Below are 57,047 nucleotides of genomic sequence, written 5' to 3'. Positions count from 1 at the left end.
TGTCTTCTACACCTTGACGTCCGTCGGCGTGCAGGAAGCTGACCGGCGCCGGAGGGCCATCGGCAGCCGACGCGACCGCTTGGTCTATGCAGAGAACGCAATCCTCAACTGGGTGTTCGAGACTGCCGAACCTGGGCGTCCAGTGGAACTCCTCGACTTCATCGACTCGGACGTAAACTCCTTCTACGGCAGCCCATTGACGGCCGCCGAGATCACTGCGGCGTCGAGCAACTTGGTCGGACTGAAGATGCTCAGCACGACCGGTGGTCCGCTGACCGGTGTCTGGTTGCAGCCCGAGGGCTATGCCTGCGCAATGTCAAATCACCCTGTCCGTAGGTACATCGAACCGAAATCGCAGCACTTCGAACAGCACATCCACCCGGGTGCCGCGGGAGCGCAGGGCATCGATGTAACCCCAAAGGGTGGTCGAGCGGAAATCCGAGGGCTCGTGACGGCCGAGGGCATCGCAGACGTGTTGCTGATCTGGCTCAGCAGCCGTACCAACAGGTGGGCAGGCGAGTACGTCGGCGTGAAGGAGTTCGCGGGCGACGATGAGACGCTCGTCCAGCGGGTGGAAGAAGCAGCCTGGCTACTCCAAGACCGTGGCCACGTCTGGGTGCTGGAGACCTCCGGCGGCTCCGATGTTGCGATCACCGACAGTGGGCTGCGCGAGGCAGATCGGATCACGGCTGAACGTGACAACCACGGCGCCCGATTCAGTTATGTTCTCGATCGGCTGGTTGCCCAGGCGTTCGCGTCACCGGGTGGCACTGTCAAGCTGCAGATGTTCGTCGCGACCACGGTCTACCTGGGTGAGCATCTGGAGGTTGCGGTGGTCTTGCGTGCCGCCCGGAGCCTTCGCGACTTCGGCCTGGCGGTGCTAACACCCGCTGAGGGCAATCCCGCGACCCTGACACTGACGTCGCGCGGCGAACACTGTGCAATGTCCGGACAGAAGGTGAACAAGTACATGAGCGAGCAAACTCCTGCGCCTGCGGGCCCGGTATTCACTCAGAATGTCTACGGCGGTACGGCCGCTCAAGGCATGAGGGTGACCCAGAACGTGGGCATTCAGGCCGATCAGCTGGCGGACCTTGTGCGCCAGCTCCGCAGTCTCGCCCCGACGCTTCCGCAGGAGACTCAGGAGGAGTTTCTGTACGACGTCGAGGTGCTCGAGGACACCGAGCAGGCGCCCGAGGCACGGTTGAGTTCTGGACAGCGGATCCTGGCTGCGCTGAATGCGGCCCCGGGCCTCCAGACACTCGGTGAGATGGTGGGGCAGGTGATCGGTGCACTCAGAGGGTGACTCCCGTGCGATCGCGCTGAACCGCCGACTGCCAGAACCCGGTTACGTCGCCCCGTTCCTTCCACCGGCCACCGGGATCTAGGCCTCCGCCCGGCGCGTCACTGCCCGATGGACCTGGCCCATCTCGACCCCGACGCCCTCGCCGCCCGGCTCGGTACCCTCGCCGGTAGCCCGAACTCGCTCGAAGCCGCGGCCTGAGCACGCATCGGAGTATTTCCCCCTCTCGAGGAGGGAGAAATACAGACGAACATGCTCAACCGTGTGTGCGAATCCCCTGCCCCGGCCCGGCCTCAGCCTCAGGCCGGGGCCGGGCCGGCGTTCTCGGCCGGATCATCCGCCGCAGACTGGAGCGGGCCGCCGCAAGGTCTTCCTCAACCTCCCGCAGGCTGTCTTCCAGCTCGGTCTTCTCCCGCCGCAGCCGGGCTGCCTCGCCCATCAGTTCATCATTCTGTCGGGTCAGCTGGGCCTTGACCCAAGGCCGGGCAGTTAGCGATCTGCCGTTGTTTGCAAGGCAGTTGGTTTCCAGGTCGTAGCTGTGTAGAGACCGGGGCCGATCTTGTGGATGGGGCCACTGTCCGCCCATCGGGAGAGTTGCCGGTACATGGTGTCCAGCCGGATGTCGCCGAAGCGGGCGGCGATCTCTGCAACTCTCCACAGGCGGTTCGGGTCGTCCTGGAGCAGGGCGAGGATGCGGTGCCGACGGTGCCGGGAAGGGACGGCGTTCCGATCGTCGCGCGAGACCGCGGGCAGCGTCGGTTGTTCGGGGCCGGGTTCGAGGACGGTGACGGCGAGCTGGGTGACCTGGTCACGGGCGGTCTGGAGGGCCACGGTGAAGCAGTAGCGGTCCGGGTCGGTGCCGGCTTCGGACTCGGCGGCCTCGACCATCACCGCCCGCAACGCCTGATAGAGCGACAGCAACGCCCACATCTCCTGGCCAATTCTGGCCGGATCGTTCGAGCGCATCACGTGTCCGTGCAGGATCGTGCGGCGGAGCGCGTAGTACGCGCTCTCGTGTTCCCGGCACTCGTGGTAGAGGACGGTGAGGGCGGCAGCGGGATGGCGGCGGGCGTCGGTCAGGGTGGTGACCAGGCGGTAGGAGCCTGTGAACACGGGGCCGTCGTCACAGGTCACCGTGATCTCGGCGTCGATGACGCAGACCTTCACGGTGCCGATCACCGAGAGGTAGGAGCCGTCGGCCAGGCGGGGCAGGACCGGGGTGCGGCGGTTGTTGCGGAGTCGGCCCAGTACCTGCGCGCCGGTCGCGGTCACCGCCCTGAGGAAGGCGTTGCCGTCGAACCCCTTATCCCACAGCACCAGCATGTCCGGGCTCAGCAGGTGCAGCAGATGGCCGGCACAACTGGTCTCGCCCTCGTCGGTGGAGCCGAACACGGCGCCGATCAGGGACCTGGTCCCGGTTTCGACCAGCGTCATCAACTCCAGGGTGGGTTAGCCGTGATGCGCCGTCCGTCCCAGCCAGGCCCGGTTACGCGGCGAGTCCGGTACCCGCAGCGAGCTGCAGCCGTCAAACGACGCTGTCCGGTAGCCACCGAACCGCACCCCCGGCGTCATCGGGCGGGCCAGCGGCCCGGCAAGTACCTCGAACAGCGCCCGCTTCGGTGCGGTTCCCAGCCGGCGCCGCAGGTCCCGCAACCCCTTCGCGCTCGGCGAGGCCACCGGCATACCCGCCAAGCCGCCGACCAGCTTGTCCCACACCAGCCGGTAGCCGACCTCGGGGAACAGACACGTCGCGAGCAGCAAGTACACCCCGACCCGGGACGGCAGATCACGCAGCCGCCGCTGCACGTACATGTCTCCGCCAGCACCGCATCGACCAGCTCGAACGGCACGACGGCCGTCAGTTCGCCGAGGTGCGCCGGGGCGAACCTCCCCGCGGCCACGGTCACCGTACGAGTGATAGCCGTCAGCGGCAACGGCAGGACAGAATGCAACAGCAACGGAGCTCCTCGGGAACAAGCTGTCTTGGCCGACTGCCTGTATCAACGAGCTCCGTTGCACTTTACTCTCGCCCCCTCAACGCACTTGCGTGCCGAGTAGCCGAGGGGAGTCTCACCCCTCGGCTCTCACAGAACCGTGCGTAAAAGTCTCCCTTTACACGGCTCTTGTCGTTCTGATCGTCAGATCTGCATGGCGGACACGGTTGGGGTCAGGCGCCAGTGCGCGAACATGCGGGGGTATCGCCGGGCGATCTCCTGCATCTTCGCGATGGCCTTCCGCTTCGCCGCGAGCCGTTTGTACTTCTGGCGGATCCAGCGCACCAGGTAGGCGTTGATGCGCATCACGAAGGGGATCAGCTCCCACGGTCTGAAGCGTCCGTAGTAGTTGATCCAGCCCGCCACGACAGGGTTGATCCTGCGGGCGAGCTCGTGGAAAGACAGGTCCGAGCGGGTGTGCAGGTGCCAGGAACGCACCTCCCGCCCCATCTTCTTCAGGGCTTCCCTGCTGACCGCCGGGTTGAACGACAGGAACTGCCTGCCGTGCCGGTCCCGGCCTCGTCTGGCGTGGAACGTGTACCCGAGGAACGTGAACGCCGTGTGCTCATAAGAACCTCGACGCTTGCCGTCCTTGCAGTAGACGATCCGGGTCTTGTCCGGGTGCAGGCGCAGCCCGACCTCGGCCATCCTGTCCGCGAGTGCTGCCAGCACCTCGCGGGCCTGGCGCTCGGAGAGGCAGTGCATCACCGCGTCATCCGCGTACCGCTCGAACTGGACGTCCCGAAAGTTGCGGACCATCCATGTGTCGAACGCGTAGTGCAGGAACAGGTTCGCCATGACGGGAGAGACCGGAGCCCCTTGCGGGGTCCCTTTCTCCCGCTCCAGCAGGGAGCCGTCAGGCATGGCGAGCGGGGCAGCCAGCCACCGCCGCACATACAACTTCACCCAGACGGCGTCGGTGTGCGCATCCACCGCCTTGACCAGCAGGTCCCAGGGAACGCTGTCGAAGAACTTGGCGATGTCAAACTCCACCACCCAGTCCCTCTTCCAACAACGCTCCCGGCATTTATCCACCGCGTCCAAGGCAGACCGTCCAGGCCGGTATCCGTAGCTGTCCGGGTGGAACACCGGCTCCACTCTTCGCATCAGATACCGGGCCACCACGGTCTGGGCCACACGGTCGGCGACAGTCGGAATTCCTAGAATTCTCTCGCCACCGCCATGCGGTTTCGGGATGGCCACCGCGCGCACCGGCGGCGGAAAGTACGAGCCCGACGACATTCGATTCCAGACCTTATAGAGATTATTCTTCAGGTCCTTCTCGAATTCGCTGATGCTCTGTCCATCCACTCCGGGCGCACCCTTGTTAGCCCTGACTTCCTCCCACGCCTCCTTGACTTCCCACTTCGAAATATCAAACGGCTTGATCTGAGACTTCAACTGGTCCACCGAACTCCTCCCGGACTGCGTCCGGTTGATGCGATCAACTCAGCCACGAACGACCCGGCCCCTTCGCTCCATCCCCGTTACAGGGGCTTCATCACTACTACGAGCCGGTCCGCCGGCAGGGCCCGCGCCGGTACTCAACCCCTCGCAGTGTCCGCTGCTTGGGGCGCTCCCTCTCGCCGCCGCGACATGGCGGCACTATCGGGACCTGCCTTCTCCTGTTCCATGCGAAAGCCGCAGACCGGGCTCACGTCGCCTACATGCCGGACATCACCTGGCCAATAAACGGGCACCCGCCAGGCTCATCCCGGAGTACAGGTCACACCCCGGTTTTGATGCCATCTGTTTTTCTTTCGACACGTCAGCAGCGATTCACTTGCGTTCGCCTTCCCGATCCCTACCTGACGCCTCTTACGGCGCCTTTTCCTCATCGCTCACCACGACAGTCTTCAGCTAACGCAGCATGAGGGGGTTTGAAGCCTCCCCCCGCAGGGCGACTTCGAAGGGCCACAACCTTCATCTTTCGCACAGCACCAATTCCAGAAGCTGTCCTACAACCAACTCCCTTTCATGTTCAGGACACAAGACCTGCGAAAACGCTAACTACCCGGCCTTGAGCCAAGGCCCGGTGTCACCTATCCCTGCAGCAGTCCCTGACCAAGCCCTACTAGGTTCTTGGGAAGGAGCTTTTACTTGTTCCAGTCGGTCTCTCCTCGGCATGCGAGTTCACTGAGATCGCTCTCCAGGGCGTCGAGCGCTGAGGCCACCTGGTGATCCTCTGCTCCCACTGTGCACAGCTGCCAGGTGCGTTCCAGGTAGTGCTTGAGACGCTGGTGAGAGATCGACAACAGTGCTGTTCCATATGGCGAGTTCAGTCGCAGGTACGTGCGTTGGTGTTCGTGCGGGCTGGTGGGCTCCGGTGTCCAGATGACGACATCACCGTCGCCTGCGCTCCGGCTGAGTCCGTCGATCAGCAGACCCCGTGCGATGAGCCAGACAACAAATTCGTCGGTGCCAGGGTGGAAGGTCATCTGCACAGCGAAAGGATCGCTGGGGCGATAGGCGAGTTCGACAGCGACGGGTGCACCTGGGTCGTTCTCCTGTTCGTGGAACAGCATCTCCACGCGGCCGCGCAGCACTGGCGTCCCTTCCTGTTCCGTGAGAAGGAGTTCGCCGACATCCTCCTGGTCACCGCGGTAAAGGTACTCGCCGGTGCATGTGACCGGTGCTTCTCTCGCAGTCGCGATGGAGTGCGGTTCGTGGGATACGGCACCGTGGAATGCGGGCCCGCGCGGTGGCGCCGACAGGGTGGGCAGATGGCTGGCCAACAGTAGCTGCTGCGGCCATGCCAGATCTGCGCGGTGCTCTCTGATCGCTGCAATCGGCTGATAGCGGTGTTGGCCCGTGAGGAACGTTGCATGCCAGAAGTCGGATTCGCAGTCTCCGTCCATGCGCGCGAAGGACCACAGGTCTGCTTCATCCGCAGCAGTTCTCCGGCGCGGCACGAGCAGGTTGGGACGCAATTCTGGTGGAACCGTTCCTGCTGCGTGCCAGGCGGTGACAGAAGCCAGCGACGGGCACATCTCACCGATGCCAGCAGCGGTGGGAGGCGCCATCAGCAGGTCGGTCATTTGTGCTGCATGCACGTGGCGTGTCTGCTCGAGGGCAGGCGGAGGTGCGGCCGGGTGAGCGCAGCCGTACGGGGCATGTGCGGGAAGCGCGGGTGCCCGTTCGCTGTCGTGTACGCACGGGGTACTGAAGGCCAGCTTCACTTCGTCGATGAGGCGTTCGGTTCGGATCACGGTGAAGGGCTGCTGCCTCAGATCCCGCATCCGCCGGTCAAAGTGGTGGGGTGTCTGCCGTCGTGCTGCCAGGACGGCAAGGACTGCCGTGACATGTGTCTTGCCGCTGTTCAGGTGGCCCACCACGACTCCGCCCGAGGAGGGCAGCCGGGCGCTGGATCGCAGAACTGCGAACGCCCTTGGATCGGCGCACAGGACGGTGATCGGCCGTCCGGTGCGGCTCCAAATGAGGGTCGGTGTGCTGCAGGGCTCGTGATCTTGGTGCCGGGGTTCGCCTGCGAGGGCCTGGGCCATACGGCTCGCGACCTCTGCGGGGATCGGTTCCGTCTCGGCCAGGACATGCTGTGCGCCCAGGCTGGATGCCTCGAGCAGTGCGTCGAACTCGTCCTCGGTCATTTCGGCGTCGTCCATGACGGGGTACTGGTTCAGGCTCATCGTGCTCCTCCTTCCCCGAGTTCGGGCTCTTGCTGGTAGGCGTTGAGGAATCGCGTGCGGGTCCGGCTCAGACGGCGCTCGAGTGCCTTCTCGGTCAGGCCGACCTGGAAAGCGGCCTCGGCCTGGGTGTAGCCCAGGGCGCGCAGACCCAGTCCCTTGCGGAGCTGGGTGTCGGGGATGTGGGGCAGGACACGGGCGAGTTCGTCGGCGGTGGCAGCGACGTAGTAAGGGTCGACGGCCCTCTGGTCGGGGATGTCGCGCGGCTCTTCCTCGTCATACGGCTGAGGCTGAATATCGAGTTCGGCCACCAGGCGGCTCTTGCCGTTAAACCAGGTCTCGTAGGCGGGGCGGTAGCTGCGGACCGCTGCGCCGACGACGAAGGTGGTGAGGCTGGCGCCGCCCTCGGGGTTCCAGCCTCCCTGCCTCAATCCCCGGTCGCGGAACAGTTCCATTCCGCTGATCATGGCGTCGGTGGCTACCTCGACGCGGTCATCCTGCGTCCAGGTGCTCGTGATCATCCGTGGCTTGACGGGACGGCCGGCGGCACGCGCACGGGCGAAGATCTCACCGGTGCGGGACCACTTGATGATGATGCGCCATCCGTAGTTCCACCAGCGGGCGGCGACCTTGTCGTAGCGGGGTCCGCTGAAGTCGTCGCGGCGCAGGATCTCGACAATGCGCCGGTCGGCCTCGATACGGGCGGCTGCGTCCGCGGCCTGCGTGCCGGTGGAGCGGGTCAAGTCCCGTTCGAGACTCGCGAGGGCATCGAGGCCCGGCTCGTTCGAGCTGGGGCCGATCTCATGCGACTCGTCGTCGGGAGCACGCTCCCCCTGAATCCCGTCCAGCACATTCGCTCCCTTGCCTCGCCCGCCGCGGCCCCGGGCGGGACCGACCGACTTTCACACCTGGGTCATAGGCCCGCTCGGGGAAACGCCCCCCGCCCAATCCAGAGTTTCTTGTGTGACTCACGTCACGCGGGGGGAAAGTGGGGTGCGGCTGCTACAGCACCAGTGAGAACCGATCGTTCGGGGCGCCGTGGTGTCCCGCCAACCGTGCTGGAGTTGATGATGTCCAACCCGAATCCGCAGCCGCTGCTGGGCTTGCGAGCAACGCTCGTTCTGCTGCTGGGGGCACTGGTGGGGCTCGGTGCCGGAGTGCTGACCGTTCTGTCCGGCGGGGCTGCCGCCAGCGCCGTACTCGCCGGAGGTGCCGCGTTCGGCGCAGGCGTCCTGTTCTTCCACGCGATCATCGCGTAAGCCACGCGCTGCCGGGCACGCCACGGGGCTGGTTGCGGTGTGCCTGTGGCTTGGCTCCTCGCCGAGCAGGCTATGGCGTGGCACGGCGACATCGCGGTGTCGAAGTAGCGCAGGCAGGTGCGGCCGCTGCTCACGGTCCACGGCAGGACGTACGAGATCAGCTTCAAAGAACGGCAGAAGCAGGTCCGGTACGTGCCCACGCAGCCGGGCCGGCGGACGTACGAATGGCAGCGGGTCACCCCGGCCCACCGGCTCGAAGCGTCCGGCAAGCTGGAGCTGCGGGTGGCCCAGCAATCGGGGTACAGCTACGGCTGGACGAAGGAATGGTCCGACACCGCCAAGAAGCCGTTGGAGAACCAGATCGATGCCGTCCTCCGAGCGCTGAAGGCCCGCGCGGAGGAAGAGGAGCAGGCCCGGCTGACGCGGGAGGCGGAACAACAGCGTCAGCGTGAAAAGCGGGAGCGGCAGGAGGAGGAACGCCGCCTGCAAGAGGCCCAGGAAGAAGAGGAGCACCGCTGGCGGAAGGCGGAGAAGAAGGAGCGCACGCGGCGAGAGTGGGAAGCTGCGGTCAGCGTAGCGACGATCAAGGCGATGGACGCCGTACGGGTCGACCGGTAAGGCACCGCCCTGGCGCAGTGGCGGGTCGCAGGAGAGATGCGGGCCTTCTGCGCCGCGCTCGACGAGGCCGCCTCCACCTCGGACGACGCCCACGAGGCCGAGCAGCTTCGCAAGTGGTCAGCGTGGGGGAAGGTGGAGGCTGACCGGCTCGACCCGACCGTGGCCGGCCGGAGCCTGACTGGCCACACCTCCACGCGGAACCCACGGGTGACCAGCTACGGCCTTTCCTCGACGGCTGGCACCCGCAGCGGCCGGAAAAAGAGAAGCCTCCGAAGCAGGAAGAACCCAAGGCGGAGGCTGAACCGCCCAAGCCGGAGCCGGAGCGGTGGCGCGGCTTCAGCGACGAACGTCTGAACCAAGGCTGGAGATATGGACCCCAAGGTCGCGCTCAATGGTGGAGGCGATGACGCCGTGCCCACGGTCACGTAGGGCCTTCACCGAATTCTCCACAAGCTTCCCGAGCCGGGCGACCTCCTCGCGCAGGGCGACCAGCTCGTCGTAGCGCTCGGCCTTGTCCTGGCCCACCACTCCCGGACGGTCCGCAGGACGGCCGCTTCCGCGTCCAGCTTGCGGTCGTCCCGGCGGCTGTAGGAGTACCAGGAGGACTGCGTGCGCTCCTGATCGATGGCCTGCTGCCTGCGGTCCACCTCCGGAAGGATGTCCTCGGCGAGACGGCCGGCCACAGGGCGTGCAATGCGCTCGGTGATCGGCCGGGACTGCTGCAGGGTTGGGTGACACCTGACCTGGCTTGCTGAGAAGCGGCCTGGAAGGATGTCGCAGTGCCCAAGCCGTATCCGAAGGAGTTCCGCGAGGACGTCGTACGTGTCGCGCGCAACCGCGAGCCCGGCGTCACGCTGGAACAAATCGCCGCCGACTTCGGCGTCCACCCGATCACGCTGTCGAAGTGGCTGCGCCGTGCCAACACCGACGAGGGCGGCAGGCCCGCGACAGCGTCGGGTGAGTCGGCCGAGCTGCGCGAGGCCCGCAAGCGAATCCGGCTGCTGGAACAGGAGAACGAGGTGCTCAGAAGGGCCGCGGCGTATCTGTCGCAGGCGAACCTGCCCTCAAAATGATGTACCCGCTCGTCCGCGAGCTGGCCGCCGCCGACGCCCCTCACCGGGTGCCGGTGGCGGTGACGTGCCGGGTGCTCGGGCTGGCCCGCCAGCCCTACTACCGGTGGCTGGCCTCACCGGTCACCGTTTCCGAGCTCGCCGGGGCATACAGGGCCAACGCCCTGCTCGACGCGCACCGCGACGACCCCGAGTTCGGCCACCGCTTCCTCCTCGACGAGGCCCGCACGGCCGGTGAGCCGATGGCCGAGCGGACCGCCTGGCGGATCTGCAGGGACAACGGCTGGTGGAGTGCCTTCGGCAAGCGCAGGGGCCGGGGCAAGAACGCCAAGGCCGGCCCTCCGGTCCACGATGACCGGGTGCGGCACGACTTCACCGCCGACGGGCCGAACCGGCTGTGGCTCACGGACATCACCGAGCACCCCACCGGCGAGGGCAAGTTGTATCTGTGCGCGGTCAAGGACGTGTACTCCGGACGCATCGTGGGCTATTCCATCGACGCCCGGATGCAGTCCAGCCTCGCGGTGAGAGCCCTTGAATCCGCCGTCGCCCGCCGCGGCCAGGTCGTCGGCTGCATCGTGCATTCCGATCGCGGGTCGCATTTCCGCTCACGGAAGTTCGTGTCCGTTCTCGCACGTCACCACCTGGTCGGCTCCATGGGCCGGGTCGGTGCGGCCGGCGACAACGCGGCCATGGAGAGCTTCTTCGCGCTGCTGCAGAAGAACGTCCTCGACCGCCGTACCTGGGCCACCCGCCAGGAACCGCGGATCGCGATCGTTACCTGGATCGAACGCACCTACCATCGACGCCGGCGTCAGAGACGCCTGGCCCGATTGACCCCCGTCGAGTACGAGACCATCATGACCCCACCCGCAGCTCTGGCTGCATAAACCCCGCTGTCACCCGATCATGCAGCAGTCCCGCCACCCGGCCAGACACCTGCCGTGGCGGTCATCGTAGACCATCGGATCGCCTCGCAGCTCCGCGGGATCCATGCCGACAAGGGGAGCGCTGCCGTCGAGACTGCCCATCTCCAGGATCCCTGCGTCCGCGACACTGCGCCGCAGCCGCAGTTTGCTCTTCGGGCGGACGAACCCGAGGATCAACCGTGCAGCCTCGAAGTCGGCACTCTCCCGCGCGTGACGCGACGCCTCGGCCAGAGCAAGCTCGCTCGCGTCGTCCGCACGGAACGCCTCGACGTCCTCCCAGCGAGCTACGAGGGACGTCGCGTCGACCCACTCCTGCAGTCCGGCGTCGTCGCCGTTTAGGAACCGCACGTGGAGCCAGTCAGCCCTGCCACGACCGCCTACTCGTACGACCTCGACCCGACGAACCGGGCCGCCTAGCTCCTTTGGCCTCGCTCGGTAGGGCCAGTGCTCACCCATCTCCATGGGTCCATTGAGCCAGGTCTGCTGATCCCGTCGCCCCGTGATTGCGAAACCAGCTGCGTGGCTCCTCTACTCGGTTGTTTCTGCTTCTTCGCCTCCGTCCCCGCTTCCCGGCTCCGCATTAGCCACCTCACGCCGGTACTGCGGGTGGTCGAGGTCCATTTGCCGTGCCGCATGCAGCGGCACTGGGTAACGGGCGCGGTCGGACCAGAAGAGGGTCTGGTGGCACAGGCGGGCGGTCATGGCCGCCAGTGCCTCACGTGCCTCGTCGGACGGTCCCCCGATGGGGAGGATCTCGGTGGCGGTCATGGCGTAGAAGTTCTGCGGCATCTCGCCTTTGCGGCGCTTCGATCGGTCCTCTGACTGCACGGATTTCTCCGCTTCCCATCGGGTTCGCTTGGATCCCAGGCGGCCTGCGCCGCTGCCGTCGTAAGCACGCGGCACGTTACACAGCAGCCACGCCGGCGTCCCAAAGTCCGTGTCGACTTCGAAGAGCAGCGTCGAGGTGTCCTTCTCAACGGGTTCGGCGCCGTCCTTCTTGCCCAGGTGGGTGACGCTGACAGGCTGGGGAACCTCCTCATCTTCCGTGTTGAGACGGATGACGGCCAGTGGTGCGTCCCCGCCGAGCCGCGCCCCGGGAAGCTGGTACCGGCTCCGGACGCCGTCACCGCCTGTCTGTCCCGGCTGGTCGCCTAGGCGCATATTCTGCAGACTGTCCCACATCCGTCGCGCGGACTGCGCGTCCACGGTGACTGTGTACTGCATGCCGTCCAGCTCGTCGGCGAGGTCGCCAAGGGCGCGTTCCACCATGTCGGCGGCGCCGTCCCACTTCTGCCGATAGCTCGTCGTGTCCGCGGAGGGTTCGGGATAGGGCTGGGTGTGGAAGGCGTTCTGCGCCGAACGGTACGGCCGCCATACCGGGGCGGTAGAGCTCCAGCCGAGCAGAGACCATGCTCCCTGCGAGGACTGTGGCGGAACCAGCGCGGTGGCCGTAATGACGGTCTTGGGCTCGCCCTTCTCTCCAAAGCGGCGGTTCTGCTGTCGCACGTGCACGCCGACGTGGGCCAGCCGGTCGACGGGGAATCCGGTTGCGCTCTGAAGGGCATTGGAGATCCGTTCGTCGGTGACACCGAGCGAGCGGTACAGGTCGAGCAGAGCCATCTGTGCTGGGTGGTCCTCGCCAGTGGGCTCAATGACACCTTCCTTCCCGCGGCCTTTCAGGTACTGCGACGGGACGTCGAGTCGAGCCAGCACAGACTTCGTCTGCGGTTTTGCGTCCAGATCGTCCAGGTCGCGAGCCTCGACGCCAGGGAAATCTTCAGCGTGCGGAAGTTCAGTCTCGCACCAAGCGCCGCCCAAAACTCCGTCGCGGGACCTGAGTGAGGCGCTCACAGCTCCCAAGGCTTCCGCCCGGTCGCGCCCGCGACCTGGCCGCAGGAAGTCCGGCACGTAATGGAAGACAGCTGTGATCCGCCCCTGGTAGAGGTCAATCTCGACGCCTTCCTTGGTATCAAGGCCGACAGGGCTGAGTCCGAACGCGTTACAAAACGTCTGCAGCATGCGCTGCCGAGTCTCGTCGCGGTACCAGAGGCATGCGATGCGGAGCTTCTTGAAGCCGGCCTCGTCGACGGAGACAGAAAGCGACTCCGCTGACGGGAAGAGACTGCCCCGCGCGCGCAGTGGCTCCTTGCTGCCGGTCCGCTCGCGTTCCTCCTTACGACGCTTGTACTCCTGGGCCGAGACTTTCTCAGGGTCGGTAGGGCGTCGCGGCAGCGTCATCGCGGTCTGGCGCATGGACAGGCGCTCTGAGTCATCACCGAAGATGGCGTCTGCGTGGGCGCGCAGGAGCCGTAGGTGGTGCATGCCGACGCCGGTTCCGATCGGATGTTGGTAGTTCTTTGCGGGGATGGGCCAGACCTGGCCAGGGTGTTCGCGGGGGAGCTGCAGCTTCTCCTTGAAGGCCCTGGCCCGCTCGCGCAGTTTCTGCTCGCGCTCGGAACGCTTGGCGATGGACTGCAGAATCGAGTAGTCCATCTCCAGTCGGCCGAGTGCTTGCAGGGTCTGCCGGGGGATCGTCTTCATTCCGCCCCGCCCGTTGAGCTTTACCTCCAGGATCGGGCGTCCCTCACCGGGCTGGACGGCAAGTGCAGTGGAGCTGTAGATCAGCGAGGACGAGATGCGGGAGACGCGCGCGTCCAAGAGCAGCACAGGGTGTTGCACATTCGGGAGGGTCTTAAGGCGCACCGCCGTGCGGCACACGGCGTAGCGACCGCCGCTCTCGTTCTCCCAGGGGTCGTCCAGCGCGACTAGGCCGCCAGTGATATCGGGACGCAGTGCGATCACTCGACCGTTGGAGAGCTGGAAGGGAACGGCTGCGAGACGCTCCGCCAGCCCCCAACCCACGCTCTTGTAGAGCCAGTTCGGGGAATCCGGCTGGGTTTCCTTAGTCCCTGCCAGGTGCTCCTTCAGGGCGAATTCCCGCTCAGGAGCCCTCGCGATCCGTGCTGCGAGCTCGGGCGGCTTCCTCAAGTCGATCATCTCGACCTGCTCGCCGAGGGCGAGGCCGTACGTCAGGGTGAAGGCTTTGCACAGCAGATCGCTGTTGATCGGCTGCCGTGACACCAGGAACGGCGCTGCGCCCTTGGGCTCGAAGTACACATACCCGCCGGTGATCACCTGGAGCACGGTCGTGGCGATGGTGTACGGCGCCTGGGCCTCCTCCTTGCCGAAGCGCTTCCTGCACTGATTGGTGAAGGTGCCCCACAGCTTGGCCGTCTCCGCGTCCAGCCAGCGCACATGAACCATGGCGTCCCCCACCAGAGCGGGAGTGCCGCGGTAGGCCAGTGTGTGCAGGTACTTGCCCGGCTCGAGGTTTTGGTCGCTCACTCGTCTCTCCTCTTTTCAGGGGGTGAAGGTCGGGTCGATGCCCGCGTAGGAGAGGAAGGCGTTGAGGGCTTCCCCGTACAGGTCGTTCATCTGTCGCTTCACCACCGGAGGCCACTGCTCGTGAATGCGGCGCAGGACGGTTTCCAGATCCGAGCTCCAGGTGTCCTCGTGGAAGGCATAGTCGACCAGGTGCAGGACGGCCTCGGTACCGCCTCGGCGGGCCCGTCCGGCCAGCTGGATCAGATCGACGACGACACCCGCGACGACCTCCTCCTGGAGCGACTTGGGCATGGAGGTGAACTGAGGCGTCGCACGCAAGATCAGTTCGAGCTTCTGCCATGCGGCGGTGCGTGCCTTCTCCAACGCGTCGTCTGGGTTGGCGCTGCCGCCCTCTGGGAGTGCGTGCAGCCCGGCGGCGTTGACGCTGGCGTACATCTCCGCAGGTTCGGCGAACAGCGCCAGGGGGCGGACACAGAGGTAGACCGAGCGCACGGCGGAGCGGATCCCGACGACAATGTTTAGACCGCGGGCGATCAGCGCCAAGGGAACGACCAGGACGTTGCCGTATTGCGGGAAGTCCTCGAACTGCTCGGCCGTGAGGCGAGTGGCAATGTTCTCCCGGGGTAGGTCGGGGTCCGGGCTGTGCCGGTCGCCGTCCCGCACGGCCACGCAGAGTCCTTCGCGGTAGGTGCCGGCCTGCGCGATGCCTCGCGCCAGCCAGGCACACTGCTGGTACGAGTTAGCCACGACCAATACATGTGCGCGGTCCTTGTCCTTGGCACGCTGTCGCTCCAGCTCCCGGTGGATGTACTGGTCGTACAGCTCCGTGCCGAGCTCGATCAAGGCGCCCTTCTTGCGGCTGGGGTGCTGGCCCGAAATCTTGATCGGCTCGCCGTACATGGGGTGTCCCTCGCCGTACTCGATACGGTGGCGTCGAGCGCGGATCGAGCGGGCCTGAGCATCGGTCATCCACCAGCGCACGGGCGCGTGGACGTGCTCACGTACCGCCTGGGGGAAGTACGCCGTGGCGGAAAGGCCCATGACGGGACGCTCCACCCCGGCCAGGCACAGCGAGACAAGACCGCCTAGCTCGGCGGTGAAGGTGTGCGGGTCGCCCGCGATGCTCTGCGCAACAAGCTCGGCATCGCTCTCCCGCTTCTCCAGACCAGTTACCCGGTAACCCGTGATCGAGCGCCCCAAGAGGCCAAGTGGGAGGACGGCCGAGACAGCGCTCGGGCTGAGCGTCTCGGCAATCCGCTGCGCGGAGCGAAGCCCGGAGGGGCGGTAGTGCCGCACGCAGGTACGCAGTTCGGAGAGCGCTTCATCCAGCTCAGTCATGGTCGCCCGAGTAACGAGCAAGTTGACCGCCTGGGCACGCTGGTACGGGTCCTTAACCCGTGACTCCAACAGCCGGTGCAGATCGAGCTTCACGGCGTCGAGCAGTTGTTGGCCGCGCGGGGCCACCAGCGCCTCCAGAGCGCGGCGCACCTCGTCCCACCCCACCTCCGTCGAATCGCTCTCCGTGGCGCGTGACTGCAGGTAGCGGGCAGGCATGAGGTCCTGGAGGCGCCGAGCGAGGTCAGCTGGAAGGTCTTCCTCCCCGGAGGTGGCCAGGTCCGGCCAGAGCAGATGGATCAACTGCCGGTCACAGCCACGGGCAAGGTGCCAGCGCAGCCCCGTGCGGTCCGGCACACGGTTCCCCGCGCGCTCGTCGTCTCTGACGTCCAGACGCAGCGCGTTTTTGCATACGGCGAGCAGAAGGAACTCCGCCATCAGCCGTACCTGTCCAACCGACGGCAGCAGGCTGGCCTCCGCCGAGATCGGCAGCCGCTTCGCGTCCGTGTCCATCTCCTGCGGGGCTGCCGTCCAGTGCCTGCGCGAGTGCAGGACGACCTCGCCGGCGCATCGGTCCACCGCCCTCGACTGGAACTGGTCGACCTCGTCGACGAGGACGGCGTGGCAGGTGCGCAATGCGAATTCGGCAACGCTCACCCCCTGGACGGGGCGCCCGTCAAGGTTCACGCCGATGCGCAGGTTGCCCTGGAGGAAGGCGAAGTGATTTGTCACAACCACGTGCGCCGAACAGGCTTCGTATACGGGAGCGAACTTGCCGCAGGTGGGAATCCAGGGGCAGGTCGACGCACCCAAGTTCTGCCGGTACAAGGACAAGCAAGGCTCACGGCCGGGGGGATATTCGGCGTTGGACTCCAGCAGTGGTCGCTGGGCGCACCCATAGGAGAGCGGGTCCACGTCCCGTTCACCGCTCTCGCCCCACTCTCCGGGTGCCTGCGGGTCCTCGTCAATGAGGCGGGCCAGCTTGTGCGCGCGGTCGTGCATGCCTGATGACGACATCAGGTGCGCGCAGCCGGTCTCGTGCTTGATGACGCCGAGGCCCTGCAAGACGTGCAGGTCGGACCGGATCTTGCGGGTGATGGCCAGGCACGCCTTGATGTCGGGCAACACGATGGCCACCCGGTGGCCCTGCTGGGCGAACCATGCGGCCAGGACCCGCACCAAGACGCTCTTGCCCGTGCCCGTCGGCGCGTGGAAGATTTCTAGCCCGCCGGCCGTCATCCGCAACGCTTCCTGTGGGCTGATGGAGTCGGACGTCTGCAGGACAGAGAACAGACCCTTGAGGACCGCGTGCAGGTAGCGCTTCTCCTCCGGCTCACCGCTCTCGATCTGCGCAGCCAGTTCGAGCAGGTCCTCGGTAGGGATGCGGGGGTTGTCCAGCGGGGGCGCAGTGGCAATGTGCGGCAGGCGGTCGTGGCCGAATGCCTCGGTGAAGCCGGGGTAGGTGGGGATCGTCAGCTGACCGTGCACCTGGCCGACGCCCTGAACGCTGATCTCCCCCGTCTTCCAGAATCCGGGGCCGGCGAACTCGGGGGGCTTCGGCCGCGCGCTGGGCCGCCGGTACCGGGCGATCTGTCGGTCAACGTAGGCCAGCAGGTCGCCGCCGACCCGCGGGATGGCTGCCTCGGCGGTGAGCGGGTCTCCGCCCGCCGGTTCAAATGTGAGCAGCTTCTGGGGCTCACCAGGGTCCTCGTCACCAAGATCCGTGAGCAGTGCCCGGGCGGCGGGGGTGAAGTGCCGTAGGTCGCCGAACTTGCCGGGGGCGTTGCGGTACACGTCGACGATGCGTCGGCGTTCTTCGCTCGTCAGCTCCGGCCACCGGTCCCAGGCCCGGAATTGCCCGGACAGCAGGAAGGCCGCCTCCCGGAAGGGGGCAGCGGGTGCATCGCTGTCCTCAGACGCCTCGGGGAAGTAGTGGGCGGCCAGTGCGAGGGAGGCGCACAGCGCCGTCTGTTCCACGGAAGGCTCGCTCACGTCCAGGCCACCCCCGAACGCTCGCAGACCATCGCGCCGAACTCGGACGCCGTTGCTACGTTCAGCCCATACCTCTTCCCCACTCCGGACAGCAGGTGCACCTGAGTAGCGCGGTGGTCTGGAACGACCAGCCACTCCGCTCCCCCGCTGTCGCCTTCCTGCGCGTGGATCAGCTGCGCAAGCGCGGTGCCCGAGGTGTAGTCCTTCACGTCGACACGCAGTTGCTCCTTCTTCCTCGTCCGCTTACGCCCGACGTGCACGCACAGGTCGTAGGCGTCCAGGGCAGGCCAGAGATCCACCTTGAGGCCGCGGTCGACCAGCCGGTCCCGCAGTGCCAGCTCCGGCAGCCCGGGGATGCAGGTGTACCGCCACACTCCCCGTACCAGAGCCTTGTGTCCCTCAATGGGCTTTGCCTCCGGAACGTACTCCAGGTCAGGCCAGAGCACTGCTTCCCGGTCGTCCGGAGGTGGCGGGGGCGGTCCCGGCAGTAGTTCGGGCGGCACGATCCCCTCAACAGGCCGGAAGCGGTAGGTGGCGCCCATCTCCTGGTGCGGCTCGTGCCAGCAGTCGACCACGCCGACCGGCTGCCCCGCCTCGCGGCGCAGAGCGATGCGCATCGGCCACCGGCACACGGGGCACGCGAACCACCAGCCCCGGTACCTCGAGGCGTAGGGGATGTCCTTGTACAGGTCCGCGACCAGCGGAGGCAGCCGCAGCTCGCTCAGCTCGCTCACCGGGCCCGCCGGGTAACGGATCAGATCGGTACGTCCGCTCTCATAAACTTTCTGATTGCCCGCCTTGCACAGCTGGGCGAAGGCCGTTTCTTGCGCGACCTCGTCGTCCACGTCCTGCCCGCTGAGCAGGCCAGCGCCTCGGCCTCCCTTTTGCAGGATGCGGAGCACCAGGCGCTGCTCCGCGGCGATGTCGAAGGCGTCCTCGGTGACGTGCCCGTCGGTATCGACCACGCATAGTTCGTCGACGTCCCACCCAGGGACGCCTTCGGGCAGGAGCTGGGAAGGGTCACCACACACTTGGCGTCGAAAGTCGGCAAAGGACAGGTAGCTGCCTGGGCCCCGCGCGGTGAGCAGCTCGCCGTGACACTCCATCAAGACCCCGAGACGGTTGGAGGGCGACTTGTCGGGGGCCGTCATCGCATTGGCAGCACGCAGCACCGAGCGTGCCACCAGAGACTTCACCCATAGCTCGTCGACCGACCGAACATCGTTGTTCGTCGCGTTCTTCATGAACCCAGAGGGTAAGAGTCACCACTGACAATTCGTCGTGGCTTCGTATGGAACAGAGGGATTATGAGGATTCGTCAGCGAGCGTCGTGATACCTGTGGTATCGACTCGCGGATAGCGTCGGCGGTACTCGTCCAGGTACTCAGCTGCGTGTCGCAAGCCCACCGGGGTCAGCTTCCACCGGTAGCCAGCGACGTGACTCCCGCCGTCCGCGAGCACCGGCACCTCGTCGATGAATCCCCGGCTCGGCCGCCCTGCGGACCTGTTCTTGTACCCGACGCCCAGGTAGAACGGAGCCCGGCCAGACAGTGCGTCCCGGTCCAGCCCGTCCGGGCCTGCACCTGCCACCCGGGCCATGACCCCCCACAGCCACTCGGACAGCAGAGGCATGTCCGACTGCTGCTCTGCGGGCTTACCCAGTCCGGCGCGGGCGGCGGCCCTGCCCCGCCTTGTCATCTCCACCCGAACCCTGGTCACCTCGCCAGCTGCCGGATGTTGCACCACGTCAGTGCTGGTCACCAGCAGCCCGCGGCGTTCCAAGGCGTGCACTGTCGCACCGACTCCAGGGTCGTGAACTCCATTACGCCGCAACCGTTCCTGCAACCGCGTGTAACCCACGACATCCGCTGGTGCACGAAGAGCCAGAGGAAGCTTGCGCCACTCTGCAGGGCGGGGCACGGGCAGATGATGCGTCCGGCGCATCCACATCTCCGTCTCCGTCATGCGCTCGTCCCGCAAGACCTCTCCGAGGTAGACCCGCTGCCGCTCGTTCAACGACTCCCAGGCAGCGTTGGCTGAGCCGCTCGCCCCTTCCTGAGCCCGGCCCTTCGGGCGCACCGGCGCCGGCTCATCAGGACGGGTACGCATCCAGGCATCCACGACCATGCGTACGGGCACGCCATAGATCCTGGCCAGCGCGGCAGGAAGCCGTCCCACCACGTCGCGATCACGCCAATTCCGGCCCAGCACGGGACGCCCCTGCTCCAAGGCCGAGAGCCTCGGGGCTGACAGACATAGATCGCGTCCGACGGCCGTCCGGCGCAGCAGCTCCACCGCCTGATCGAGCGTCAGACCAGACCCGAACCGCAGGTCGACGAGCCCTTCATCCCCACGGCGAACCCCAGTGAGCTCCTCCGCATCGCAGTGCAGCGCCGTAGCCATCTTCTGCAACCGCTGCGGGGTCGGCGTGTGCCGACCCCTCTCGTAGAAAAACACCATGCGCGTCGATACCCCCATCCGTCGCGCAAGTTCTGCCTTCGACAGCCCGGCCTGCTCCCGCAGCGTCGCAAGGCGACCGGGAGCTATCACGCGTACGGGCAACGGCATGCCTCCATAGAACTGCAATGAAGACTTCATGGCAACGGATCTACCCCCGAGCGTTACCTCGCGCCACCTGGCGGCGGGCTGTGCTCGACCCCCACAACGCCGCCAGCTTCACCGTGCGCATGTGAAGTCACTCAGTCAGCTCCGCTGAACGTGCCAAGACCCTTGTACTAACGTCACCGGGCGATGATGCCGACCGCGCAGGTCACCACCAAGGTCATGCCCGCCAAGGCGACGGTGACGGGGACTGCCAGGCTCGGGCGGCTGTGGACGAGGTAGAACAGGGCGCCACCCAGCAGCGCGGTGAGCAGAATCAGAATTAGGACGAGAAGCGCGGTCGTCGTAGTCATGAGGTTCCCCCTGAGTCGGTTCAGTGCGGCTGCACCCGATCATGGAAGGCACCTGTGTGTTGCGGCACGCGCACACCGGTGCGGCCTCGCGCAACAAGGCAGGGAATCCAACGGAGGGGAACGAATGACTCAAGGGGAGCTGGTTCCGCGCGGACCACGCACGATGGTCTTCCAAAAGGACATCGACGGGACGCAGATCGGGCCTGACCGCTACGCGCTCGCCCTCGCGCTACGCGAGCTGGCTCAGCGATTGGGCGTGTCCCTCGGCCGTTACTCCGTCAGTTCCCTGGGACCGCTCGACGATTTCTCGGTACTTCAGCGGCGCCATGGTCCCACCCGCGGAGTTCGTCGAGCAGCTCATTGACGACGGCAACCGAGAGACAGGCACTGAGCTGACCTCGGCCGCCCGGGACACAGTACGCAAGCTGCACCGGACCGCCCTGCGCGTCACAAGTCCCCACTCCGCCGATCTGCAGGATCTACGGGACAAGCTCGCGGAGGCCGACCGGCCGCTTCGGTGGGCGGTGCGGGCGGCGACCGAGGCGTAGCGGGTGCCGGTGATACATGCGGTGAGGTCGAGGTCGTGGGTGGCGAGGTCGTGGATCACGCCGACGTCGGTGATCCGTACGGGGTAGGGGCCGGTTCGGCGGGTGGCGATGGAGAACACGTCTCCGAGCTGTCCGGCCTCCAGCCGTTGGCGCAGTGCGATCAGGGCGGGATTGAAGCGTTCGATGTATCCGACGGCGGCTGGGACTTCGGCGGTGTGGAACGCCTCTGCGAGGCGTCCGGCCGAGGCGGGGTCGCCCGCGAGCGGTTTCTCGATGAGGGTAGGGATGCCGGCAGTGGCGAGGGCGGTGCCCTGTGGTTCGTGCAGCAGTGTGGGGCAGGCCAGCACCGCGTAGTCGAGATCGAGTTGCAGCAGTGCGTCCAGGTCTGCGACCAGAGGGATCCCGTCGGCAGCCCAGTAGGGGTCGCCGTGCGGATCAAGTGCGCCGACCAGTTCCGTGCCGTTCTGGGACCGCAGGACCCGGGCGTGGTGACGGCCCATCCGCCCCAGCCCTATCAGGCTGGCTCGCAGCCTCAGTTTCATGCGGCGCGCTCCGGGGCCGGGGCCAGTGCGGTCACGGCGTGGGCGATGGCCTGGATCTGGGCCGTGGTCAGCCCGGGTGGACCGGCAGAGACAGCACCTGCTCAGAGGCGGTGTCGGTGTGCGGGAGGTGCGCTGCGGTGGCGTAGGCGGGTGAGCGGTGGAGCGGGACGGGGTAGTGGACGCTGGTGCCGGTTCCGGCCTGTTGCAGGTGGTGGTCGAAGATGTCACGGTCGCCGAGGGTGGCGCCGATGCGGACGGTGTACTGGTGCCATACGTGACCGGCTCCCGCTGCTGTGGTGGGCAGGATCAGTTCCGGCAGGCCGGTGAAGCCTCCGAGGTCCTGCGCGTGCTCGCCCCCGGCGGCAAGCCCACCCCCACCGGCAAGGCCGTCATGGAGATCGGCCGCCTCGACCGCAGCGCCTACCTGTCCTCCTACTGCACCGACGAGTTGCTGCGGCGGCGCATCAACACCCAGCTCAACCGGCAGGAGTCCCGCCACAACCTCGCCCGGAAGATCTTCCACGGCCAGAAGGGCGAGCTCCGGCAGTCCTACAGAGAAGGTCAGGAAGACCAGCTCGGGGCACTGGGACTGATGCTCAACATCGTCATCCTGTGGAACACCGTCTACATGCAGCAGATCATCGCCGAGATGCGCGCCGAAGGCGTCCACGTACGCGACGAAACCCAGGAGAGCCCTGCGCTGGATCATGACCCGCCCCGAGCGCCTTCGTGCCAACGAAGCCGTAGGTCTGAAGGAGATCCGGGCGGCCTGCCCCGAACTCGACGCCGCCGTCGGCCACGTCCGAACCTTCGCCGTGCTCATGCACGAGCATCGCGGCGAAGACCTCCACGAATGGATCGAACAGGTCGGACAGCACGACCTACCCGCCCTGCGGCAGTTCGCCGACGGCCTCCTCCACGACCGGGACGCGGCCGTCGCTGGCCTGTCGAGCACCTGGATCTCCGGTCAGGTCGAAGGCCAGGTCACGAGAGTGAAGCTGATCAAACGCACAGGCCACGGCCGGGCCAAGCTCGATCTCCTCCGCACTCGCATTCTCCTCCGGCCCTGAGGTGGGCAAGGGTCCTCCCCTGCATCGCCGAAGGTGGGCAATGATCTCTTCATGGACGACCTCCTGAAGTTCCTTCACGCCCGCTATGAGGCGGACAACCATGCCTATGCCGATGTGGCCTACCGCTTCGGGGCCGACGCCCTTCTCGACAGCCACCTGCCGATGCTCGACCTCGTCGACATGCTGGCCCGGGATTACGAGGCAATGGATCCGTCCGACATGCGCTTCGCCGGTCTCGGACATGCCCTTCGTGTGCTCGCACAGTCGTACGCCGAGCACTCCAATTACCGGGAGGAGTGGAGGCCATAGAACCTGGTCCTGATAGGACCCGGAGCGTCACAAGATCAGCGACAAAGCCGATGAACGCGCCCGGTTCGCCAGCCTCCGCGGCACCAGATCTCCCGACAGCCCTGCCCTATGAGTTTCCGGGACGGGGCCGGTCTGCACAGGTATGGAGACTCACACACTCGAGACAGCCGGCGCGGACCTCGTCTATGACGTTCGCGGAGCGCTGCCGACCACGGATGGACGCCCGCCGTTGTTCATGATCGGGCAGCCCATGGACGCTACTGGCTTCGCCGCGCTCGCCGCGCGCTTCCCCGAGCGGACCGTTGCCACCTATGACCCGCGCGGGCTCGGTCGCAGCACCCGTAAGGACGGACGGTGCGACCACACGCCGCAGACCCAGGCCGACGACGTGCACGCCGTCATCGAGGCCATCGGGGCCGGGCCGGTCGAGATGTTCGCCAGCAGTGGCGGAGCGATCACCGCGCTCGCGGTCGTGGCGAAGTATCCCGCAGACGTGACCACCCTGGTCGCGCACGAGCCGCCGCTCATCACCCTCACGCCGGACGGCCCGGCGGCCGTGCGGGCGCGGGCCGGAGTCCGGGAGGCCTACGAGAAGCGCGGACGGGGTGCCGGGATGGCTGCGTTCGTGGCCATGACCTCGTGGGAGGGAGAGTTCACCGACGCGTACTTCGCACAGCCGGAGGCCGATCCCGCCACGTTCGGGATGCCCACGCAGGATGACGGCTCACGGGACGATCCGCTGCTGTCCGACCGGTCATGGGCGATCAGCAGCTATCGGCCGGATGCCGACGCGATCGCCGCTGCGCCGACCCGCATCGTGATCGCTGTGGGCGAGGAGTCCGAAGGCGTGCAGACCGGACGCACCTCCGTCGCAACCGCCGAACTGCTCGGACAGCGGGTGACCCAGTTCCCGAGCCATCACGGCGGGTTCTGCGACGGAGAGTTCGGATATCCGGGGAAGCCGGACGAGTTCGCGCATCGACTGCGCCAGGTCCTTGACGGCGCCTCGTAGACCAACCGCTGACCGAATGGTTTTCCCACCCCGGGTGGCTCTTGACCCCGAGCACCATGAGAACCGGGTACGCGCGGCTGTACCTGCCCGCGGGCGTTCGGGCGGACGTCGGCACCGCCGTCTCGCCGGTATGTGAAGTGATGCTCGTGGAGCATCTTCTTCGAGGCCGCGAACCAGTTCATCCACTCACGCGGGCTGTCCGGTTCGTACCCGGCTCCGGCGATCAACGCCGGCTTGCTGATCGGGCAGAGCCCTTTCTGCCCGATCAGCAGGACAAGACCGGTCCACCTCACGGAGCCCTGGCACCGCGTCCGAGGGCTGATCCCGGGGACCGGGCCGAGGTCACAGCATTCGGTCGACCAGCCCGTCGACGTAGTCGGGGGTGAGCTCCATGCCGAACAGGACGCGGATGTACATCGGGGCCAGGATGTGGTCCAGCACGCCGAACGCGTCGGGTGCGTGTTCGCCACGTTCCCGGGCGCGATCGAGCATGGACTGCAGTTGCCGGGTGCGTTCGGCACGGAGGTCCTCACCCGCCTGCAGGCCCTGCTGACCGTTGCTCGACAGGGCGACGGCCAGGCGCACCAGCGCCAGACCGTCGGGCCCGGTGATCTCTCGGGCCACTTGGGACGCGTAGGTGCGCAGGTCGCCGGCCAGGCTCCCGGTGTCAGGCATCGGCGACCGCGCGTTGAGGCGGGTGAGCGCCACGTCGGTGAGCAGGGTTTCCAGGTTGCCCCACCGGCGGTAGATGCTGCTGTCGGCTACGCCCGCGCGGGCTGCAACCTCGCTGATGGTGAAGTGGCCGTAACCGCGCTCGCTGATCAGGTCGGTGACGGCCTGGTGCACCTCCGCGCCGACGCGGGCGCTGCGCCCGCCGGGCCGCCGGGCTCGCTGTCGCTCATTCATGCCCCCACCTTAACGCAGTAATGACTTGCGTTTGCGAGCGACCCTCCTTACAGTCTCCTAACGCAGCCGCTGGCTGCTTTAGGGCGCTCAGGTGTATCGCCACCCGCGCCCGGCCATGGCCGGGCGCAACCAACGATTGAGAGGAATCCCCATGGCGGCATCGCCTGCGGCTGTAGGCAGTCGATCCAACCGGGCCGTACTGCTCACGGTGACCTGCCTGGGCCAATTCATGGTCCTGCTCGACAACACGATTGTTGGAGCGGCGCTGCCCGATATGCAGCACCGGCTGCACACTCAGCTGACCGGTCTGCAGTGGATCGTCGACGCGTACGTATTGCTGGTCGCCATGCTGCTGCTGTCCGGCGGTGTCTTCGCCGATCGGTTCGGCCGCAAGCGGGTGTACCTGACCGGCGTGGCGGTGTTCACCGCCGCGTCGGTGCTGTGCACCCTCGCGCCCTCGCTCGGCTGGCTGGTCGCCGGCCGGGTGCTGCAGGGCATCGGGGCCGCGGCGCTGAGCCCTGCCTCGCTGGCCCTGCTCGTCGCCGCCCATCCCGTGCCGCAAGAACGGATCAAGGCGATCGGGCTGTGGGCCGGATTCAGCGGAATCGGTCTCGCCGCAGGCCCCGTGGCCGGCGGCGTGCTGACAGAAGCCTTCGGCTGGCCCGCCATCTTCCTGGTCAATCTGCCCATCGGCGTGGTCCTGCTGCTGGTCGGCCTGAGCCACCTCGGCGAGTCCCGCAATCCGAGCGCCCCCGCGATCGATGTCCCGGGGACAGTGCTGTCCGTTCTGGGGGTGGGGGTGCTGACCTACGGGCTGATCGAGGGTGGTGCCCGCGGCTGGACGTCGCCGGTGATCCTTGGCAGCTTCGCCGCCGCGGTGATCCTCCTCGCCGCCTTCGTCGCCGTCGAAGCGCGTCGTTCCGCTCCGATGCTGCCGCTGCGGGTGTTCCGGCAGCGCCTGTTCACCGTGTCCAACACCACCATGGTCGTGGTGGGGTTCGCCCTCATGGGTTCGTCGTTCTTCTTCTCCCAGTTCTTCGTGTACGTCCAGGGCAGCTCGATCCTGCGCGCCGGCCTGCAGACCCTGCCGGTGTCCCTCGCCATGGTGATCGTCAGCCCGTACGCGGGCCGGCTCGCCGCCCGGCACGGCTTCCGCATCGTGGTCACCACCGGCCTGGCCCTGGCCGGCCTGGGACTGCTGGCACTCGGCATGGTGCACGCCGACACCGGCTACGGGAACGTGTGGTGGCGGCTGGGAGTCGTCGGCATCGGCTTCGCCCTGACCATGTCCCCACTCACAGGAGCCGCCATCCAAGCAGTCAGCCCGCAGGAAGGCGGACTCGCATCAGGCATCAGCAGCACCACCCGGCAGCTCGGCGCGGTACTCGGCGTAGCGGTACTCGGAGCCGTCGTCCGCACCCGGCAATCCGGCGGCGCCTCCTTCGAGACCGGCCTCAACAGCGCCTTCCTCGCTGCCGGCGCCGTCACCTTGGCCACCGCCGTGTTCACCGGCCTGTGGCTGGCGAGGTCCCAGCCCGCGGAAGGCTCCGCGGCACCGCAACATTCCACCGGTCCAGATGCGGTCACCACCTCGAACAAGGCATCCGCGAACAGCTGTTGACAGCGACACCGACCTCGGCCGGGAGGCGTCCCGCCGGATGATCCCCCGGCAGGACGCCTCCCGGACGAGACGTATGTGAGGGAACGGCGCACCCCCGACCGAAGTAAAGTTAACCAAATGCTTGACTATTTGCTGCCAGCATCGAATAGTTAGGCACATGCTTAACCAAGCTGGTTCGTTGGACCGGGTGTTCCAAGCGCTGGCGGACGCGACTCGCCGGGACATCGTTGAGCGGCTGATCCGCGGGCCTGCCTCGGTCAGTGAGCTGGCCCGGCCGCTGGCCATGTCGCTGCCAGCGGTGATGCAGCACCTACAGGTACTGGAGGCGTGCGGACTGGTCCGGTCTGAGAAAGCCGGAAGGGTACGCACCTGCTACATCGAGCCGGGTGTGCTGCGAATGGCCGAGGACTGGATCGCTGCGCAGCGCACTGCCTGGGAACACCGCCTCGATCGCCTCGGCGACTACCTAACCGAACACTGCGACAGCCCCGATCAAGGGAGCACACAATGACCGATCACGTGGTCACGCATGCCACGTTCACCCTCGAACGCCTCTACGCGGCCTCACCGGCCACAGTGTTCGCCGCGTGGGCCGCCCCCGAAGCAAAGGCCCGCTGGTTCGCCGGCCTCGACGCCGAGCACGAGCTTGATTTCCGCGTCGGTGGGCGGGAGATCAACCGCGGCCGCTCTGGCGGTGGGCCGGTGCTGACTTTCGAGTCCTGGTACCGCGACATCGTCCAGGACGAGCGGATCGTCTACACCTCCACTCTGTCCGAGGGGCAAGACCTTGCGACAGTGTCGCTGACGACGGTGGAGTTCCTCCCCGAGGGTGGTGGCACCCGGCTGCTCCTCACCGAGCAGGGCACCTTCCTCGACGGCCGCGAAGAACCAAGCTGGCGGGAGCAGGGCACCGGCAAGTGGCTTGACGCGCTCGCCGCCGAACTGCCGCGAAGCATCGAGCAACAGTAATGACCACGAGCAACCTTTCGCGGACCCGCCGTTGGCAGGTGCTGGCGCTGCTGGGCACGGCGTTCTTCATGACGATTCTGGACGGCACCAGCCTGCTCGCCGCTCTGCCCGCGATCGAAGGCCACCTTCGCCTGCACGGTCCTGCCATCCAATGGACCGTGACGGCCTACGCGCTGGCCTTCAGCGGGCTGCTGTTGTTATGCGGCCGCGCTGCGGATCTGCTGGGCCGTCGGCGTGTGTTCATCGCCGGGATGGTGCTGCGGGTCGTGGCCTCGCTGGCGTGCGGGCTCGCTCCATCCATCCAGGCCCTGGTGGCCGCCCGGGCGGTGCAGGGCATCTCGGCCGCGATCATCGCTCCGGCCGCATTGTCGATGGTCATGAACACTTTCCCCGAAGGGATCGAGCGGAACAAGGCGCTCGGTATCTGGGGCGGCCTCGGCGGGTTCGGCGCCACCGCCGGTCTACTACTGGGCGGCATCATCACCGATGTCTTCGGCTGGCAGTGGGTGTTCTGGGTCAACGTCCCGGTCGGGACCCTCGTGCTGGTGCTCGCCCCCGCCATGCTGCGCGAAAGCCGGGACCGAGCACGCTCTCGTTCCTTCGATATCCCCGGTGCGCTGACCATCGCCCCAGCACTCGTTCTGCTCGTATACGTGATCACCCGGGTGTCGACATCCGGGTGGGCGAATGGACAGAGCATCGGGCTACTGGCCGTCGTGGCCGTGCTGGTCTGGATGTTCATCCTGATAGAGAAGCGATCGGTGGCCCCGCTCGTTTCCTTTCGGTCGCTGCGCTCGCGCATGCTGATCGGCGGCAACCTTCTCCTGCTCATCGCCGGCATGACCGTCGACGGCATGCTCGTCACCCTCACCTCTTTCGTGCAGCAGGTGCTCGGCTGGCCGGCGGCGCAGTTCGGGCTGGCGGCCGCGATGATGACCGTCACCGCGGCCGCAGGCGCACTGCTGAGCCAACGGATCGTGCGCAGGCTCAGCCTGGGGCGGGTAGCAGCCGCCGGGACCGTCCTGCTCGGTTGTGGCTGCCTGCTGCTCACCCGCATACCGGCCGGTGGCCCGATGAGTCTTCTGCCGGCGGCCCTGTTCTTGTTCGGGGCGGGAATGGGCGCCGTCACGGTATGCGCACAGATCGCCGCGCTGACCGGCGTCACCGAAAAGGACTCAGGCCTGGCCGCCGGCCTCGCCGACACCTCCTTCGCCGTCGGCACCGCCCTCGGCACCGCCATCTGCACCAGCGTCGCCGCCGCCCGCACGTCCGCGATCGGTGGTCCGACACCGCTCGCACTCACCACCGGGCAGCATGCCGCGTTTGGGGCAGCTGGCGTCTTCGCCACTCTCGCCTTGATCACCGCGTTGACGCTCCTCAGCAAGCGATCCGGCCTATCCCGCAGTGTGTCGGCAGACGCAAGCGAGAACGTATCTACCAGGGCACCGTCAACCTCACCTTGATCTACGGGACACACCCTGGCTCCCTCCTGACGTGATTCCTGTTCCGCATTCCGTGAAGGATCGGACCCGAATCCGGCGACAAGGCCCCAGCCTCACCAGCGAACCCCTGCGCCGAGGTCCTCGGTGCCGCTGCGGGTGCGGACGGCACCCGGCTCACTCCTCCTCTCCGTCGTCATCGTCGAGGTCGACGGCGTCCGGGTCGCGCAGGGACCGCAGGTCATCGACGGGGCGGGAGGCGGTGAAGCTGTAGCGGCCCAGGCAGTTCAGATTCTTGTGCTTGAGCGGGGACAGCCGGGCGATGTCCTCGTCCCTGATGTCGTAGCCCTCGGCGCGCAGCTGGGCGACGGCGGCGTCGATGTAGCGTGTCGTCCACAGAACTACCGCGTTCAGAACCAGTCCCAGTGACCCTAGTCGATCTTCCATTCCGTCCCGGTAAGCCTGGCGGATGGTGCCCTTCTTGCCGTGGCAGATGTCGCGGGCGAGCTTGTGGCGGGACTCCTGGACGGCGAGCGGCTTGTGCATCTGGCGGCGATAGGTGTCGTCGACCGGGTCGACGACGGTGAGCAGGTGCAAGGTCTTGGCGATGCGCCCGTACTCGGCGAACGCCTGCCCCCAGCGGGATCGGGTGGCCCTCTCGGCCGAACATCCGTATCGCTGTGACCACGTCGCCTCGCCCCGATCGCCGTCGCCCTTCTCATCGCGTCCCTCCTCGGATGCAATCCCAGCACAGCGAAAACCGACTTCGATTCGAAGCCGTCTGCCCCTAACTCCCAGTCAGGCAAGGCGTCCGCAGCACCCGGCGGAACGCAGAGCCGACGCCGACATGGTTCTCCCAGGACGCGGAGCGCATCGGCCAGGCACTGGCCAGCCGGGCCCGCATGGTCGCCCAGTCTTCCTCGCTCCCCGTGCCGACATGGCTGCTGGAACCACTGCGCCATGCCGTCGCGCTGCGGCGCGAGCTCGACGACTTCACCGCCGTAGCGGTACGCCAGGCGCTGGACCGTGGGGCAAGTCGGGAAGAAGTCGCAGCACATCTCGGACAGGGCGTTGACCCCGGCGGGGTTGGCAGTGAGCTGATAGGTGGCCTTCACGCTGATCCAGGCGCGGCTGTAGGCGCACCAGTACGACTGCAGCGACGGGCGCCAGTTGCCGGGGTCCTTGTCGCCCTTCTCCCGGTTGCTGCTGTACGACACCGCGATCAGCTGCGAGTGCGTCAGGTCGTTGGCGAGGGCGCGCCGCTCGGGCGTCGTCCAGCCCGAGGCCCCGGAGCGCCAGGCAACTGCGCGGCGGAGACCTCGCCCTGTCCCTGCTTGCCTGAGCGCCCGCGGCTCCTGAACCGCTCCAGCCAGATAGCCCTCACTGATAGCAAGGGGGGATATCCCCTGGTCAAACCCGGAGGAAGCCCCCAGTGCGGCCCGCTCCCACCCCAGGCCATGATCGTTTCACCGCCGAGGGAACAAGAACGAGCTGAGGAGTTCAGCATGACCGCACACCACCAGGCCATCGGCCGACGAAGGCTGCTCGCCGCGACGGCCGGGCTCGCGGCCACGGCCCTGCTGGCCCCCACGGCCTCCGCCGCGACCAACACACCCGCCGCCACGGGGACGAAAGGCCAGCAGGCCGAAGCGCTCCGCGCGCTGGAGAGCGTCGCCCAGCCCCTGCGCTCGACGGAACCCGGCGGCAACACCACCGACCTACGGGCGCTGAACGCCATGATCGGCGACGCCAAGGTGGTCGGACTGGGCGAGGCCACGCACGGCTCGCACGAGTTCTTCGCCATGAAGCAACGCGTCTTCAGCCACCTCGTCGAGGAGAAGGGCTTCACCACCTTCGCCCTGGAGATGAGCTGGACGGCGGGCCTGCGGATCGACGAGTACCTGCAAGGCGGCCCCGGCGACGCCCGGCGGATCGCCAGGGAGACACTGACCGGATCACCCTGGGAGCGCGAGGAGTTCGTCAGCCTCATCGCCTGGATGCGGCGCTACAACGACCGCCACCCCGACCGGAAGGTCCACTTCATGGGAAACGACGTCGGGGCGCCCAAGCTCGGCAACGCTGCCTTCGACCGGGTGCTCTCATACGTCCGCACGAGCCGAGCCCAGGACGTCGCACGCCTCGAGGAGCTTTACGCGGGCCTGCGCCCCCTCGACAACGTCTTCGCCTACCTGCGCAGGCCCGTCGCGGAACGTCGCCTCGATGCCACCACCGCCCAGCAGGCGTTCGACCTGGTCACCGCGCACAAGGGGGCCGGTGGCGACGCCTATGAATGGGCCGAGCAGCACGCCCGCAACATCGCCCAGACCTTCGCGTTCACCTCGCTCGACCTGTCCGACCCGGCATCGGTGTCCGCCGCAGAGCACCTCCGCGACCGGGTCATGGCAGACAACACCGCCTGGTGGCACCGCCGCACCGGCGACAAGATGCTGCTCTCGGCGCACAACGGCCACGTGGGCTACCTGGCCACCGACCCGGTGATGTACCCCACGACCCAGGGCGCCTTCCTGCGCGAGGCCCTCGGCCGGGACTACGCCGCCATCGGCTTCACCTTCGGCCGCGGCTCGTTCCTCACCGCGACCACCCTCGGCAGCCCCTGGAACAAGGTCACCGTCCCCGCGGCCACCCCCGACATGCAGGAGTACACCCTCGACCGGGTGCACCACCGCGACTACTACCTCGACCTGCGCACCCTGCCCGTCGCAGGCCGCACCTGGCTGGACACCCCCCGCCCCACCTACGAGGCCGGCTCGTCCTTCAAGAAGGACCCGCTCCCCACCCTCGCTATCACCCGGGCCTACGACGTTCTCGTCCACCTCAACCAGGTCCACGCAGCCACCAGTCTCTGACCCAGGGCTGATTCAAGATCTGGGTGATCTCGACGGAGTACGGGTCAGTCCACGCCGAAAGGGGTCCAGTGGGTAGGTGAAGGCGAACAGCGGCTGTACGGATCCCATGCGAGCGCATCCGCCGGGAGGAGCGTGGTCGAGATCCCGGAGGACGACGTGCGCTGCGGGTTGCTTTGCTGTTCCCGCAGCCCCGGCCGGTACTCAGCTGGGGTCCTCAGGCCCTCATGCCCGCGGCGCCGATCGAGGTTGCGCCCGTCTGGGTGGTCACGGGCGCGTCCGGTTCCTCTGTGCTCAGCGCGTGGCTACGTTGCTGGCAGGGGGAGCCGGCTCTCGTGAAGGACACCGATGACCATTCCCGCCCTGGACCATGCGACGACCCGTTACTCCCTGCCGCACGCCTACTGGATGGGCCGTGCGGCCGGGCTGGCCTCGCTGGACCGGGACGGCATCGAGGCCCAGGCAAACGCCTGGGGATTCGACCGGATGCGGTACTTCGAGTCGACGCACAAGATGCCGTTCCCGATCGAGGACACTCAGGCCTACGTCATGGCCAGCGACCGAATGATCGTCACGGGCTTCCGCGGCACCGAGGTGGCCAAGATCCGCGACTGGCTCACCGACGTCGACACCCCGCCCGTCCCCGGACCAGGCAACAAGGGCTTCGTCCACTACGGATTCCACCAGGCCCTGCAGTCCGTCTACCCCCAGGTCCGCGACACCATCGTGGAATTCCGCGACCAGGGGCAGAGCATCTGGTTCACAGGCCACAGCCTCGGCGCGGCACTGGCAATGCTGGCCGGGGCCCGCCTGTACTTCGAGCAGCCGCGACTGCTCGCCGACGGTGTCTACACTTTCGGCCAGCCCCGCACCTGCGAACGGCTCCTGGCCGCCGCGCACAACAAGGCGTTCGCCGACCGCTGCTACCGCTTCGTCAACAACAACGACATCGTCCCGCACCTGCCGCCCGAGCCCGCCTACACGCACGTTGACACGCTGCGCTACTTCGACGCGGCCGGCCGGCTCCACCAGACCATGCCGCTGATCGCAGCGCTGCAGGACCGGGTCAAGGGCGTCGAGGCCGACCTGTTCGCCCCCGAGACCGACGCCATCAGGGACCACCACCTACCCAACTACATCGCCGCGTTCGAGAAAAACCTCATTACCACCAGCTGAGCACCAGCACCCGACTGGAAGGGAGGAGCAGACCGGCCGTCCCGGGCCTCGTGAAGGCCGGGGAACTCCACCTCGGACTCTGCCAGCCTGCCGTTGACAAGCCTCGGCTGGATCACGGGCAGGTCGTCCCGGGCGACGGCGCGTACTTCGAGCAGTACACCCGACCCGTCCACGCTGACCATTCTCACGTACACCCAGCCCTGCTGGAGGTAATACGCCAGCGGTGCCGCGTTGTCCGTCCAGCAACTGCCGAGCACAATCTGGGCACCCGACCGTGCCTGCACAAGACCATCCACCGCCGCAGGCACGCACCGAGTCCGCGGCTGGCGAAGGCACGGCTGACGTTGCTCTTGCGTGGGTACGCAGCTGGTACCGCCAGTTGTTCCAGTGTCCAGAAACCCGGATCGGCGTCCGGAGTCAGCGTACTGGTCGCCACCGACCCGCAGCGCCTTGGTGGTGGGCCTGGGCACTGTCGTCGGGTGGTCACTGGCCGGGGTCTCGGGCCGGTCTGAGGTGAAGTCGTCGCCGTCCCCGCCAGTCAGGCTGCGGTGCCCCCGGCGGTGGCGGGTACCACTGGGGCGAGAGCACGCTGCGGCGATCCAGATCTCGCGGTGTGGGTGTTCCTCTCGGCAGCGCGGACTGGCGCGTACGAAAATTTGGTCAGGGTTGTTCGGTTGACGTTCCTGTTCCTGTCTTCGCGTCGCAGGCTTCGTGGAATCGTTCCAGGATGAGCCCGACGAGTTCGGGCGCATTGCCCAGCGGCTCGGAGATGCCGACCGCGCCGGCCGCGGTCGACAAGTCGGCCGCCCGGCGAAACAGCCTCCCGGGTGCAATGCAATATGACGCGACCGCGACCCGGCGTGCTCCTGCGAGGCGCAGTTGCTCGATCGCCTCCGCCAGTGCCGGTGACACGGTCGACGCGAATCCGGCCAGGCACGGCAGCCCGAGGTCCGCCCCCAACGCGGACGCCATGGCGCTCACGGACCGACACGCGTCGCTGTCGCTACTGCCCGCAGCCGCCACCACCAGGGCGTCGAACCTGACGTCAAGCTCGTCAAGACGGCGACGCAGCGCTGCGACCAGGCGCGCGTCGGGCACGTCCGAGGAACTGCCCAGCACCGGTGTCACGACCGGCACCAGGGCTGGAGGATCGGACAGCGCCATGGACAGGTCGACCCGGGCGTGAAAGGCAGAGGTGAGCAGCAACGGCACGACGACGACACGACCGTGTCCGGTCTCGGCAAGGGTGTGCAGTATCTGACGCGCCGTGGGGCGAGCGTGCCGGAGGTACGCGACCTCGACCCGGCGCGACAGGGAGGGCTCGACCGCGCGGGCGAGTGCGCGAGTGGTCTCCTGTGCCTGGGGGTCGATGCTGCCGTGCGCCAGCAGGAGCAGCGTGTCCATGTCGGACCTGGCGACCTGTTGGCGCGGCGGCTCAATCACGTCGGCCACTGTCGTACCACTCTCTTCACACGGCATGGAGACGATGGAGTGACGAAGGCATTACTCTCTGCGTTTAATCGGTAAGGCCGGGCGGCTCGAGGCTGGCCACAGGCCCGTGACGGGCGGGGCTTCGCGCCATGCGTTCCGCGAGCCGCTGTGGAGTGATGCGCCACACCCACGACCGGCCGAACGCACGGAGCACCGACGCCCGGACCTGTGCGACCTGCCAGGCCCGACCTGTTCACCAGGACCGGGTCAGTTCCCCAAGCGCCGACCACCGAACGCGGCAAGGGCCGGAACGACAGCGGCGCACCGCAGAGCGGATCACACGGTGCGGTTCAACCCCATGGCGCCGTCATGGGTACGGTGCGGGGTGATGGGGTCACCGCGGAGGAAGGGGGCCGAGCGGGCTTCCGGCTCTTCCTCCTCGGCGGGTCGGGCGCGGACGGGATCGTCCGCTACTGCGGCGGTCTGCCGGGCGGGGTTCCCGGTCGGTGCCGCCGTGTGGGGTCAGGTGTCGCAGGTGTCGAGCATCCCGGACAGGGCTTCGGCCTCGGCGGGGTTGGCGGTGAGCCGGTAGGTGGCCTTCACGCTGATCCAGGCGCGGCTGTAGGTGCACCAGTACGACTGCAGCGGCGGCTTCCAGTTGCCGGGGTCCTTGTCACCCTTCGCGCGGTTGCTGTTGGCCGACACCGCGATCAGCTGCGAATGAATCAGGTCGTTGGCGAAGGCGCGCCGCTCGGGCGTCGACCACGCGGATGCCCCGGAGCGCCAGGCTTCCTTCAGGGGGACGACGTGGTCGATGTCGAGCCCGGAAGCGGCCTCGATGGTGCGGCCGTCGTACTCCGAGAACCACGTGCCGCTGATGGCCCGGCACTGGTCATCCTGGACCACGTCCTGGCCGTCGCGCTGGAGAACGACCTCGCGGGTGTCGCAGGTGCCGTACTGGGTGATCCAGTGCGGGAACTTCGCCCGGGAGTACCCGGGGACGTCGTCCTCGTCGGCCACCACCAGGCCAGCCAGGAGCTCGCGGGCCTGGGCCGCGTCGGGCGGTTCGGGGAGTTCACGAAGGGACAGTGCCTGGCTTGCGGGAGTGTGGGGGCCGGCCGCGGTGGCGGTGGCCGGGGCGGCGGTGAGCGCAAGTCCGGCGAGAGCCGAAACGGCCGTGAGGAGCGCGGTTCGGCACAGATGACGAGTCATGCCGATCATGCTCCGGCCCTGAGCGGCGCAGAATCGTTGTTGCGGGGATGGGATCACCCGAACGTGCGGTGACACGGCGCGGTGGCCTCGGACGCGGGGCACGGCTGGAGGGGCCTGGTGGAAGTCAGGTGATGTGGTGTCACTCGTAAGGGCGGATCGGGTCGGCTCTGCAGGAACCTGGCGGCTGGTCACTCGCCGGTCGGGCATGGAACCCATCCACGCGCAGTACTTGGCCAAGCCCGGTCTTGTCGTCCTCGACATCTCCGCAGCCGACGAAACGACCGCCCACGCGGCCACATCCCGTCGGTGTGTGGGCGAAGAACGCCCGTGCCGCAGCTCGCAGGGTGCGGGAGAACGAGGGACTGCGGGCGGCCGGCTGGTCCCGGCGGCCGGGGCGATCACACGGACGCGACGAGCTTAGGCACCGCCCATGGGGTGAGGGATGAACGGTGGGGGAGGTGACGGCGGGGGTGGCGGCGGGGGATTGTAAGGAAACGGGTCGTACGGGTGTGGGCTTTGCTTAGGAGGATCAGGCAGCGGCACGATCCCTACGACACCCAGGATCAACCATCCGAGCAAGGCTGCCAGTGCAATGAGCAAGGCGATGCCTGGCACCATTTCAAGCATCCTGCGACGACTGCTCGTTCGATCCATCGGCACCTCCGGGGGGCTACGCTCGTCAGTCGGTCCTAGCGTTCCGAAGTATCGATCCGTCTAACCTCGCGCTTTCATGAAGCGGGCTGTCCGCAGCTCGATGGGAAATGCGAGAAATGCCCATGACCTGCAACGATAGGATTTGTCGAGTGCCCAGGTCGTGTCGTGGATAGAAGCAATGTCACGGAGCATCGGTGCGGGTCCGCGGGCTCGGGGGGCTCAGTCGGCTGAGTCCTGGCCGGAACCAATCGCAAAAGCGGCGCCATGCCGGACACGCAGGGCGGCTGTCGAGGCAGGAACGGACGACAATCGCGCCAGGTCGTCCCCGGTCCGCCAGCGCTACACCGACGGTTTCCGCCGCTGGATGTCGCGTTGGTGCAGCAGGTCCTACCACCTGCACATTTGACCGTCTGTCACCGGATCCTTGATTCCTGCCATCATGAGGGCGCATCAGCCCCTGACCTGCCGGAGTATCGCTGTGACAGCACGTCGCCTCGCCCCGATCGCCATCGCCCTTCTCGTCGCGTCCCTCGCCGGATGCAATCCCAGCGCGGCGAAAACCGACTCCGATTCGAAGCCGTCTGCCCTCAGCTCCCAGTCAGGCAAGGCGTCCGCAGCACCCGGCGCACCGGCGGGCGGCAGTGACCTGTCCTTGGCCGAGGCCATCGCCCAGATCCCGGCGGGTACTGAGGACCGCACCGGGTACGAGCGCAACTCCTTCCGTCTGTGGGTCGATGCCGACAAGGACGGCTGCGACACCAGGAAGGAGGTTCTGATCGCCGAGGCGGTCAAGGCACCCGAGCAGGGGGCGCGGTGCGCATTGAGCGGGGGCGAGTGGCTCAGCTACTACGACGAGGTCACCGTGACCGCGGCGACCAAGCTGGACATCGACCACGTCGTGCCGCTTGCCGAGGCCTGGGACTCGGGGGCCTCGACGTGGACGGCGGAGCGTCGTGAGCAATACGCGAACGATCTCGGCGCCGACAGGTCGCTGGTCTCCGTCACCGCGAAGACCAATCGGTCCAAGGCCGACCGGGACCCGGCCGAGTGGCTCCCGCCGGCCTCGTCCGCGCAGTGCACGTACGGCGCGGACTGGGTGGGCACCAAGCTGCGGTGGAAGCTGACCTCGGACGACAAGGAGCGAGCGGCCCTGGAGAAGCTGGCCAAGGACTGCGCGGACACCGTCGTGAAGTACGAGGTCGCCCCGTAGCCCGGACCGCTGTCGGTGGTCGGTGCGACCTGTCCGCATGGATCGTGCCGTGGATAGACTGCCCCGCGCCGACCGAGCCGCGACCGGCGGCTGGTGTGCCCAGCGGGTGCGTGTGCGGCCGGGCAGCGCGCTCGCCCCTGCGGCTCCAGCGGCACAGGCGGCAGTTCGGGGGCGTCCAGCCGTCCGCCGTCGCGTCCCTTCACCTCCCCGATACCGGGTGTCCGGTCCGGTGAGAGACTGCATGGCTCGGCGGTCGTGGTCGGCGAGGTGAAGGGTCGGGCTGAGCGGCCGGAGCCCGAGGTGGTCAGCCCAACCTTGCACAGTCGGCGGCCACGTCCCTCCTTCCGGGGCGAGGTGGCTTTGCCGCCACTCCTGCGACGATCTTCTGCAGCAGGCTGTAGGAGAGGATCGGCAGCAGCACCGCGGTGCGGTGGGGGAACCAGCAGGCGGCCAGCACGGCCGCCGCGCTGCTGTTGTTCATACCGGTGGCGAACGTGAGGGAGACCCCGTCCGGCTGGTCGCAGTGCGTCCAGCGGGAGATCCATCGTCCACAGCAGAAGGCCAGGCAGCACACCGCGCCGGACAGGGCGAGCGCCAGCATCAGCAAGTCCGGGTCCGGGTGGGCGAGGGCCTGTCCGAGCGCGCCGGCCGCGTTGATGTAGCAGAGCAGCAGGATGTTCACCAGGTTGATGGACTTGACCGCGGGCAGGACTCGGGGGATGCGGTCCTCGCCGAGCGCGACCCGTACGACGACTCCGGCGAGGCACGGCAGCACCACCGACACCAGGGCGAAGAGCCCGGCTCCTGTCCGGGCGATGGTGTCGACCGTGGTCGTGTCGTCCAGGGCGCCGGCACCGTCGGGACCGACCAGTTGGCCGGCCAGGTGCATTCCGAGGGGTACCGTGAGTGGGCTGAGCAGCGTGGAGCCCATCACCATGGCGACGACCAACGGGACGTTGGCGCCTGCGTTCTGCCCCCAGGAGGCGGCGCCGCCCGCGATCGGCATCGCCAGCACCAGCATCAGCCCGACCACCAGTCCCTCCGCCTCCGCCGGATCGTGCCAGGTACGCAGGCCAAGAGCGATGACCGGGAGCACGAGCAACGGGAGCAGGGCATTGGCCGCGATGCCGAGCACCAGTCGCACAGGCCGGGACGCCACTCCGCGCAGATCTGAGACGCGCACTCCCAGACCGGCGTTGAACAGCATCAACGCCAACAACACCATCGACACCGTCAGAGCGCTCGCGCCGACGGGGATCGGCAGCGTCAGCCCGCGCAGCCACTCGCCGGGGGCCGGGAACACGCCGGCCAGCACGTAGCAGGCCAGCATCAGCCCCAGCAGCCACCGCTGCACAGCATTCACCACAGCCATCACACAGTGGAGCCTACGCGTTACATAACGCTACATCGTCGCCGACCGCCACCGGCCCGACAGGTTCCGTTGCGGCGGTACGACGCGAAGGCCCGTACCGGGAGGGCAGGCTCGAACGACACGGCCCACACCTCCGCCAGTGGACGGCGCAACTCCCTCTGCCCGGTCCAGAGCCGCATACGCGACCTCGCACCCGGTCGCAGGCGGTCCAGCTGAACCGCCAGGCAGGACCTCAGCACCCGTAATGCGCGGCGCCGTTTGCCTCGAATCCCCCGCATTGAGTGCCGCGAATCAGCGGGGGCGGAAGCTCCCGGTCCCGAGAGGCAGTTCGTCGATCGCGTGGGGACGGGCCCGTCCACCGTCGCGAGGGAGCGGGTCGGGAGCGGTGGGGGCGCCGCAGAGAAAGAGTGGAGGCGGGGCCTACTCCTCCCCTCCGGCGAGTCGGGGCGCGGACGAGACCGGCTGACACCCCGACGGTTCACCGGGCGGGGTTCGCGGCCGGTGGTGACTTCGGCGCCGGAAGGCGAGATGGCCGAACTCGGCGGCGCCCCGGCCCGATGACCATCGAGGATTCCGGTCTCCGCACCATCCCCGTACCGCTACCCGGGCGCCTGTCCCTTGCGGGGCCTGAGTCGACCTGCCACCTCGCTGATGTTGTGAGGGTGCCGCTTCCGAGGCAATTTGGCGAATATCACACGGAACCAAGGCCCACCTACCGCCCACTTCGCCCCATATATTCCAAATGCCCGATCCCAGGCCACGTATCGTCGCCGTTGGTATGTGAATTCTAAGGATTCGATCCGGTACGACTGAGGCCCGACTCCCACTCATCGATTCTCCGCAGCCCGGACAGATACCGGGGCAGCAATCTGCTGGAGACCGGATGGGCTGAGAGACTGTCAGCAATCACAGCGGGAGCCGACCCTCAGCCGGCCCCACAATGCGCGGCAAGGTGACCTCCGACACGCGGCGGGACAGGACTCAGCCTTCATGTATGGATCACGAATATTGGCCTGCTCGCGGCGCTCTCTGGCCACTGCCCTGACCGCAAGCTCCTTGCTCACCGTATTGGCCATGGCAACCCCGGCCTCGGCCGACACCGCCAGTGCCACGGAGGGGGGCGCGAGGGTCGTCTGCACCTCGAAGAGGCCGGGCCTGGCCTCCGAACTTTCCCGCGACATCACCAGTGCTCTCAGCGGGCGAGAGGGCACATCGTCCCTGGCTCTGTACGACCGGATCACCGGAACCACCTGCGAGTTCAAGGCCGACACGCACTTCGACTCTGCCAGCGTAGTGAAGGTTTCAGTGCTCGGATCACTGCTGCGGCAGGCCGAGGAGGCACACCGGAGACTGACTCCGCGGGAGGTGGAGCTGACCACCGCCATGATCACCAAGTCGGACAACGACTCCACCTCGGCCCTCTGGCACCAGATCGGCGCCGCCGGCTTCAGAAGGTTCCTCGCTCTGGCACAGATGCGGCATACCGTTCCCGGCCCCGGGAAGAGTTGGGGCCTCACCCAGATCACCGCCGGCGACCAGCTCCGGCTGATGCAGCTACTGACGACGGAGAACGCGGTGCTCGGCCCCGCGTCGCGCGGCTACGCCCTCGATCTGATGAATCGCGTCACGCCCGGCCAGAAGTGGGGGGTGCCCGCCGGATCACCCGCCACGGTAACGGTGCACGTCAAGAATGGCTGGCTGCCACGCAGCACCGGCGGATGGCGGGTCCACAGCGTGGGCGCCTTCACCGGCGACGGTCACGACTACGGCATGGCTGTCCTCTCCACCGGCAGCCGCACCATGGACTACGGCATAGGCACCATCGAAGGAGCGGCCCGCGTCATCCACCACGACCTGAGCGGCGCGGGTTCTGCGGCGAGCCGCTGACCGGAGGGCCACCGGGTCCGGCTGACGCTCCAGGTATCGGCTGCGACACCGAGTACCGGACTCCGCGCCGTCCAGCAAAGTGGACGTCGGAAGGGCCAACGGCTCATGGTCTACCCGGCCGGTGACGGAACGGTTCGCCGCATCTGGTGAGCAGACCGCCAGCCCTGGCCCTGCGGCGTCCGCCGGAAGCTCGGCCTCGACGCATCCGCCACGGAGTCGCGCGAGGCGAGGAAGTCGAGGTTCTCGGCGAGCAACGAGAGCGCGACACCAATCCCCCAGAGCCTCGATCCGGCCCCGCCCGGGAACGGGCTGGGACCTGCACGAGTACCGCCACTCAGCCCTCACCCACCTCGGCGAGCAGGGCGCCTCCCTGCTGATGCTGATGGCGAAGCCCTGGCGCAAGAAGCCGGAGAACGTCCGCCGCTACTTCAAGCCCTCTCCCAAAGCGATCTCGGAGCTGACAAGCCTGCTCGCCCCTGGCGATAGCAGACGATGAAGCACACGTGGTTCGTCGGCAGGGGATGCCCGCCGTCAGTTCGCTTCCGGCCCGAACCGGCGCTTGCACGACCAGACGACCCGCCCTCCTTCTTCAGGTATCTCGCCGACGGCGAGGTACAGCTGCACTTCGAGCCGGGCTTCGGCTACGAACCCGCCGGAGCACAGCCCGACCTGCTGCGCCCGGCGCTGGAGGCCGCCGGAGTCATCCCGCCGGAAGACTCCATCGACGCACTGCTCGGCAGGGACGAGGAGTTGCCGAGCGTCGAAGAGAAGCGTCGAGCGCTGAAGGCCGTCGGCGAGCACTTCGGGCTGTCACTGCCACGGCAGGCGATCACGAATGGACAGCTTCCTATGGTGGTCACCCGCACCTCACCCCCGTCCTCCTGGTGACCAGGAGCGTACTCACAGGCCCGAGGCGTCGGGCGGTCGGGAAAACCGGCCCGGGCGGTGCGAATGCTGCCGCGGCGACCAGCCACACACTTCGCACAGAGGGGTCGTTCCATTCCTCCCTGCGTTCAGGGAGGAACGCCCCTCGCCCCGTGGGGAGTGCAGAAGTCCGGGGGAGACTCAGGCGGCTCAGCTGAGAGGGCGTTGGGTGAGGCTATGTCCGTTTCGTCGTTGCACGTTCGTGTGGGGTCTTCGGGAACCGGTGGCGGTTGAGGCGTCCTCGGTGGTGCGCTGGCGCGGTGAGTGAGCGCAAGGCGTATCCGAGTGACGTGTCCGACGCGCAGTGGTCGCTGATCGAGCCGATCCTGCTGGCCTGGAAGGCCGCGCATCCGTCGAGTTCGGGGCATTCCGGCAGCTACGAGTACCGGGAGATCATGAACGCGATCTTCTACCAGAACCGGACCGGGTGTCAGTGGGCCTATCTGCCTCACGACCTGCCGCCGAGCTCTGCGACGTACTACTACTTCCAGACCTGGCGCAAGGACGGCACCGACCAGGCGATCCATGACATCCTGCGTGCCCAGGTCCGGGCCGCGGCGGGCCGCGCCGAGGATCCGTCGTTGGTGTCGATGGACACCCAGAGCAACCACGCGGCGGTGAACGTCCCGGCCGCCACGACAGGCAAGGATGCGAATAACAAGGTTCCAGGTCGGAAGCGTGGCCTGGCCGTGGATGTCATAGGGCTGATCATCGCGGTCGTCGTGGTGGCGGCCTGCGTCCACGACAACGCCATCGGCAAGCAGCTGCTGGACAAGGTCGCGCAGGCCGGGACCGTGCAGACCGCCCTGGTCGACCAGGGCTTCAAGTCCAGCGTGGTCGATCACGGCGCCGACCTGGGCATCAAGGTGGAGATCGTCAAACGCAGCCCCGACGACGTCGGGTTCGTCCCGCAGGCTAAATGCTGGGTATCCGAGCAGGTCAACGGCATCCTGATGTTGCACCGTCGCCTGGTCCGCGACTACGAGGCACTGCCGGCCAACGCCGAGTCCCGCGTGTACTGGGCGATAACGGCGAACATGTCCCGCAGGCTGACCAAGGAGTCGACGCCGACCTGGCGCGGAGCGTAGGAGGACCCGCCGATGTCACGCACCGCACTGGAGAGGATCGCCGACCGGGAACAGGCGATCGGCGACATCACCGAGCAGCTGTCCGCCGAGGTCAGCCAGCTCACCGCCCGCCTGGCCGAACTCGACGCGGAACGCGCCGACCTGGCAATCGCCCGCAAAGTCATCCTGTCCCTCGGCGACGACGAGCCCACCGGCGACCGGATGCCGGGCCTGCCCGACAACCCGATCTACCAGCAGATCCTCACCGCGCTCATCGACGCCGCAGCCCCGCAACGCTGCCGCGACCTGTGCCGCACCCTGGCCACCGGCACCGAGCCCACGCACATCTCCGGCATGCGCAACAAGCTCAAGCGTCTGACCAGCGCCGGCCTCGTCGTCGAGACCGAGCTCGATACCCCAGTTGGTGGACGCCCACTATCGTGGAATCTGCGCAGGACAGGACGGGCTAGGGGGAACCTTGTATTACAGCGGCTTGGGGCTTGACCGGGTTGGCGGCCGGCGTACCGACTCGGAGTGGGTCGCCGGGCTGTTGACGAGCCCCAGTACCCAGGTGATTCCCTTGTGGCGGGACCACTGTCTGGTCCGCGACGACAGGCCCATCCGGCTGCCGCTGGCCGAGGCGCGGGGCATCCTCGACGCCGCCGACGACCAGGTGTTTCTCGGCCTGGACGGAGAGGCCGCGGTGTTCGCGGCCGACGTGTCCCGCGTCGACCGGTCCAACGCCGTCGAACTGGCCACCGCGGACACGGTGCTGGAGGTGCGAGCCATGGTTCCCACCATCACGCCGGACGAGGCGGGCCTGCTCGCGTATGCCCGTGGAATCCTGCACTGGAACCGGAATCAGCGGTTCTGCGGCGCGTGCGGCGGTCCGGCCGTCCCCAGCAACGGTGGCCACCTGCGGACCTGTCAGGACTGCGGAAAGCTGCTCTTCCCGCGGATCGAACCGGCCGTGATTGTGCTGGTCGAACTACCCGGCACGCCTCGGCGCTGCCTGCTCGGCCGGCACGCGGGATCCGGTCCGGACCGCTTCAGCACGCTGGCTGGGTTCGTCGAGATCGGGGAGAGCCTCGAGGACGCGGTGCGCCGCGAGGTCGCCGAAGAGGCCGGTGTCGAGGTGGGGACGATCACCTATCAGGGATCCCAGTCCTGGCCGTTCCCATCCGGGATGATGATCGGGTTCCGCGCCGAGGCCGTTTCCGACCGGATCGACGTGGACAACGTGGAGGTGGTGGAGGCACGTTGGTTCACGGCGGCCGAACTTCGGTCGCGAATTACGGACTCCGCTGTCGGCGGGCCCTACCGGGTCGACTCGATCGGCAAGGTGCTCATCGACCAGTGGTTGGCCGACGTGGAGTGAGTCAGCTTGCCACACTGTTGGGGGGAATGTGAGCCGAACTCGACGCGGAACGCGCCGACCTGGCAATCGCCCGCAAAGTCATCCTGTCCCTCGGCGACGACGAGCCCACCGGCGACCGGATGCCGGGCCTGCCCGACAACCCGATCTACCAGCAGATCCTCACCGCGCTCATCGACGCCGCAGCCCCGCAACGCTGCCGCGACCTGTGCCGCACCCTGGCCACCGGCACCGAGCCCACGCACATCTCCGGCATGCGCAACAAGCTCAAGCGTCTGACCAGCGCCGGCCTCGTCGTCGAGACCGAGCCCGGACTGTTCGCAATCCCCACACCCAGAACAGCCGACTGACCGCGTGACCTGCCCACACACCGTCACAACGACGAAACGGACATAGCCTCACTCAACGCCCTCTTAACACAGGTTATGCGCTTCTCCCAGAACGATCCTGCGCGATGGGCCCTCCAGGGTCCGCGCAGCAAGAAGCGCGTACCGCACCGGCGAGTAGCGGCTGCCTGATCGCGGCACGTCCCCGCCCCCTCGCCCCAACCCGCCCTATTCGCGCGAGTTGTAAGTGGTGATGTGGACGGGACCCCCGGTGTAGGAGATCCCGTCGAGGACCGAGGACGGGATACGGAAGACCCGGCCCGGGGCCGCAGGCCAGGCGAGGGTCCGGCGGGCGACGATACGGCCGTCCTGGCGGACCGTCACCTTGGGGAAGCGGACGAATTCGTCCGTCCAGAGCAGGAGCCGGTCGCGGGCCGGAGCCGGATCGCCGGGGCGGAGGATCTGCGGTGCGATCCAGCGGAACGGGGCGTCGGCGATCAGACGGACCCCCTCGGCCGGCTCATGCCTTCCGTCCAGGTGGTTGATGACCTGCTGGGCGACGTGCTTCCCGTCGAGGGCGGCCACGTCAGCGGTGTCAACGGGATGGAGCATGTTGCCGGCGGCGAAGACTCCGGGTCGGCTGGTCCGCAGCGCGGTGTCTGTGAGGGGGCCGAGGGTGCGTTCGTCGAGGGTGATGTCCGCGGAGCGCACGAGTTCGTGGTCGGGGATCCAGTCGCCGCTGAAGACGACGGTGTCGCATTCGACGGTTCGGCGCTTGCCTGTGTCGAGGTTCTCGATCTCGACAGCCTCGCAGCGGCCCTTGCCCATGACCTGGGTAACACGGCTGCGGGTGACGACCGGAACGCGGAGGATGGTGCGGCCGGCAGCGTTGAAGGCGCCGTAGGACTCTGCCTTCGGGTACTTGCTGATCATGAGCGCGGGGGTGCAGCCGGCTTCGCGGAGGGTCATGGCCGCGGACCAACTGACTAGTTCGCCACCGACGATGACGGCCCGCTTGCCGACGGGCTGATGGTGGAGGTGGACGAGGTTTTGGAGTTGTCCGGTGGTGTAGACCCCGTGGGGGCGATCTCCAGGGATGCGGCGTGCGGTGCGGGGCCTTTCGCGGGCGCCGGTCGCCAGGACGATGGCCCGGGCACGAATCTGGTAGCGCCCCTCGGGGCTGGTGACGTCAACGGTGTGCTGATCGGACCAGCCGGTGACCATGGTGCTGGTGCGGATCTCCGCTCCGGACCGTGCGGCCCGGTCGGCTAGGTGGCGGGCGTAGGCGGGGCCGGTCATCACACGGCGTAGGTCTCGCAGGCCGTATCCGGTGTGGTCGCTGTGCCGGGGAATGCCGCCGGCCTGCTTCTCCCGGTCGACGACCAGGACCTGCCCGGCGCCGCGGTCGGCGATTTCGGCGGCTGCGGTGAGCCCTGCGGGGCCGCCTCCGATGACGAGGACATCGGGCTCGATGAGGGGCAGCTGGTGGGTCATCGGTTGTCCTTGTGCTGGCTGCAGCAGCCGTCGTTGGTCTGGTGTCGGGTGTGCAGGGCCGCGACGGCCGCGCCGCAGAAGAAGCCCTGGCAGCGGCCGTTCATGGCCCGGGTGCGTCTGCGCAGCCCTTCCAGAGTGCGCGCGGGCACCGGGGCGTGGCAGGCGTCGCGGATCTCACCCTCGGTGACCCGTTCGCAGAAGCAGACGATGGTGCCGTAGGCGGTGTCCGCGGCAATCAGGTCGGCGTCTTGGTAGGGGCGTGTAGTGGCTTCGCCGATGTTCGGCATCCGGGGCGGAGCGGGCAGGTTGCTGCGGCTGCGGAGCCCGGCACCGGCTTCCGACAGGAGCCCGGCGACGTGTTCGGCGATGGCGATGCCCGCTGTCAGTCCGGTGGAGCGAATGCCGCCCACAAGGAGGTATCGCTGCTCGGGGGTGGCTTCGATGAGGTAGTCGTCGCGGTCGATCGCGGCGCGCAGTCCGGCGTAGCTGGCGGTGACCTCCTCGGTGAGCAGGCTCGGCATGAGCCGCGCGCCCTTGCTGAGGAGGAAGTCGTAGCCGTCCTCGGACGTGGAGGTGTCGGTGCGGTCGGTGAGGTCCTCGGCGGTGGGGCCGAGCATGACGTTGCCGTAGATCGTCGGGGAGATGAGCACTCCCTTACCGCGGGAGGAGGGAACCGGCAGGACGATCTTGTCGGCCTTGGGCCGTGCCAGCTTGTCGAACACGAACAGCTCGCCGCGTCGGGGGGTAACCGTGAAGCGGTCATGGCCGAAGAGCCGGTCGATCGTGTCGGCGCCGAGGCCTGCCGCGTTGACGACCCAGCGGGCTCGCACGTCGCCCTGGGAGGTGTGCAAGGTTGTCGCGTCGTCGCGCACGTCGATGCCGGTCACGGCGTGTTCGAGCAGGATCGTCGTCCCGCGTTGCCTGGCGTCGGTGGCCAGGGCGAGGTTGGTGGTCCATGTGCAGATGATGGACTCGTCGGGAACCGTCAGGCCTCCGAGCACGCCTTTGCCCAGATCGGGCAGGACCTGGTACACCTCATCCGCGTCCACGATGTGGCAGTGCTTGTACCCGTTGGCCTCGGCCTTTTCCTTCAGGCCAGGCAGGGCGTCGAGCTCTTCCTGGTTCCAGGCCACCAGCACGGCGCCGGTGTGCTCGACGGGGATGCCGGTGGCCTTGGCGTAGTCGCTCAGCAGGTGGTAGCCGCGAGCCACGAGCCGGGACTCCAAGGTGCCCGGTTTCGCGTCGAAGCCTGTGTGCAGGATGGCGGTGTTTGCCTTGCTGGTTCCGTCTCCGACGTCGTCGCGGGCTTCGAGCAGCGCCACGGAGACGTCGTAGCCGGACAGTTCGCGTGCGATGGCCGAGCCGACAATGCCTCCTCCGATCACCACGATGTCGAAGACCTCGGGGTGGGGACGGTGGGGGGTGGGGGTCATGAGTGGTCTCCCTTGGTGGCACACGCCTCGGCGGCCTGTGCCCATGTGGTGCGGAACTCCTGGGCCCGGTCTTCGGACCAGCGGGGTTCGTAGACGGTCGCCGGTTGCCAGTCGCCGACGGCCTCTTCGAGGCTGATGGCGGGGTCGAGGGCGCAGCGGGCGAGCGCGGCAGCGCCGAGGGGTGTGGCGTGCGCGTTGGGGTAGATGTCGACGGGGAGCTGGGCGATGTCGGCCTGGGCCTGCATGAGGGCGGCGGAGTTGGTCAATCCGCCGTCGGCGCGCAGCCGGTTCAGGGGCTGGCCGAGGTCTCGGCCGACTAGGGCCGTCAGCTCGGTGACCTGGGCGGCTATGCCCTGGAGCACGGCCAGGATGAGGTGCTCACGGCGGGTGGCCAGCGTGATGCCGGTGAGGGAGGCCGTGGCCTCGGAAGCCCACCACGGAGCGGCGAGTCCTGCGAATGCCGGGACGCACATGACGCCGTTGCTGTCTTTCGCGACCAGCGCGTCGATTTCGGTGGCGGACTGAAGAAGACCGAGGTCCTGCAGCCAGCGCACGGCCGATGCCACGGTGTAGACCTGGCCGTCCACGCAATACAGGGTCTGCCCCGCGGCCTGCCAGGCCACCGACGTCGTTAGGCCCGCGCTGGAGCGCACGGGGTTCGATCCTGTGTTTGCCAGCAGGAACGCGCCCGTGCCATAGGTGCACTTGGCTGTGCCCTGCTCCAGGCATGCCTCGGCGACCAGAGCGGCCTGCTGGTCAACGATCAGGCCGGCCACGGGCATCTCTTGTCCGAAGGCGCGCGTGGTGCCGACCACCTCGTCGCTGCCGACGATGCGGGGCAGCCGCTCGTCGCCGAGGGAGAACAGATCAGCTAGACGCCCGTCCCACGCCGCACCGTCCAGGTCGAAGATCAGAGAACGGCTGGCGGTGGAGGCGTCGGTGACGAACTCTCCTGTCAGGTGGTGCACGAGCCAGGTGTCGGTGGTGGTCACCACCCCGTCACGGGTGAGGTTGCGGCGCAGCCACGCCATCTTGGGCGCGGAGAAGTAGGGGTCGAGAACGAGACCGGTGCGCTGCGCGATGGCCTCGCGGTGCTCGGCCAGCTCGGCACAAATGCTCTCCGCACGGCTGTCCTGCCAGACGATCGCCGGGGACAGCGGCGTTCCCGTGGCTTCGTCCCAGGCCAGGACGGTCTCTCCCTGGTTGGCCAGGGCCACGCCGTCAATGGACCGGCCGGCCATGCTCACGGCCCGGCGGCCGGCGGTGAGGACGGAATCGAGCAGTTCGTGCGGATTCTGCTCGACACCCCCTCCGGGCAGGTAGGTGGGGCGGATGGTCTCCTCGGCTATGGCGACCGTTCCGTCTTCGGCGTCGACAACGATGGCTTTGGTTCCCGAGGTGCCCTGGTCGATGGCGAGGATCGTGGTCATCGCTGGGCCCCTTCCGTGTCGGCCGCGGAGGGTGCGGTGGCGTTGTCCAGGGCACGGTCGACGTCGGCCATGTCCGGCATGGTCAGGGCGGCGCGGCCGCGCCGGACGAGGAGCACCGCCAGGTAGACGGCGCCGATCCCGCACAGCACCAGGACGTAGGCCCAGGGACCGCGGAAGGAAGCGTCCCGGAAGATGAGCAGTTCGTACACCAGCCAGACCCCGGCCAGAAGCAGGACCGGGACCTCCCACCGCCCCAGGGAGAAGCCGCGCGACGGCGGCAGGGAGGAGCGTTTGGCCGCGTACATCGCGACCGTGCCGGCGTAGATGACGGCGGGCAGCAGGGTGGCGGCGGAGAACAGCTGGAACAGGGCGTCGGTGGAACGGGAGAAGATCGCGAGAACGATCTGCGCGATGAGCATCATGAACACCGTGGCGTTCAGCGGCGTCGCCGTCCGCGGGTGGATGCGCTTGAGCAGGCGCCATCCGGGGAAGCGCTCGTCCCTGGACATCGCGTAGACCAGGCGGGTTCCGCTGAGGGTGATCACCAGCCCGCAGGAGAAGATCGAGACCACGACGAGGACCAGGAGGCTCTTCCCCACCACGGACCCGAGCACAGCGGTGATCACGGTGGCCACCGGGGTGGCCGACTCGGCGGCGCCGTCGACCCGGCCGACGGCGGCGGTCACGGCGACCAGGAAGAGAAAGCCGAGAACGCCCAGGGAGAGGACGGCCTGGACCATCGCCTTGGGGATGACGCGGGCGGGGTTCTTGGTCTCCTCCGCCAGGTTTGCCGCGGACTCGAATCCGACGATGGTGAAGGCGCCGAGCAGGAACGCCAGGGCGAAGGGGCCGGCGTGGGTTCCGCCGCCCAGACCGTAGTAGCCACTCTCCGGGATCGTCGCGGTGTCGAACAGGTGGGCGAAGTCGAGCTTGCCGGTGAAGTAGCCCACCGCGAACAGGAGCGCCGTCAGCGTGATCATGCCGATGAGCTGCGCTGTCACCGCCGCGCTGTTGACCTTGTGCGTGATGCGCGTGGACGCGGCGACCAGCAGGGCCTGCAGCAATACCACGCCGGCCGTGATGGCCCAGGCGTTCTGTGTCGTGCCGACGTACTGGAACAGCTCGGGGAGAATCGTGGAGGCGATCGTGTAGTCCACTGCGACCACGACGACCCCGAGGAAGGCGAACGAGATCCAGCCCATGATCCAGCCCCACACGGGCCCGACGATGCGCGATACCCACTGGTAGGAGTAGCCGCTGATCGGGATGCGCGCCGCCAGCGCTCCGAAGACGAGGGCGACGCAGAGCTGGCCGATCACGGAGATCGGCCAGGCCCAGATGCCGCGCGGGCCCGAGGTGGCGAGCACCGAGCCGTAGGCCGTGAAGATCCCTGTCGCGATCGACACGAACCCGAATGCCACGGAGAACGAGGCGTACCAGCCCAGCTCCCGCGCCATCACCTGGTTCGCCCCGCCCTGCTGTCCCTCAGCCGTTCTTGGCGCTTGAGCACCTGCTTCTGATTTGGCCATGACCTCGTTCCCTGCTTCAGAGTGCCCCGCCGTCGCCGCGGAAGCCAGTGGGTGATCGAAGAACCGAATGCGGTCGGCATCAAGGCCCGCCTCGCAGGAATGCGCTGGAGCCTGTTCGTGGGGATGGCCGCGAGGACCTGCGGTCCGCGCCACCTCGACGCCGGTCGACAGCCCACTCGTGACCGTTTATGTGGACTATTGACTGCTGAGAGTGTGGACCCCTGCCCGTTTTCCGTCAAGGGTTAGCACTCCCGACCTGATGAACGACCGCTGATCGCCTAGCAGAAGACACCTTGAGCTGCGGAGAAGAATAGGTTTCTGAGGCCGTTGGCGATGTGCTCCGCACGTCACATGAGCCCTAGAATGCAGTCAGGGTTCCACAGAAACAGTCAATCAGAGAGGGCTGGATGTGCTAGCAGCCGAGCGTCACCGCAGGATCGTCGCCGAGATCGCTCGGCTCGAGTTCATCACGACGGACGACCTGACCAGCCTGCTGAGCGTCTCCCACGAGACGATCCGCAGAGACCTCGCCCTCCTCGAGCGCCGCGGCGAGCTGGCGCGTGTCCACGGAGGGGCCACCGCCGTTCGGTCACCTGTCGGGGAGGAGGCCTCCTTCAACGAGCGCAGAGGCGCTTTCCTCGCCGCGAAGCAGGCTATCGGCCGAGCCGCAGCAGCCCTGATCGAACCCAACCAGACGGTCGTCATCGATGTCGGTACCACGGCCCTGGAGGTGGCCCGCGCTCTGCCCGCCGACCACGCCGGCGTCATCGCCACCCCTTCCCTGCTCGTGGCCGCCGAAGTCAGCTCCCGCCCGCAGGTCGAGGTCCTGGTCAGCGGCGGGCGGCTGCGCGGTGGCGACCTGGCCTGCTCCAATGCCCAGGCCGTCGAGTTCTTCGACAATCTGCGCGCGGACGCGGTCTTCCTGGGCTCCGGAGGCATCGCCTCCTACGGACTGACCGATTTCCACCTCGACGAAGTCGCGACGAAGCGCACCATGCTCGCCAACGCGTCCCACCGCTACGTGCTCGCCGATTCCAGCAAGTTCGGACGCACGGCCGCCCACCGCGTCTGCGAACTCGACGGCTTCGACACCCTCATCACCGACAGTCCTTGCCCGGACGGCCTGAGCGACGCCCTCGCCGCGGCGGGCGACAACATCGTCGTGGCCTGAAGGCGATACAGCCAACCGCTCCCTTCGGCGCCGGCAGTCCCCCTCGCCTCCGGCGCGGCAGGGGTTCGGCCCCTCTGAAGAGCGTCGCGCGGAATCCGGCCGTTGCGCCAAAGACGATCCATCGGCATGCCCGCCGGGACCTCCCCTTGACTCCCACCAGCCACCGCATCCACAATCGCAGACCACAACGGTCAACTTTCCACATGTTCGGGCAATCGGAGTGGCAGCGCATCATGGCAGGACCGAAACCGACGCGCCGCAACCGGCCTTCCGCAGCCAAAGGCGCCGACGCAGCAACGCAGGCGCTCGAGATCTTCGGCCGTACCGACGTCGGTCTCGCCTCGGTGGGCGCTGTCCACTGCGAGAGCTCCGCTGTCACGATGGTCGTCGAGGTGAGCGCGCTCGCTGCCGTAGACCTTCTCGTCCAGATGAAAGCCGACGCCTCCCCACAGTGAACCCAGCCAACGAAATCACTTCGATCTTCGACCTCGACGGCGTCCTGACCAGTGAGGACACGATGTCCTCACTGGTGAGAGCTCGTCTGGCAGCCCGCCCCCTCCGGTTCGCCGCTGCAATCCCACCGTTCTTGCTCGCCTCGGCAGCACCGCCCGACGGCGCGCTGAAGCCCGCGATGAACCGGGCGATCGTGGCCTTGACACTGCGCGGAATGACCCGCAGCCAGTACGAGGAACTGGCAGCCGTGACGGGCCGGGCCATGGCAGCCCGGACAGCGGTCAGACAAGCTGTGGCAAGGTGCCAATGCGCCCGCGGTCGTGGTCCGACCGTCGTGGCGACAGCCTCGGAGGAGAACCTCGCGCGTGCATTTCTGGACGGCGTCGGGTTGCAAGGCATCCCTCTGGCCGCTTCCCGGCTCGACTTCACCCCACGGGGGCCCCGACTCATCGCCCACAACGTGGGCGAAGCAAAGATCGATGCCGTCCGGGCGCTGGGGTTCGCCCCAGAGGACGCACTCCTGTACACCGACTCGGCCAGCGACCTCCCGCTCGCCCGTATCGCCCGCCGGACCGTCACTGTCAACGCCGCCCGCCGCTCGGTCGCGAAGCTCACCGACGCTTCCGCAGACATCCGCCACGAGCGCTGGCGCTGAGGCGACACAAGCTGTCCCAGGTTTCCCTTTCCATGACCACCACTGCCGCATCCAGCAGCGAGATGGCCATACAACCGCCGCCCGGCCCGCCAGGAGACCGAGATGCGTTGCTGGATGCGACGGCCCCGGCCGGCTGCGGAATGGCGACTCTCCTGCGCGCCGGAGCCAATCACGCGGCAGTCCCCGGCGAAATACTTGGCCGCCTTCCGCAGAATCTCGCGTTCCTCCTCCAGCTCGCGCACCTTCTTGCGCAGAGCAGCGTTCTCTGCTTCCAGCGGCGTGGGCGGGTCGGTCGGCGCCTCCGCCCGCCGTCCGCGGGGCCGGCTCACGCCGGCTGCCCGGACCCAGTTCCGCAGAGTCTCCGGGTTGACTGACCCCCAGGTCAGCGGCGATCGACCTGATCGTCGCTCCTGGCCGCGACTCGTACAACGCGTCCGCGTCCGCCTTGAACTCTGGCGGATAGTTCCTCATGACCGCGGGACATCTGTTCTCCTGAACCATCAAGATCCAAGTGTCTCGGGTGTCCAGGATTCGTGGTCAAGGCCCTCCGACGCCGTACGACAAGCGCTCTACATCGTCGCGAACGCGTACCACCACGCATGGGAAACCGGCGGCTACCCGCCCGGAAAGGTGCCGCAGATCACCGCCCCACCTACGCGCCCCGTACGACGCCCGGCAGGCACTGACCAGGCCGTATGACGCACAAGCGGCACCCGTACGACACGCTGCGCGCCGCTGTGCGACAGTGCGCGGCGCAACTGTACGACCGAACGGGCCGAGCGTCGTACGCGCGCCCGAACGCAACCATCCGCACGCCCCATCTGTCACACCTTGCACAGACCTACGTACGGAGTGCCATCGTGAAACCCGCTGCTGTCCTGCTCGCCGCTGCCGCGCTGCTCGCCCTGACCGCCTGCTCGGCCGAGGAGAAGGACGTCACGAAGCCCGCACCGAAGGAGACGACCGTCGACCACTCGGCCGCCGAGAAGGCCGCGGGCATTCCACCCGCTCCGATCGGCGACGCCCGCGATGCATACCTAGACGCGATTGCGGCCGTTGACCCGCAGATCATCGTGGACGAGCAGAAGGCGATCGACGCCGGGCGGAACCAGTGCTCCTCGCTTGCGCACCCGACCGACAAAATCGACTGGGCCGCAGCACAGCGGTTTGGGAACGACGCCCACCCGTTGACCGACGCACAAGGCAAAGCGCTGAACGAGGCGCTGCGCAAAACCCTGTGCCCGAAGTGACGTTGCCCGCCGATATCGATCTGTGATCGAATCACGGCGACCCCGGCATGCCCGGAAACGCCCTGCCGCACCCTCCTTGAGTTCTAGTGGTTGTCGCAACACCCCAGCTCAAGGGGTGCGATGGACTTCGAGGTTCGCAAGGACCGGAAGCCGCAGGGAAGGAAGAAGCTGACCCGGGAGCGGGCGGCCTACTTCCAGCTCATGCAGCAGGGGTACAGCAGTTCGGAAGCCTGAGTCGGATCGTCGGGATCGACCGGCGGACGGGCAAGAAGTGGCGCAACGGAACACATGCGTCCGGCGGCCGGAAGGCGCTGCCTCCAATGAATCAGGAGCCAGCGCCTTCCGGCCCGTCGCGGTACCTGCGCGAATCTGACCGCATCCACATCGCCGACCGGCTACGGGAGAAGGCCACCGTCCGCGCGATAGCCGCCGAGCTAGGCCGCAGCCCGTCCACAGTCAGCCGGGAGATCCGCCGCAACCGGCACCCGGTCAACGGCCAGTACCGGCCGCACGCGGCCCAGGCCCGCGCCGATGCCCGCCGGCCCCGCCCCAAGCCCGGGAAGATCGGTCAAAACCCGCGGCTGCGGGACTTCATCGAGGGAGTCCGGTTGCGCCGACGGCACCGCACGACCGTCCCAGATCCGGCCGCGGCCCGGGCGCCGGATCTGGTCGGCCGCGACTTCACCGCCCAAGTTCCGAACGCGAAGTACGTCGGCGACATCACCTACCTGCCCCTCGACGGCGGGAAGTTCTGTTACCTGGCGACCGTCATCGACCTCGCCTCGCGGCGTCTGGCCGGCTCGCATCGTCCGCTGGATCTTCCACAAGCACTCCCGGCTCAGCTGGAGGGAACTGCGCCGTCGGTTCTGCCAACCGGGCAGCTGGAAGCTCATCTGCGACGGAGTCGAGTTCACCGGCGCATCCAGCGTCAAAGTGGTCCGCTACCGCTACCGCGGCAGCAACATCCCGACCCCGTGGACACCACGACCGGCAGCCGCCAGCACAGGCGGCTGACCACCGGCCAAGGCACGTGGAGCGCCCTTGCATGGAAACACGCACGGCGGGTGCGGCGGGCGGGTCGGGGAAACGGACTGGTCGCAAGGCCAGTACCGCGCCCCGGTCCGACCCAGCCGCAAACGACGGGTGTCACGTGCGGCGACGTGCGGCGGGGTCGCGTCCGGCGACGTGCCGGGCGACCGCGTCGACGCCGGGACGGGCGTAGTGCTCCAGGGAACGGACCGAGGCGTGGCGGGAGCGGGCCAGCAGCATCGGGGTGGAGGTGCCGTCCTTGGCGTCGTGCGTCAGAGCGCTGTGTCGGAGCCGGTGGAGTGTCCAGCCGTCCAGGTCCTCGATGTCTTCGGGTGAGGCGAGGGGGTTGGCCAGGAGCCGGGTGTTCTCCTCGAAGATCTCTTCGGCCCGGCGGCAGGAGAGCCGGGCTCGTCCGGTCTCGGGGCACACGTCAAGTGTCGGTGTTCCGGCCGGGGCCTTGCGGTCGGAGACGAACAGTGGGCCGCCAGTTCAAAGCTGCCCAAGTACCTGCTCCAGACCGCGGAGCGACTGGACACCGAAGGCGCGTAAACAGTCGAGCACCGCGCTCGCGGAGACCACAGCGCACCGTGCAGCAGGTTGGAAAAGGCTCAGTGCCTGCCTCACTGGCTGGGCAGCGCCGACGGTGGCGCGATTGAACTTCTCATCCTGTTCGGCCTGCAAGGGATGCGTGCCCACGTACGCACCGACCCTCATCGATCGCCGCAGGCCGGGAGCCACCGGTGAACTCAGCGAGAGATTCTGTATACGCGTCGGTGACGCCGGCCTTCTCGAGGAAGACGACCGGGCCGTGGTCGCTGTAGGCGACGCCCGGGGAGCTCACGTTGAGCAGCCAGGCAATCGCACGACACGGCAGGCGAGTTGAGGTCAACATGCTCGGGCACGTACAATAAAGACAACAGAGCCTCCGGGAACCACTTGGAATGGGATCGCACCCCCGAGCTACCTGGAGGCCCTGCATTCGCGCGCGGAAACCGCCGCAGTCACCCGATCGAGACTCCCGTTCGATCGACAGCCTTCGAGATCGGTACGGGCAACAACCACTTACGTGTCGGGATGCTCCGGCAGGGCGAGCCAGTCCGACCAGGAGATCTCGCGGCCGAGGAAGCGCGGCTGCTCGAACGGCCAGTCGGCGGCGATCCACTGCGGCACCAGCGCGTCGAGGGCCTGCTCGACCTTGCTGCCCACCAGCTCGTCCACCACCCACCAGGAGATCTCGCCGTCCGCGCCGGCCCTCTCCGGTGGGTCGATGTAGACACAGCCGAGCAGAGCTGTCTCCGCCGCGTCGAACAGCGCGTAATTGAAAGACTGGTGTGCGGCGATCTCCTTCTCGTGCCGCAACAGGTCGGCCTGGTCGGCCTCGTAGGTCATGGTGGCCGCGGGCCAGCCCCAGGCCGGGCCGAAGATGGTCCACAGCCGCTCGCGCGAACCCATCACAGCCGGATAGTCGAGCGGGGTGTCCGCCTCCCGGATCGGCCGCAGGTGATGGCCACCGCCCGGCAGCGGTACCAGGACGGGGTGGACGAAGTCATCGGGAAGCCAGCTCATGGCGCCCGACCGTAGCAGCGCGCGGCCGTCCGCTCCACTGGAATTTCCCCGTGTACCGCCAGGCCCTGCTCTCATGCCGGGCAGGGCCCGCGATCACCCGATCGAGACTCCCGTTCGATCGACAGACTCCATGATCGGTATGGCAACGGCTTCTAAACACCGCTCTGCTCTGAGCGCGCTACTTGGCCAGGCTGCCCAAGTAGCGCGCTCAGTGTCACTCTCCCGCGGCCAGTACCTCTCTGGCGCGGACTGCAAAGGCTTCACAAGCGAGCTCTGCAACCTCGCCTCGGGCGAGCATGTCGGCCTTATCCGCAGCGAAAAAATCTCTCGTGTCTTCACCTGGATCTCAGCAGCCTGCTCGGCGAGGTGAGGTGTCTGCGGGCCAGGCGCGACAAGACGGAGCCGGAAGACGCTACTACGGACCTCGGCGTAGAGCCGGTATGACTCGGACCGGGCTGGGAGGGCCGCCTCGGAGTCGGGTCCTAAATGTTGGCTCGTCCACCGGTCGTACTGTGCCTGCCGATAGTCCTCTGCCAGGGCAAGGAAGTCAGCACATGCATCGAGGAGACGCTGGTGGCGTCGTTCTCGGTCAGCGCGGGCTGCGGACCGGACTGCGGTCTTCTCCTGGTATTGATCCGAAACGCTTTGGGTTCAGGCTCGTTTACGGTGTGTGAGTGATCTGGTGGGGGATGCGCGGGCCTGGTCGCCGGACGCGCAGGAGG

Annotated in this window: 49 protein-coding genes and 6 pseudogenes (1 of these 55 running past the window's edge); 29 read left to right on the top strand and 26 right to left on the bottom strand. The window is 67.5% G+C overall.

Annotated features, from left to right (window positions below):
• Window positions 1-1,306, top strand: the 3' portion of a protein-coding gene (locus ACWCPY_RS34115) for a hypothetical protein (RefSeq protein ID WP_451271581.1). It extends 443 nt beyond the left edge of the window; 1,306 of the gene's 1,749 nt are visible here — the last part of the coding sequence; its start codon lies off the left edge, out of view; the stop codon is at window positions 1,304-1,306.
• A gap of 486 nt (window positions 1,307-1,792) precedes the next feature.
• On the opposite strand, the gene ACWCPY_RS34110 is transcribed toward ACWCPY_RS34115, so the two are convergent.
• The 5 genes from ACWCPY_RS34110 to ACWCPY_RS34090 all read right to left on the bottom strand — a co-directional run bounded on the left by ACWCPY_RS34110 (window position 1,793) and on the right by ACWCPY_RS34090 (window position 7,789).
• Entirely contained in the window at window positions 1,793-2,737 is a 945-nt protein-coding gene (locus tag ACWCPY_RS34110) for a hypothetical protein (protein ID WP_451271579.1), read from the bottom strand.
• A gap of 15 nt (window positions 2,738-2,752) precedes the next feature.
• A complete protein-coding gene (locus tag ACWCPY_RS34105; RefSeq protein WP_451271577.1) occupies window positions 2,753-3,115 on the bottom strand; it encodes a transposase domain-containing protein in 363 nt (120 codons plus the stop codon).
• Window positions 3,116-3,441: 326 nt separating this feature from the next.
• Window positions 3,442-4,707 carry a group II intron reverse transcriptase/maturase gene (gene ltrA, locus ACWCPY_RS34100; RefSeq protein ID WP_451271575.1) on the bottom strand — a complete coding sequence of 422 codons (1,266 nt, stop codon included), beginning with the start codon at window positions 4,705-4,707 and terminating at the stop codon, window positions 3,442-3,444.
• A 686-nt stretch (window positions 4,708-5,393) separates the two neighbouring features.
• Window positions 5,394-6,941, bottom strand: coding sequence for an SsgA family sporulation/cell division regulator (locus ACWCPY_RS34095; protein WP_451271573.1), 1,548 nt, complete (start codon window positions 6,939-6,941; stop codon window positions 5,394-5,396).
• A complete protein-coding gene (locus ACWCPY_RS34090) occupies window positions 6,938-7,789 on the bottom strand; it encodes a hypothetical protein (RefSeq protein WP_451271571.1) in 852 nt (283 codons plus the stop codon). Before ACWCPY_RS34090 ends, ACWCPY_RS34095 begins: the two co-directional genes overlap by 4 nt.
• Window positions 7,790-7,993: 204 nt before the next feature.
• On the opposite strand from ACWCPY_RS34090, the gene ACWCPY_RS34085 reads away from it, so the two are divergent.
• Together ACWCPY_RS34085 and ACWCPY_RS34080 are read left to right on the top strand one after the other, a co-directional pair.
• The gene (locus ACWCPY_RS34085; RefSeq protein WP_266816851.1) at window positions 7,994-8,197 is read left to right on the top strand and encodes a hypothetical protein; all 204 of its coding nucleotides are present in this window, start codon (window positions 7,994-7,996) and stop codon (window positions 8,195-8,197) included.
• A gap of 117 nt (window positions 8,198-8,314) precedes the next feature.
• On the top strand, window positions 8,315-8,815 hold the full coding sequence (locus ACWCPY_RS34080) for a hypothetical protein (protein WP_451271568.1): 501 nt from the start codon (window positions 8,315-8,317) through the stop codon (window positions 8,813-8,815).
• 336 nt (window positions 8,816-9,151) lie between these two features.
• On the opposite strand, the pseudogene ACWCPY_RS34075 reads toward ACWCPY_RS34080, so the two are convergent.
• Window positions 9,152-9,525: pseudogene (locus ACWCPY_RS34075) on the bottom strand (PE-PGRS family protein); the annotation flags it as partial.
• Window positions 9,526-9,594: 69 nt separating this feature from the next.
• On the opposite strand from ACWCPY_RS34075, the gene ACWCPY_RS34070 reads away from it, so the two are divergent.
• Window positions 9,595-10,775, top strand: a protein-coding gene (locus ACWCPY_RS34070) for an IS3 family transposase (RefSeq protein ID WP_451271566.1) whose coding sequence is annotated in 2 segments (ribosomal slippage) — window positions 9,595-9,879 and window positions 9,882-10,775 — 1,179 coding nt in all. Because the reading frame shifts where the segments join, the coding sequence is not laid out codon by codon here.
• A 9-nt stretch (window positions 10,776-10,784) separates the two neighbouring features.
• Here ACWCPY_RS34070 and ACWCPY_RS34065 read toward each other — a convergent pair.
• The 8 genes from ACWCPY_RS34065 to ACWCPY_RS34030 form a co-directional block, all read right to left on the bottom strand.
• The gene (locus ACWCPY_RS34065) at window positions 10,785-11,276 is read right to left on the bottom strand and encodes a hypothetical protein (protein WP_451271564.1); all 492 of its coding nucleotides are present in this window, start codon (window positions 11,274-11,276) and stop codon (window positions 10,785-10,787) included.
• A 66-nt stretch (window positions 11,277-11,342) separates the two neighbouring features.
• Complete coding sequence (locus ACWCPY_RS34060; protein ID WP_451271562.1) at window positions 11,343-14,159, bottom strand: RNaseH domain-containing protein; 2,817 nt, start codon at window positions 14,157-14,159, stop codon at window positions 11,343-11,345.
• 15 nt (window positions 14,160-14,174) lie between these two features.
• A complete protein-coding gene (locus ACWCPY_RS34055; protein ID WP_451271560.1) occupies window positions 14,175-17,471 on the bottom strand; it encodes a hypothetical protein in 3,297 nt (1,098 codons plus the stop codon).
• An 11-nt stretch (window positions 17,472-17,482) separates the two neighbouring features.
• Entirely contained in the window at window positions 17,483-18,730 is a 1,248-nt protein-coding gene (locus tag ACWCPY_RS34050) for a restriction endonuclease-related protein (RefSeq protein WP_451271558.1), read from the bottom strand.
• Window positions 18,731-18,791: 61 nt separating this feature from the next.
• Window positions 18,792-20,084 (bottom strand): helix-turn-helix domain-containing protein, encoded by a 1,293-nt coding sequence (locus tag ACWCPY_RS34045; protein WP_451271556.1) that lies wholly within the window; start codon window positions 20,082-20,084, stop codon window positions 18,792-18,794.
• Between the two features lie 143 nt (window positions 20,085-20,227).
• The gene (locus ACWCPY_RS34040) at window positions 20,228-20,401 is read right to left on the bottom strand and encodes a hypothetical protein (protein ID WP_451271554.1); all 174 of its coding nucleotides are present in this window, start codon (window positions 20,399-20,401) and stop codon (window positions 20,228-20,230) included.
• 229 nt (window positions 20,402-20,630) lie between these two features.
• On the bottom strand, window positions 20,631-21,491 hold the full coding sequence (locus tag ACWCPY_RS34035; protein ID WP_451271552.1) for a Gfo/Idh/MocA family protein: 861 nt from the start codon (window positions 21,489-21,491) through the stop codon (window positions 20,631-20,633).
• A 67-nt stretch (window positions 21,492-21,558) separates the two neighbouring features.
• Window positions 21,559-21,810 (bottom strand): DegT/DnrJ/EryC1/StrS family aminotransferase, encoded by a 252-nt coding sequence (locus ACWCPY_RS34030; RefSeq protein ID WP_451271587.1) that lies wholly within the window; start codon window positions 21,808-21,810, stop codon window positions 21,559-21,561.
• Between ACWCPY_RS34030 and ACWCPY_RS34025 the strand changes: the two are divergent.
• The 4 genes and pseudogenes from ACWCPY_RS34025 to ACWCPY_RS34010 all read left to right on the top strand — a co-directional run.
• Window positions 21,700-22,116 (top strand): annotated as a pseudogene (locus ACWCPY_RS34025) (Tn3 family transposase); the annotation flags it as partial. The gene ACWCPY_RS34030 and the pseudogene ACWCPY_RS34025 sit on opposite strands and share 111 nt — an antisense overlap.
• A gap of 82 nt (window positions 22,117-22,198) precedes the next feature.
• Window positions 22,199-22,561, top strand: coding sequence for a transposase (locus tag ACWCPY_RS34020; protein WP_451271550.1), 363 nt, complete (start codon window positions 22,199-22,201; stop codon window positions 22,559-22,561).
• A 51-nt stretch (window positions 22,562-22,612) separates the two neighbouring features.
• Entirely contained in the window at window positions 22,613-22,870 is a 258-nt protein-coding gene (locus ACWCPY_RS34015; protein WP_451271548.1) for a DUF6221 family protein, read from the top strand.
• 142 nt (window positions 22,871-23,012) lie between these two features.
• Window positions 23,013-23,882, top strand: coding sequence for an alpha/beta fold hydrolase (locus ACWCPY_RS34010; protein ID WP_451271546.1), 870 nt, complete (start codon window positions 23,013-23,015; stop codon window positions 23,880-23,882).
• Window positions 23,883-24,224: 342 nt separating this feature from the next.
• On the opposite strand, the gene ACWCPY_RS34005 is transcribed toward ACWCPY_RS34010, so the two are convergent.
• The gene (locus tag ACWCPY_RS34005) at window positions 24,225-24,788 is read right to left on the bottom strand and encodes a TetR/AcrR family transcriptional regulator (RefSeq protein WP_451271544.1); all 564 of its coding nucleotides are present in this window, start codon (window positions 24,786-24,788) and stop codon (window positions 24,225-24,227) included.
• 151 nt (window positions 24,789-24,939) lie between these two features.
• On the opposite strand from ACWCPY_RS34005, the gene ACWCPY_RS34000 reads away from it, so the two are divergent.
• The 4 genes from ACWCPY_RS34000 (at window position 24,940) to ACWCPY_RS33985 (ending at window position 28,841) form a co-directional block, all read left to right on the top strand.
• Entirely contained in the window at window positions 24,940-26,409 is a 1,470-nt protein-coding gene (locus ACWCPY_RS34000; protein ID WP_451271542.1) for an MFS transporter, read from the top strand.
• Between the two features lie 157 nt (window positions 26,410-26,566).
• Window positions 26,567-26,920 carry an ArsR/SmtB family transcription factor gene (locus ACWCPY_RS33995; RefSeq protein WP_389794772.1) on the top strand — a complete coding sequence of 118 codons (354 nt, stop codon included), beginning with the start codon at window positions 26,567-26,569 and terminating at the stop codon, window positions 26,918-26,920.
• Entirely contained in the window at window positions 26,917-27,378 is a 462-nt protein-coding gene (locus ACWCPY_RS33990; RefSeq protein ID WP_451271539.1) for an SRPBCC family protein, read from the top strand. Before ACWCPY_RS33995 ends, ACWCPY_RS33990 begins: the two co-directional genes overlap by 4 nt.
• Window positions 27,378-28,841, top strand: coding sequence for an MFS transporter (locus ACWCPY_RS33985; protein WP_451271537.1), 1,464 nt, complete (start codon window positions 27,378-27,380; stop codon window positions 28,839-28,841). Before ACWCPY_RS33990 ends, ACWCPY_RS33985 begins: the two co-directional genes overlap by 1 nt.
• 153 nt (window positions 28,842-28,994) lie before the next feature.
• Here ACWCPY_RS33985 and ACWCPY_RS33980 read toward each other — a convergent pair.
• Window positions 28,995-29,493 (bottom strand): annotated as a pseudogene (locus ACWCPY_RS33980) (Tn3 family transposase); the annotation flags it as partial.
• An 829-nt stretch (window positions 29,494-30,322) separates the two neighbouring features.
• Here ACWCPY_RS33980 and ACWCPY_RS33975 point away from each other — a divergent pair.
• Together ACWCPY_RS33975 and ACWCPY_RS33970 are read left to right on the top strand one after the other, a co-directional pair.
• Window positions 30,323-31,684 (top strand): erythromycin esterase family protein, encoded by a 1,362-nt coding sequence (locus ACWCPY_RS33975; RefSeq protein WP_451271535.1) that lies wholly within the window; start codon window positions 30,323-30,325, stop codon window positions 31,682-31,684.
• Window positions 31,685-32,029: 345 nt separating this feature from the next.
• The gene (locus tag ACWCPY_RS33970; RefSeq protein ID WP_451271533.1) at window positions 32,030-32,857 is read left to right on the top strand and encodes a lipase family protein; all 828 of its coding nucleotides are present in this window, start codon (window positions 32,030-32,032) and stop codon (window positions 32,855-32,857) included.
• Here the strand turns inward: ACWCPY_RS33970 and ACWCPY_RS33965 are convergent.
• The 3 genes from ACWCPY_RS33965 to ACWCPY_RS33955 form a co-directional block, all read right to left on the bottom strand.
• On the bottom strand, window positions 32,815-33,165 hold the full coding sequence (locus ACWCPY_RS33965; RefSeq protein ID WP_451271531.1) for a hypothetical protein: 351 nt from the start codon (window positions 33,163-33,165) through the stop codon (window positions 32,815-32,817). The two genes, ACWCPY_RS33970 and ACWCPY_RS33965, sit on opposite strands and share 43 nt — an antisense overlap.
• Window positions 33,166-33,517: 352 nt before the next feature.
• Entirely contained in the window at window positions 33,518-34,309 is a 792-nt protein-coding gene (locus ACWCPY_RS33960; protein WP_451271529.1) for a sirohydrochlorin chelatase, read from the bottom strand.
• A gap of 501 nt (window positions 34,310-34,810) precedes the next feature.
• Window positions 34,811-35,500 carry an HNH endonuclease family protein gene (locus ACWCPY_RS33955; RefSeq protein WP_451271527.1) on the bottom strand — a complete coding sequence of 230 codons (690 nt, stop codon included), beginning with the start codon at window positions 35,498-35,500 and terminating at the stop codon, window positions 34,811-34,813.
• Between the two features lie 205 nt (window positions 35,501-35,705).
• Here ACWCPY_RS33955 and ACWCPY_RS33950 point away from each other — a divergent pair, with 205 nt between their 5' ends.
• A complete protein-coding gene (locus ACWCPY_RS33950) occupies window positions 35,706-35,921 on the top strand; it encodes a DUF6207 family protein (RefSeq protein WP_451271525.1) in 216 nt (71 codons plus the stop codon).
• A gap of 711 nt (window positions 35,922-36,632) precedes the next feature.
• Window positions 36,633-37,364 (top strand): HNH endonuclease family protein, encoded by a 732-nt coding sequence (locus tag ACWCPY_RS33945; RefSeq protein WP_451271523.1) that lies wholly within the window; start codon window positions 36,633-36,635, stop codon window positions 37,362-37,364.
• A gap of 304 nt (window positions 37,365-37,668) precedes the next feature.
• Here the strand turns inward: ACWCPY_RS33945 and ACWCPY_RS33940 are convergent, their stop codons facing one another.
• Entirely contained in the window at window positions 37,669-38,736 is a 1,068-nt protein-coding gene (locus ACWCPY_RS33940; RefSeq protein WP_451271521.1) for a bile acid:sodium symporter family protein, read from the bottom strand.
• Between the two features lie 1,074 nt (window positions 38,737-39,810).
• Between ACWCPY_RS33940 and ACWCPY_RS33935 the strand changes: the two genes are divergently transcribed.
• From ACWCPY_RS33935 to ACWCPY_RS33905, 7 genes and pseudogenes are all read left to right on the top strand, one after another.
• A complete protein-coding gene (locus tag ACWCPY_RS33935) occupies window positions 39,811-40,623 on the top strand; it encodes a serine hydrolase (protein ID WP_451271519.1) in 813 nt (270 codons plus the stop codon).
• Window positions 40,624-40,831: 208 nt separating this feature from the next.
• Window positions 40,832-41,119, top strand: a pseudogene (locus ACWCPY_RS33930) (site-specific integrase); the annotation flags it as partial.
• Entirely contained in the window at window positions 41,116-41,511 is a 396-nt protein-coding gene (locus tag ACWCPY_RS33925; RefSeq protein ID WP_451271517.1) for a hypothetical protein, read from the top strand. The pseudogene ACWCPY_RS33930 and the gene ACWCPY_RS33925, both read left to right, overlap by 4 nt.
• Before the next feature lie 296 nt (window positions 41,512-41,807).
• Window positions 41,808-42,635 carry an IS5 family transposase gene (locus ACWCPY_RS33920; protein WP_451271515.1) on the top strand — a complete coding sequence of 276 codons (828 nt, stop codon included), beginning with the start codon at window positions 41,808-41,810 and terminating at the stop codon, window positions 42,633-42,635.
• 12 nt (window positions 42,636-42,647) lie between these two features.
• Window positions 42,648-43,118: a hypothetical protein gene (locus tag ACWCPY_RS33915; protein WP_376628540.1), complete on the top strand. Its 471-nt coding sequence runs from the start codon at window positions 42,648-42,650 to the stop codon at window positions 43,116-43,118.
• Window positions 43,039-43,992 (top strand): NAD(+) diphosphatase, encoded by a 954-nt coding sequence (gene nudC / locus ACWCPY_RS33910; protein ID WP_351265290.1) that lies wholly within the window; start codon window positions 43,039-43,041, stop codon window positions 43,990-43,992. Before ACWCPY_RS33915 ends, nudC begins: the two co-directional genes overlap by 80 nt.
• A 119-nt stretch (window positions 43,993-44,111) precedes the next feature.
• A complete protein-coding gene (locus ACWCPY_RS33905) occupies window positions 44,112-44,339 on the top strand; it encodes a hypothetical protein (RefSeq protein ID WP_351265293.1) in 228 nt (75 codons plus the stop codon).
• A gap of 204 nt (window positions 44,340-44,543) precedes the next feature.
• Here the strand turns inward: ACWCPY_RS33905 and ACWCPY_RS33900 are convergent, their stop codons facing one another.
• From ACWCPY_RS33900 to ACWCPY_RS33885, 4 genes are read right to left on the bottom strand one after another with little or no spacing between them, the layout of a single operon-like run.
• The gene (locus ACWCPY_RS33900; RefSeq protein ID WP_451271512.1) at window positions 44,544-45,809 is read right to left on the bottom strand and encodes an NAD(P)/FAD-dependent oxidoreductase; all 1,266 of its coding nucleotides are present in this window, start codon (window positions 45,807-45,809) and stop codon (window positions 44,544-44,546) included.
• Window positions 45,806-47,242 carry an FAD-dependent oxidoreductase gene (locus ACWCPY_RS33895; RefSeq protein WP_451271510.1) on the bottom strand — a complete coding sequence of 479 codons (1,437 nt, stop codon included), beginning with the start codon at window positions 47,240-47,242 and terminating at the stop codon, window positions 45,806-45,808. The genes ACWCPY_RS33900 and ACWCPY_RS33895 overlap by 4 nt, the downstream gene beginning before the upstream one ends.
• Complete coding sequence (locus tag ACWCPY_RS33890) at window positions 47,239-48,672, bottom strand: FGGY family carbohydrate kinase (RefSeq protein WP_451271508.1); 1,434 nt, start codon at window positions 48,670-48,672, stop codon at window positions 47,239-47,241. Before ACWCPY_RS33890 ends, ACWCPY_RS33895 begins: the two co-directional genes overlap by 4 nt.
• Window positions 48,669-50,201, bottom strand: a complete 1,533-nt coding sequence (locus ACWCPY_RS33885) for an APC family permease (protein WP_451271506.1) — start codon at window positions 50,199-50,201, stop codon at window positions 48,669-48,671. Before ACWCPY_RS33885 ends, ACWCPY_RS33890 begins: the two co-directional genes overlap by 4 nt.
• Before the next feature lie 409 nt (window positions 50,202-50,610).
• Between ACWCPY_RS33885 and ACWCPY_RS33880 the strand changes: the two genes are divergently transcribed.
• The 5 genes and pseudogenes from ACWCPY_RS33880 to ACWCPY_RS33860 all read left to right on the top strand — a co-directional run.
• Window positions 50,611-51,372, top strand: coding sequence for a DeoR/GlpR family DNA-binding transcription regulator (locus ACWCPY_RS33880; protein WP_388670709.1), 762 nt, complete (start codon window positions 50,611-50,613; stop codon window positions 51,370-51,372).
• 203 nt (window positions 51,373-51,575) lie between these two features.
• Window positions 51,576-51,827 carry a hypothetical protein gene (locus tag ACWCPY_RS33875; protein WP_451271503.1) on the top strand — a complete coding sequence of 84 codons (252 nt, stop codon included), beginning with the start codon at window positions 51,576-51,578 and terminating at the stop codon, window positions 51,825-51,827.
• Window positions 51,824-52,480: an HAD family hydrolase gene (locus ACWCPY_RS33870; RefSeq protein ID WP_451271501.1), complete on the top strand. Its 657-nt coding sequence runs from the start codon at window positions 51,824-51,826 to the stop codon at window positions 52,478-52,480. The genes ACWCPY_RS33875 and ACWCPY_RS33870 overlap by 4 nt, the downstream gene beginning before the upstream one ends.
• Window positions 52,481-53,340: 860 nt before the next feature.
• A complete protein-coding gene (locus ACWCPY_RS33865; protein ID WP_451271499.1) occupies window positions 53,341-53,730 on the top strand; it encodes a hypothetical protein in 390 nt (129 codons plus the stop codon).
• Window positions 53,731-53,850: 120 nt separating this feature from the next.
• Window positions 53,851-54,530, top strand: a pseudogene (locus ACWCPY_RS33860) (helix-turn-helix domain-containing protein); the annotation flags it as partial.
• Between the two features lie 346 nt (window positions 54,531-54,876).
• On the opposite strand, the gene ACWCPY_RS33855 reads toward ACWCPY_RS33860, so the two are convergent.
• Window positions 54,877-55,188, bottom strand: a complete 312-nt coding sequence (locus tag ACWCPY_RS33855) for a site-specific integrase (RefSeq protein ID WP_451271497.1) — start codon at window positions 55,186-55,188, stop codon at window positions 54,877-54,879.
• A 186-nt stretch (window positions 55,189-55,374) separates the two neighbouring features.
• On the opposite strand from ACWCPY_RS33855, the pseudogene ACWCPY_RS33850 reads away from it, so the two are divergent.
• A pseudogene (locus tag ACWCPY_RS33850) lies at window positions 55,375-55,503 on the top strand (XRE family transcriptional regulator); the annotation flags it as partial.
• Window positions 55,504-55,821: 318 nt separating this feature from the next.
• On the opposite strand, the gene ACWCPY_RS33845 reads toward ACWCPY_RS33850, so the two are convergent.
• A complete protein-coding gene (locus tag ACWCPY_RS33845; protein ID WP_073492597.1) occupies window positions 55,822-56,325 on the bottom strand; it encodes a GNAT family N-acetyltransferase in 504 nt (167 codons plus the stop codon).
• Between the last annotated feature and the right edge of the window lie 722 nt (window positions 56,326-57,047).

This window comes from Streptomyces sp. NPDC002403 (assembly GCF_053593015.1).
This window is presented reverse-complemented; position numbering and strand designations above follow the sequence as displayed.

Bases quoted from the DNA above. Each gene is read 5' to 3' on its own strand.
- ACWCPY_RS34110 (WP_451271579.1), bottom strand. From the start codon at position 2,737: ATGACGCTGGTCGAAACCGGGACCAGGTCCCTGATCGGCGCCGTGTTC.
- ACWCPY_RS34105 (WP_451271577.1), bottom strand. From the start codon at position 3,115: ATGTACGTGCAGCGGCGGCTGCGTGATCTGCCGTCCCGGGTCGGGGTG.
- ACWCPY_RS34095 (WP_451271573.1), bottom strand. From the start codon at position 6,941: ATGAGCCTGAACCAGTACCCCGTCATGGACGACGCCGAAATGACCGAG.
- ACWCPY_RS34065 (WP_451271564.1), bottom strand. From the start codon at position 11,276: ATGGAGATGGGTGAGCACTGGCCCTACCGAGCGAGGCCAAAGGAGCTA.
- ACWCPY_RS34050 (WP_451271558.1), bottom strand. From the start codon at position 18,730: ATGAAGAACGCGACGAACAACGATGTTCGGTCGGTCGACGAGCTATGG.
- ACWCPY_RS34045 (WP_451271556.1), bottom strand. From the start codon at position 20,084: ATGAAGTCTTCATTGCAGTTCTATGGAGGCATGCCGTTGCCCGTACGC.
- ACWCPY_RS34040 (WP_451271554.1), bottom strand. From the start codon at position 20,401: ATGACTACGACGACCGCGCTTCTCGTCCTAATTCTGATTCTGCTCACC.
- ACWCPY_RS34035 (WP_451271552.1), bottom strand. From the start codon at position 21,491: ATGAAACTGAGGCTGCGAGCCAGCCTGATAGGGCTGGGGCGGATGGGC.
- ACWCPY_RS34020 (WP_451271550.1), top strand. From the start codon at position 22,199: ATGACCCGCCCCGAGCGCCTTCGTGCCAACGAAGCCGTAGGTCTGAAG.
- ACWCPY_RS34015 (WP_451271548.1), top strand. From the start codon at position 22,613: ATGGACGACCTCCTGAAGTTCCTTCACGCCCGCTATGAGGCGGACAAC.
- ACWCPY_RS34010 (WP_451271546.1), top strand. From the start codon at position 23,013: ATGGAGACTCACACACTCGAGACAGCCGGCGCGGACCTCGTCTATGAC.
- ACWCPY_RS34005 (WP_451271544.1), bottom strand. From the start codon at position 24,788: ATGAATGAGCGACAGCGAGCCCGGCGGCCCGGCGGGCGCAGCGCCCGC.
- ACWCPY_RS34000 (WP_451271542.1), top strand. From the start codon at position 24,940: ATGGCGGCATCGCCTGCGGCTGTAGGCAGTCGATCCAACCGGGCCGTA.
- ACWCPY_RS33995 (WP_389794772.1), top strand. From the start codon at position 26,567: ATGCTTAACCAAGCTGGTTCGTTGGACCGGGTGTTCCAAGCGCTGGCG.
- ACWCPY_RS33990 (WP_451271539.1), top strand. From the start codon at position 26,917: ATGACCGATCACGTGGTCACGCATGCCACGTTCACCCTCGAACGCCTC.
- ACWCPY_RS33985 (WP_451271537.1), top strand. From the start codon at position 27,378: ATGACCACGAGCAACCTTTCGCGGACCCGCCGTTGGCAGGTGCTGGCG.
- ACWCPY_RS33975 (WP_451271535.1), top strand. From the start codon at position 30,323: ATGACCGCACACCACCAGGCCATCGGCCGACGAAGGCTGCTCGCCGCG.
- ACWCPY_RS33970 (WP_451271533.1), top strand. From the start codon at position 32,030: ATGACCATTCCCGCCCTGGACCATGCGACGACCCGTTACTCCCTGCCG.
- ACWCPY_RS33955 (WP_451271527.1), bottom strand. From the start codon at position 35,500: ATGACTCGTCATCTGTGCCGAACCGCGCTCCTCACGGCCGTTTCGGCT.
- ACWCPY_RS33950 (WP_451271525.1), top strand. From the start codon at position 35,706: ATGGAACCCATCCACGCGCAGTACTTGGCCAAGCCCGGTCTTGTCGTC.
- ACWCPY_RS33940 (WP_451271521.1), bottom strand. From the start codon at position 38,736: ATGGCTGTGGTGAATGCTGTGCAGCGGTGGCTGCTGGGGCTGATGCTG.
- ACWCPY_RS33935 (WP_451271519.1), top strand. From the start codon at position 39,811: ATGGCAACCCCGGCCTCGGCCGACACCGCCAGTGCCACGGAGGGGGGC.
- ACWCPY_RS33925 (WP_451271517.1), top strand. From the start codon at position 41,116: ATGAAGCACACGTGGTTCGTCGGCAGGGGATGCCCGCCGTCAGTTCGC.
- ACWCPY_RS33915 (WP_376628540.1), top strand. From the start codon at position 42,648: ATGTCACGCACCGCACTGGAGAGGATCGCCGACCGGGAACAGGCGATC.
- ACWCPY_RS33905 (WP_351265293.1), top strand. From the start codon at position 44,112: ATGCCGGGCCTGCCCGACAACCCGATCTACCAGCAGATCCTCACCGCG.
- ACWCPY_RS33900 (WP_451271512.1), bottom strand. From the start codon at position 45,809: ATGACCCACCAGCTGCCCCTCATCGAGCCCGATGTCCTCGTCATCGGA.
- ACWCPY_RS33895 (WP_451271510.1), bottom strand. From the start codon at position 47,242: ATGACCCCCACCCCCCACCGTCCCCACCCCGAGGTCTTCGACATCGTG.
- ACWCPY_RS33890 (WP_451271508.1), bottom strand. From the start codon at position 48,672: ATGACCACGATCCTCGCCATCGACCAGGGCACCTCGGGAACCAAAGCC.
- ACWCPY_RS33885 (WP_451271506.1), bottom strand. From the start codon at position 50,201: ATGGCCAAATCAGAAGCAGGTGCTCAAGCGCCAAGAACGGCTGAGGGA.
- ACWCPY_RS33875 (WP_451271503.1), top strand. From the start codon at position 51,576: ATGTTCGGGCAATCGGAGTGGCAGCGCATCATGGCAGGACCGAAACCG.
- ACWCPY_RS33845 (WP_073492597.1), bottom strand. From the start codon at position 56,325: ATGAGCTGGCTTCCCGATGACTTCGTCCACCCCGTCCTGGTACCGCTG.